Genomic DNA, 55419 nt, shown 5'->3' on the forward strand with positions numbered 1-55419 from the left:
TTGCGTTTCATGAGCCAGTCTGCGAGGACCGGTTCACCGTTCGTCGTCTCCGCCAAACCCCTCGCTGCTCCCATCGCCGCCTCACGCGAATGGCATGCGATGCATGCCTGCATCGGACTCGTCGCCCCGTATTGCGGGGACCCCGGGACGACAAGCTGACGCATTATAGGCGGGTTCAATGGCATCCACAAGCAAGCGGCTATCGGCCCGCGAGCCAAGCGCCACAAGCTTTCCGGCCGTTTTTCGCGTCAATTCGACCCCGCTTTGCACCGCTAATTTCGGACATAACAAAACCCCTCTTTACCGCTTTACCGATTCTTCGGACGCCCCTTGCCGATATCTTCGATGCGCACGATCCCGTGCCCTTCGGCAGTCGTGCGCGGCACGGCCTTCCACGCGTGGCCGTAGATCACCTCGAACGTGAGCGGAATGGTGCCGTCCGCGCGCCTGCGCGCTTCCAGCGCGTCGCCGAGCGCCGCGCGAAAGCGCCGCGTCGCGCGCTGCGGCGCAGCGCGCTCGAACGGATAGGCGCCCCAGCGGCGCACGTCGGCCAGCAGGGAATCGGGTGTCTTGTACGTGACGGTGAGCACTTCCTGGTCCATCACCGGAATCTCGAAGCCGCTCTCGACGAGCATGTCGCCGAGGTCGTGCATGTCGACGAAATCGATCACGCGCGCCGCGGGCGGCGCGATGCCGAGCGCCGCTTCGGCGTCCGCGCAGGCCGCGCGCAACTCGCGCAACGTGTCGGGGCCGAGCGTGCTGAACATCAGCAGGCCGTTCACGCGCAGCACGCGCTGCCACTCGGGGAACACCGTGTCGGGACGCGAATGCCAGTGCAGCGCGAGATTCGACCAGATCAGGTCGAACGCGCCGGCCGCGAACGGCAGCGCCGAGAAGTCGGCGTGCGCGACGCGCGGGCCGCGCTGGCCCAGTGCCCGGCCGAGCGACGCCGGCAGCCAGCGGCGCCAGCTCGTCTGCTCGACCTCGCGCTGCCCCGCCCGCGCGAGCATCGCGCCGGACAGATCGACGCCGAACACCGGGGCTTCGGGAAAGCGCGCACGCAGCGCCGGCAGGTCGTCGCCCGCGCCGCAGCCCGCATCGAGCACGGCCGCGGGGCTCACCTTGATGTATTCGAGGCGCTCGTTCATCCGCTGCGCGATCTCGCGCGGCAGGAACGCGACCGCGTCGAACGCGGCGGCGCGGCGATCGAAGATCCGCCGCAAACGCCGGGCGTCATTGGCCGGACGGCCTGTTGAAGTCGAAGCTGGGGACATGTCGGGCACACTGGCGAAGAGCCCGAAGTATACTCGCTCGCCTCGCGGCCTTCAGCGAGACGGGGCCCCCAGGAGTCTTCGCGAATGGATCGCCGTTTCGCCCCGCGCCAGATGCGCGTCGTTTTGTCGCAGGTTCGCGCGCTCGCTGTGCGCGTCATCGCGCTCGCGTTACCGAATCGGTGCGCACTGTGCGGCAATTTGTCACACGCCATGATTTGCAGCGCCTGCGACGCCGCGTACTGGAATGAAGCGCGACTGCGCTGCGACGTCTGCGCGGTGCCGCTCGGCAGCGGGCGTCCGCGACCGCGCGGATCCCGTGGCCGGCACGCCGGCGTCGCGGCTTCGTTCGCCTACCGGTGCGATGCATGCCGCGCGACACCGCCGCCGTTCGACGCGACGCTCGCGCTCGCCGATTACCGCGCGCCGCTCGACGGGCTCGCGCGCGGGCTGAAGTTTCATGCGCGGCTCGCGCTCGGCGCCGAATTCGCGGCCCGGCTCGCGCAGCGGATCGACGACACGGACGCGCTGCGCACGGCGGGCGGCTTCGACGTGATCGCGCCGGTGCCGCTGTCGCACGGACGGCTCGTCGCGCGCGGCTACAACCAGGCGTGGGCGATCGCGCGTCCGCTCGCGCGCCGGCTCGGCGTACACGCCGACGCGACGCTGCTCGCGCGCGTGACCGAAACCGCGCCGCAGTCGCGGCTCGACCGGCGCGCGCGGCGCGACAACGTGATCGCGGCGTTCGCGGTGACGGACGATCTCGCCGGCCGCCACGTGGCGCTCGTCGACGATGTGATGACGTCCGGCGCGACGCTCGCGGCCGCCGCGCAGGCATTGAAGACTGCGGGCGCCGCGCGCGTGACGAATCTGGTTGCGCTGCGCACCGCCAGGGATTAATTAGATAGAGAGGCCGGCCGCCCGCACGCGGCGACGGCCATCACGAACCGGCCGGCAGGGATCGCGTGCACGTTGCGCCGCCCCGGCCGGCCCAGCCAGACCCAACCATGTTCAACGTCATCCTCGTCGCTCCCGAAATTCCGCCGAACACCGGCAACGTGATCCGCCTGTGCGCCAACACCGGCGCGCGCCTGCACCTGATCGAGCCACTCGGCTTTCCGCTCGACGACGCGAAGATGCGCCGCGCGGGCCTCGACTATCACGAGTACGCGGAAATGCGCGTGCACCGCGACTGGGACGCGTTCGTCGCGGCCGAAGCGCCCGATCCCGCGCGCATGTTCGCGTTCACGACCCGCGGTTCGGGCCGCTTTCACGACCACGCGTTCGTGCCGGGCGACTGGTTCGTGTTCGGTTCGGAAACGCGCGGCCTGCCGGCCGACGTGCTTGAGCTCTTCCCGAACGAACAGCGCGTGCGCCTGCCGATGCGGCCGGGCAATCGCAGCCTGAACCTGTCGAACACGGTCGCGGTGGTCGTGTTCGAGGCGTGGCGCCAGGCCGGCTTCGAAGGCGGCGCCTGACACGCTCGCCGCCCGGCCCGCCCGTCCGCCCGCGCTAGCTGCGCGCTAGCCGCGCGCGATACAGGTCGTAGATGTCGGAGGAAAAACACGCGAACACCACGCGTGCGAGGTTCGGCGCCTGCGGCAGCATGTCCACGACGGTGCCGACCGCGATGTCGACGGCCTCCTCGGCCGGATAGCGGTATATGCCGCAGCTGATCGCCGGGAATGCGATCGATGTCGCCGCAACCTCTTCGGCCAGCTCGATCGCGCGCCGGTAACACGCGGCAAGCAGGTCGGCCTCGCCGCGCCCGCCGCCGTGCCACACCGGGCCGACCGCATGAATTACATACCGCGCCGGCAACCCGTGGCCGCGCGTGAGCTTCGCGTCGCCGGTCGCGCAGCCACCGAGCGTGCGGCACTCGGCCAGCAGGCCCGGGCCGGCCGCGCGATGAATCGCGCCGTCGACACCGCCGCCGCCGAGCAGCGAACCGTTCGCGGCGTTGACGATCGCGTCGACGTCGAGCGTCGTGATGTCGACGCGTTGCGCGTCGAGCGTGGTGGAACCGATCCGAAGCATGACACCCTCCCGAAATGCCGGAGACTGTTCAAGCGTAGTGCGCTTTGGCGCCGCCCGCTTTGCGCGAGCGCGCGCGGCCGCAAGAAATCGGTAGGTTTCGTCGCTGTTATTCGGCGCGCGCGTCGCGCCGCAGCAGGCCGCTGACCGCATCGCGCGGTGCGACGCCGTCGAACAGCACGCCGCACACGGCTTCGGTGATCGGCATTTCGATCGATTGCGCGCGCGCGAGCGCGAGCACGGCCTGCGCGCAGCGCACGCCTTCGGCCACGTGGCCGAGCGCACCGAGGATGTCGTTCAGCGAGCGGCCGGCCGCCAGTTGCAGGCCGACCGTGCGATTGCGCGACAGGTCGCCCGTCGCGGTGAGGATCAGGTCGCCGAGGCCCGTGAGGCCCGTGAAGGTTTCCGCGCGGCCCCCGAGCGCGACGCCGAGGCGCGACATTTCCGCGAGGCCGCGCGTGACCAGCGCGGCGCGCGCGTTCAGCCCGAGCCCGAGCCCGTCGGCGATGCCCGTCGCGATCGCCAGCACGTTCTTCACCGCGCCGCCGACCTCGACGCCGACCACGTCGTCACCCGTGTAGATCCGCATCGCGCCGTGATGGAACGCGGCGAGCGTGCGCTCGCGGCATTCGGCGGACGTGCTCGCGACCGTCAGCGCGACGGGCAGCGCAAGCCCGACCTCGCGCGCGAAGCTCGGCCCCGACAGCACGCCATTGCTGTGCTGCCCCGGCAGTTCGGCCGCGATCACCTGGTGCGGCAGCAGATGCGTATCGGCCTCGAAACCCTTGCAGACCCATACGACATGCGCGGGCACGCAGCCCGCGTCGCGCATCGCGCCGAACAGCGTGCGCAGGCCGGCCACCGGCGCGGCGATCACGCACAGCGCGTCGTCCGCGGCGCCGTGCGCGAGCGCGGCGCCGAGATCGGCGTCGTAGCGCAGCGCATCGGGCAGCGCGATGCCGTCCAGATAGCGGGAATTTTCATGCCGGGCCTGCAGCCCGGCGATCAGCGCGGCGTCGCGCGCCCAGAGAAGCGTATCGTGCCGCGCGGCCAGATGGCCCGCGAGCGCGGTGCCCCAGGCACCGGCGCCGAGAACGGCTACTTTCATACCCAGCACCGGTCCGGAGTGAAACGTCAGTTCAGCGTCGTGCCATTCGGCGCGCCGTTCGGCGCACCTGCTGCGCCGGCCTGCTGCTGAAGCTGCGCGAGACGCTGCTCGTACAGCGCCTGGAAGTTGATTTCCGCCAGGTGGATCGGCGGGAAGCCCGCACGCGTGATCGCGTCGGCGATGTTCGAGCGCAGGTACGGGAACAGGATCGTCGGGCAAGCGATGCCGACGAGCGGGTCGAGCTGTTCGTCGGGAATGTTGCGAATGTCGAAAATGCCGGCCTGCTTCGCTTCGATCAGGAACGCGACCTTGTCCTTCACCTTCGCGGTGACGGTGCCCGACACGACGACTTCGAACACGCTTTCCGCCAGGCGCTCGGCCTTCACGTCGACTTCGACTTCAACCGACGGCATGTCCTGCTCGAGGAAGATCGCCGGCGAATTCGGCTGCTCGAGCGACATATCCTTCAGGTAGACGCGCTGGATGTTGAAGAACGGTTGATTTTCGACGTCGGACATGGTGTTTCCCTAAAAGTGGTGACGGGGCGGCCCGGCTTCACGCCGGCCGCCTCGGTTGGATCCTGTGCGCCCAAGCCGCGGCGCGGCCGGCGGCCATTCTGCCCTAATCAGGCTGCTTGCAGAAGCGGCAAGAGGCCGCCTTCGCGGTCGAGCTTCGACAGATCGTCGTAACCGCCGACGTGGGTCTCGCCGATATAGATCTGCGGCACCGTGCGGCGGCCCGTGCGCGTCATCATTTCGTCACGGCGGGCCGGATCGCGGTCGATCAGCACCTTCTCGATCTGCTCGACGCCGCGCAGCTTCAGCAGGCGCTCGGCCTGAATGCAATACGGACACACCTGCGTGCTGTACATCAATACCTTGCTCACTTCGCCACTCCTTGTTTGACGACCGGCATCCCGGCCTGCTGCCACGCGGCGACGCCGCCCTCGAGCACGTGCACCTCGGCATAGCCTGCCGCCTGGACCTCGCGCGCCGCCTTCTGCGACTGCTGGCCGTTCTGGCAGACGAGCAGCACCGGGGTGCTCTTGTTTTTAGCGACCTGCGCAATTTTCGCGCCGATCTCGCCGGCGGCGACCTGGCGCGCCGACGGCAGGTGGCCGGCAGCGAAGTCGGTCGCCGCCCGCAGGTCGATCACGACCGCGTTGCGGCGATTGATGAGCTGCGTCGCCTCCGCGGCCGACAGGCCGCCGCGGCCGCGACGCAGCGCGGGCCACGCAAGCAGGCCGCCGGAAACCAGCAGGATCGCGATAAGGGCCAGGTTCGTGTAATCGGTGAAGAACGTCACGGAAATCCGCCGGAAAAAGAGAAATCGGAAAAGGACAATCCCGCCATTATAAAATAACCGTCTTGCGCGATGGCGGACCCGGGCCGGGTACCGCGCGACGCGCCCCGCTTCCCTATCACTACCGACCGCAAGATCCATGTACAAACTCGTTCTCATCCGCCACGGCGAATCGACGTGGAACAAGGAAAACCGCTTCACCGGCTGGGTCGACGTCGACCTGACCGAACAGGGTCGCAACGAGGCCTACCAGGCCGGCGAATTGCTCAAGGAGGCCGGCTACACGTTCGACATCGCGTACACGTCGGTGCTCAAGCGCGCGATCCGCACGCTGTGGCACGTGCAGGACCGGATGGACCTGATGTACCTGCCGGTCGTCCACTCGTGGCGCCTGAACGAGCGCCACTACGGCGCGCTGTCGGGCCTGAACAAAGCGGAAACGGCCGCCAAGTTCGGCGACGACCAGGTGCTCGTGTGGCGCCGCAGCTACGACACGCCGCCGCCCGCGCTCGAGCCGACCGACGAACGCGCGCCGTTCAACGACCCGCGCTACGCGAAGGTGCCGCGCGAGCAGCTGCCGCTCACCGAGTGCCTGAAGGACACGGTCGCGCGCGTGCTGCCGCTGTGGAACGAATCGATCGCGCCGGCCGTCCGCTCGGGCAAGCAGGTGCTGATCGCCGCGCACGGCAACTCGCTGCGCGCCCTGATCAAGTACCTCGACGGCATTTCGGACAGCGACATCGTCGGCCTGAACATCCCGAACGGCGTGCCGCTCGTGTATGAACTCGACGAAGACCTGAAGCCGATCAAGCACTACTACCTCGGCGACCAGGACGCGATCGCGAAGGCGCAGGCCGCCGTCGCGAAGCAGGGCAAGGCGGGCTGACACCCGTCACGCCGGGCGGGCCGCGTCGCGCGGCCTGTCCGGGGCCCGCCCGGGCGCGCGGCGGCGCGAACCTTCGCGGCCCCTGTGCTGTCGAATCCGCTTTCGAATCCGCTGCGCGTCCGGCGGCACCCGGCCGGGGCCCGGGGGCCGGGGCCTCGGGACCGCCGGACCTGAGCCATTTCCGCAGCGTTCCACTGAGTAATCGGACGAACAGTTATACTTGTCCGCTACATCCCCGCTACCGCCACGCGCTTCCCGACCGCACCAGACTCTCTATGCGAATGAAATTGAAGAACATCGGCCTGATTGCCGCGGGCCTCGCCACGGGCGTGTTCGCCACGCTGCAGGTTTCGGCGTCGGCCGAGCAGACCGCCACTGCGCCGCTTCCCCTCGACCAGCTCCGCCTGTTCGCGGAAGTGTTCGGCCAGATCAAGCGCGAGTACGTCGAGCCGGTCGACGACAAGAAGCTGCTGACGGCGGCGATCAAGGGCATGGTGTCGAGCCTCGACCCGCATTCGTCGTTCCTCGACAAGACCGACTACGACGAGCTGCAGGAGCAGACCAAGGGTCGCTTCGCGGGTCTCGGCATCGAGATCTCGCAGGAAGACGGCCTCGTCAAGGTGATCTCGCCGATCGAGGACACCCCCGCGTTCCGCGCCGGCATCCGTCCGGGCGACCTGATCACGCGCATCAACGACAAGCCGGTGCGCGGCATGACGCTCGACAAGGCCGTCAAGCAGATGCGCGGCGAGCCGGGCACCAAGGTCACGCTGACGATCTTCCGCAAGAGCGACGACCGCACGTTCCCGATTACGGTCACGCGCGCGGTCATCCGCGTGCAGAGCGTGAAGATGAAGCTGCTCGACCCGGGCTATGCATACATCCGGATCACGAGCTTCCAGGAGCGCACGACGCCCGATCTCGCCGCGAAGCTGCAGGACATCGCGCGCCAGCAGCCGAACCTGAAGGGCCTGATCGTCGACCTGCGCAACAACGGCGGCGGCCTGCTGCAGAGCGCGGTCGGCGTCGCCGGCGCGTTCCTGCCGCCCGACTCCGTCGTCGTGTCGACCAACGGCCAGATCCCGGATTCGAAGCAGGTCTACCGCGACACCTACGACAACTACCGCCTGCCGTCCTTCGACGGCGATCCGCTGAAGAACCTGCCGCCGGTCTTCAAGACCGTGCCGATGATCGTGCTGACGAACGCGTATTCGGCGTCCGCGTCGGAAATCGTCGCCGGCGCGCTGCAGGATGCGAAGCGCGCGCAGATCATGGGCAAGACGACGTTCGGCAAGGGCTCGGTGCAGACGGTCCGTCCGATGACGGCCGACACCGCGCTGCGCCTGACGACCGCCTACTACTACACGCCGAGCGGCCGTTCGATCCAGAACAAGGGCATCACGCCCGACGTGCCGGTCGATCAGTACGCGGACGGCGATCCGGACGACGTGCTCGTGACGCGCGAGGTCGACTACACGAACCACCTCGCGAACACGCAGGATCCGAACGAGAAGAAGGAACAGGAAGAGCGCGAGCAGCGCCGGATGGATCAGCTGCGCGTCCTCGAGGAGCAGAACGACAAGAAGACGCCGGAGCAACGCCAGAAGGACCGCGATCGCAAGCCGATCGAGTTCGGCAGCGCCGACGACTTCATGATGCAGCAGGCGCTCAACAAGCTCGAAGGCAAGCCGGTGCAGGAATCGAAGTCGCGCCTCGCCGAGAGCACGACGAAGAGCCCGGCCACCAAGGCCGCGACGCCCGCGAAGGCGTCCGGCGCGAAGGCCGCCGCACCGAAGCCCGCGTCGGCACCGCAGTAAGCGCCGGCCGGCATCCGACGGGCCATCGCGGGAAGACCGCGATGGCCCGTTTTTCATGCGCGCCTAAAATAACGCTACGTCCGCCGCCTCGCTCACGACTTCCCATGAACGACGATCAACTCCTTCGCTACTCCCGCCACATCCTCGTCGACGAAATCGGCATCGACGCGCAGCAGCGCTTCCTCGACGCGCATGCGCTGGTGGTCGGCGCGGGCGGGCTCGGCTCGCCGGCCGCGATGTATCTGGCGGCCTCCGGCGTCGGCACGATCACGCTGGTCGACGCCGACACGGTCGACCTCACGAACCTGCAGCGGCAGATCCTGCACGCGACGGCCTCCGTCGGGCGCAGCAAGGTCGAATCGGGGCGCGACACGCTCGCGCGGCTGAACCCGGAAGTGACCGTGCATGCGGTCGCGGCGCGCGTCGACGACGCGTGGCTCGACGAACACGTGCCGCAGGCGGGCGTCGTGCTCGACTGCACCGACAACTTCGCGACGCGCCATGCGATCAACCGCGCGTGCGTCGCGCACGGCGTGCCGCTCGTGTCGGGCGCCGCGCTGCGCTTCGACGGCCAGATCAGCACGTTCGACTTCCGCGACCCGGCCGCGCCCTGCTACGCGTGCGTGTTTCCGGAAGACCAGCCGTTCGAGGAAGTCGCGTGCGCGACGATGGGCGTGTTCGCGCCGACGGTCGGGATCATCGGCGCGATGCAGGCCGCCGAAGCGCTGCGCGTGATCGGCGCGATCGGCACGACGCTCAACGGCCGGCTGATGATGCTCGATTCGCTGCGGATGGAATGGACGACGATGAAGATCGCGCGCCAGGCCGACTGCCCCGTGTGCCAGGGCCGGCACTGACGCGCGCGATGCATGCGCCCGAACGGGCGCATGCGTGACGTTTCGCTACGTTCGCGGCGGTTTCACCGCGCGGCCCGCGTCGCCTAGGCGGCCGCGTCGTCCGCGCGCGGCTCCGCGACCGCCAGGCGCTTGAGCGCCGCCTGCACTTCCTCGGGCTCGAACGCGGCCAGCACGTCGGCCGTCGGCTTCTCGAGCGCCTTCAGGTGCGCGCGCAGGATCTCCTGCTTCACGACCAGCAACTGGCTCGGATGCATCGAGAACTCGGTGAGCCCCATCCCGAGCAACAGGCGCGTGAGCGTCGGATCGCCCGCCATCTCCCCGCACACCGACACCGATACGCCCGCGCGCTTTGCTTCGCGCAGCGTATAGGAGATCAGGTGCAGCACCGCCGGATGCAGCGGGTCGTACAGGTGCGCGACCGCGTTGTCCGCACGGTCGATCGCGAGCGTGTACTGGATCAGGTCGTTGGTGCCGATCGACAGGAAGTCGAAGCGCTTCAGGAACAGCGGCAGCGCGATCGCCGCGGCCGGGATCTCGATCATCGCGCCGATGCGCACGTTCGGGTCGTACGCGAGCCCCGCGTCGTCGAGCTGGCGCTTCGCCTCGCGGATCAGGTCGAGCGTCTGGTCGATTTCCTGCGCGTGCGCGAGCATCGGGATCAGGATCTTCACCTGCCCGAACGCGGACGCGCGCAGGATCGCGCGCAGCTGCGTGAGGAACATCTGCGGCTCGGACAGGCTCCAGCGGATCGCACGCAGGCCGAGCGCGGGGTTCGGCGCCGTCTCGTAGCCTTCGTCGAGCGCCTCGAGCGGCTTGTCCGCGCCGACGTCGATCGTGCGGATCGTCACCGGCATGCCCTTCATCCACTCGACCGCACGCTTGTACGCGGCGAACTGCTCCTCCTCTTCCGGCATCTCCTTCTGATGCATGAACAGGAATTCGGAGCGGAACAGCCCGACGCCGACCGCGCCGGCCTCGACGGCGGCCTTCGCGTCGTCGGGCAGCTCGATGTTCGCGTACAGCTCGATCTTGGTGCCGCACAACGTTTGCGTCGGCGAGAACTTCAGGCGCTGCAGCTTGCGCTGCTCGAGCAGCTTCTCGGACTGGCGGTACGAGTATTCCTCGAGGACGATCGGCGCGGGATCGACGATCACGATCCCCTGGTCGCCGTCGACGATGATCAGGTCGTCCTGGCGGATCAGCGCGCTCGCATGCTGGACGCCGACCGCGGCCGGAATGCCGAGGCTGCGCGCGACGATCGCCGTGTGCGACGTGCGGCCGCCGAGATCGGTGACGAACGCCTGGAACGACTGCGACTTGAACTGCATCATGTCGGCCGGCGCGATGTCGTGCGCGACGACGATCATCTCGTTCTGGCCGCGCGCGGCCGCGCGATCGAGCGCCTGCGACGCGGACGGCGCGCCGGCGAGCGCCTTCAGCACGCGCTCGACCACCTGTTCGATGTCGGCCTTGCGCTCGCGCAGGTATTCGTCCTCGATGTCGTCGAAGTGGCGCGTGAGCAGCTCGAGCTGCTCGGTCAGCGCCCATTCGACGTTGTAGCGGCGCGTGCGCACCAGATCGATGGTTTCCTGCACGAGCATCGCGTCGCTCAGGATCATCGTGTGCACGTCGATGAACGCGCCCACTTCGCTCGGGGTGTCGTCGGTCAGGTCGGCGCGCAGCGCGTTGAGTTCGCGATGCACGACTTCGCGCGCCGTGCGAAAACGCTCGACCTCGGCGTCGATCTGGTTCGCCTCGATCAGGTAATGGGCGACGTCGAGCGCCGCCGGCGCGATCAGATACGCTCGCCCGATCGCGATACCACGTGAGACGGGAATGCCATGCAGCGTGAAGGACACGCGCACCTCCTCTGTACAAGTAAAGCCGCGGCACACCGCTGCGATGCGCTTATGACCCCGGGTAGCGATTATAAATTCCGTCCCTCCATGCTGACTGCATGCACCGCAGCATTGTGCGTTCCGCACCAATGCTCGGGACGAAAAAAATGCCGCGGAAAACGCGGCATTCTGCTCGGAAACGGCAACGATCCCGCGCGGGGATCACTGACCTTCGCCGAATTTGTCCGCGATCAGCTTGAGCAGCGCATCCATCGCTTCGCGCTCGTCGGGACCTTCGGTCTCGATCGTCACCGAGCTGCCGATGCCCGCCGCGAGCATCATCACGCCCATGATGCTTTTCGCGTTGATCTTGCGCCCGTTGCGCGTCATCCAGACTTCCGACTGGAAGTTGCCGGCCAGTTGCGTAAGCTTGGCCGATGCGCGTGCATGGAGCCCCAATTTGTTGACGATGGTGGTTTCTTGTTGAAGCATGATTCTCGGTCGGGTCGGTCGAGGCCGCCGGCGAGGTGCGGCGGCTCGGTCTAAAACGGGAAAACGGGCAATCAGTGCGATTCGGTGCGCGGTTGCGGCTCGGGCGGAATCGGCGCGCACTGGCCGCAGCCGGCTTCGGTCGGCGGCGGCGGCGTGCCGGCCGCCACTTCATGAACGCCCTTCGCGCCGCCGGACAGCGCCTTGTCGACGAGCTTGTCGAGCGGCACGGTACGGTAGCAGACGGCCCGCACCAGCATCGGCAGGTTCACGCCCGCCAGCACGCGCACGTTATCGAGCTTCGCGAGCTGGCCCGCGATGTTCGCGGGCGTCGCGCCGTACATGTCGGTCAGCACGACGACGCCGTTCTCTTCCCTGAGCCGCGCGAGCTCCGCATGCGCGAACGCCATCACCTGGGTGGGGTCGCTGTCCGCCAGCACGTCGATACAGCCGATGCGCGCGGGCACGCCGCCGTAGATGTGCGCGATGCAGTCCCGCAACGCGGTGGCGAGCGGCGCGTGCGCGATGATCAGAATCCCGGCCATGTCAGACCGCCTCCGGCCGCCCCTGGCGGGCCGACGCCCCGCGGCGGGGCCACGAGCATAGCGAGTATGGGAATCGTTTCATGTTCAGCCTTGCAACGGTTTCGGCCCGACCGCCGGGCCTTCGGCGCGCTGGTCGCGGCACCGGGCAAGCGGGCATTGTAGCAGGCCGGTCGAACGGCTCCGGCGACGGGGGGCCTGCGCGGCCGCCGCCGGAATTGCGCGCGAAGCGGGCTACGCGGCCGCCCGCTCCAGCGCGTCGATGAACATCGCGGCGACGTCGAAACCCGTCTGCTCCATGATTTCGCGGAAGCACGTCGGGCTCGTCACGTTCACCTCGGTCAGCCAGTCGCCGATCGCGTCGAGCCCGACCAGCAGCAGCCCGCGCGCGGCGAGCACCGGCCCGAGCGTCTCGGCGATCTCGCGGTCGTGCGGCGTCAGCGGCTGCGCGACGCCCAGCCCGCCCGCGGCGAGATTGCCGCGCACCTCGCTGCCCTGCGGGATCCGCGCGAGCGAATACGGCACCGGCTCGCCCGCGATCAGCAGGATGCGCTTGTCGCCGGCCGTGATCTCGGGGATGAACTTCTGAATCATCAGCGAGCGCGTGCCGTCATGGCCGAGCATCTCGATGATGGCGCCGAGATTCATCCCGTCGGCCTTCACGCGGAACACGCCCATCCCGCCCATCCCGTCGAGCGGCTTCACGATCACGTCGCCGTGCGCGGCGTGGAACGCACGCAAGCGCGCGGCGTCGCGCGTGACGAGCGTCGGCGCGACGAACTGCGGAAACTCGCCGATCGCGAGCTTCTCCGAGTGATCGCGGATCGACTGAGGCTTGTTGAACACGCGTGCGCCTGCCCGCTCGGCCAGCTCGAGCATCCAGGTCGCCGTCACGTACTCCATGTCGAACGGCGGATCCTTGCGCATCAGCACCGCGCCGAACGACGTCATCTGACGCGATTCGTGGGCGCCTGCCTCGTACCACGGATGGCGATGCAGGTCGGCCGTGTCGCCGACGATCGTCACGCGCTGCACGTCCGCCTCGACGCCCGAGCCCGTCCATGCGAGCTGGTGCGGCTGGCATGTGTACACCGCATGCCCGCGCCGCGCGGCCTCCGCCATCATCGCGTAGGTCGAATCCTTGTAGATCTTGAAGCGCTCGAGCGGGTCGGCGATAAAGAGAATGTCCATGCGGGTCCTGTACGTAGCGAAGCCGTTACACCTGGATGGCTTCGGGATCGGTCTTTTCCAGTTCGATCGACGACGCGATCAGCGACAGGCGCGCGACGACGCCGTACATGTAGAAACGGTTCGGCGGCGCGGCGCCCGGCTTGGCGCCGGCATCCGGCAGCGCGGTGTGCTCGAAGCCGAGCGGCACGTAGTGCATGCCCGGCGCGTTCAGGTTCTGGTCGCGCTCGCGGCCGCCGTGCGTGCGGTAGAAGCCGCCGACCACGTAGCGGTCGATCATGTACACGACCGGCTCCGCGACTTCGTCGCCGACGCGCTCGAACGTATAGACGCCTTCCTGCACGATCACGTCGCGCACCGCGAGGCCGGCCTTCGACTCGGCCATCTGCGTACGCTCGGCCTTCGACATGCGGCCGATCTCGGCCGCATCGTGCACGGTCATCACGCCGCGCCCGGCGGTGCCCGCGTCGGCCTTCACGACGACGTACGGCTTTTCGCTGATCCCGTATTCGCGGTACTTGCGCGCGATCTTCTTCAGCACGCCGTCGATCGCGTCGGCGAGCGCCTGCTCGCCTTCATGCGCCTGCCAGTCGACGCCTTCGACGTGCGCGAAATACGGATTCACCATCCACGGATCGACGCCGACCATCTTCGCGAACTTCTTCGCGACGTCGTCGTAGCACGAGAAGTGCGTCGACTTGCGGCGCACGGCCCAGCCCGCGTGCAGCGGCGGCAGCAGATACTGCTCGTGCAGGTTTTCCAGCACGGCGGGGATCCCGGCCGACAGGTCGTTGTTCAGAAGGATCGAGCACGGATCGAAATTCTTCAGGCCGAGGCGGCGCTGCGAACGCTCGAGCGGTTCGAGCACGATCTTCTGGCCGTCGGCCAGCGTGATCGGCGTCATGTCGGTGATGCTCGGATCGAGCGAGCCGAAACGCACGTTCAGGCCGGCCTGGCGCATGATCGTCGCGAGCCGCGCGACATTTTCGAGGTAGAACGCGTTGCGGGTCGGCAGCTCGGGAATCACGAGCAGGTTCTTCGCGTCCGGGCAGATCTTCTCGATCGCGGCCATCGCGGCCTGGACGGCGAGCGGCAGCACTTCGGACGGCAGATTATTGAATGCGCCGGGGAACAGGTTCGCGTCGACGGGCGCCAGCTTGAAGCCGGCGTTGCGCAGGTCCACCGAACAATAGAACGGCGGGGTGTGTTCCTGCCATTCGAGCCTGAACCAGCGTTCGATCGCAGGCGTCGCGTCGAGGATCTTCTGCTCGAGTTCGAGCAGCGGACCGTTCAACGCGGTAACGAGGTGGGGAACCATGAATCACTCGCGAGCGGGAGAATGAAGATTGTAGAGCAATTGCTTTGCCCATTTGGGGATTGTTCCCGGCTTCACAAGGATTTGGAGGAAGTTTTCGGCTATTGACCCGATAGGTCGAAGGGTTATGCGCTGCGGCGGCACGACGCAGGAGAAAAAAACGCCCGCCGGGTGGGCGGGCCGAAGTCGCTGCGCTCATTCGTGGCGGGCGCCGTCTGCGCGGCGGCCCGCCGTCATCCGTACGACTTATTCGACGTGCTCGCCGTGCAGCACCACGTCGAGGCCTTCGCGCTCTTCCTCTTCGCTCACGCGCAGGCCGATCGTCAGGTCGATCAGCTTCAGCAGCACGAAGCTCAGCACGCCGCTGTACACCAGCGTGATCAGCACGCCCTTCGCCTGCAGCAGCAGGCTGCCGTCGAAACCGCCGATGTCCTTCACCGCGAACACGCCGGTCAGCAGTGCGCCGAGCACCCCGCCCACGCCGTGCACGCCGAACGCGTCGAGCGAATCGTCGTAGCCGAGCTTCGACTTGAGCCACGTCGCCGACCAGTAGCACACGACGCCGGCGGCGATGCCGATCACGAGCGCACCCGGCACACCGACGAAGCCGGCCGCCGGCGTGATCGCGACGAGACCCGCGACCGCACCCGACACGATGCCGAGCACCGACGGCTTGCCGTGCGTGAGCCACTCGGCGAACATCCAGCCGAGCGCCGCGCAGGCCGTCGCGATTTGCGTCGTCAGCATCGCGAAGCCGGCACGGCCGTCGGCCGCGACCGCGGAACCCGCGTTGAAGCCGAACCAGCCGACCCACAGCATCGAGCCGCCGATCATCGTCAGCACGAGGTTGTGCGGCGCCATCGATTCACGGCCGAAGCCGACGCGCTTGCCGAGCATCAGGCACGACACGAGGCCCGCGATACCGGCGTTGATGTGCACCACCGTGCCGCCCGCGAAGTCGAGCACGCCGTCCGCCGACAGCCAGCCGGTCGGCTCCCACACCATGTGCGCGATCGGCACGTAGACGATCAGCGACCAGAGCGTCATGAACACGAGCATCGCCGAGAACTTCATCCGGTCGGCGAACGCGCCGCAGATCAGCGCCGGCGTGATGATCGCGAACGTCATCTGGTAGACGAAGTAGACCGATTCCGGAATCGTCGTCGCCAGGTGGCTGACGGTCAGCGTGGTCGCCTTGTCGCCCTTCACGTAGGTCATCCCGTGCAGGAACACGCGCGACAGGCCGCCGATGAAGCCGTTGCCCGGCGTGAACGCGAGGCTGTAGCCGACCACCGTCCACAGCACCGTGATCAGCGCGGTGATCGCGAAGCTCTGCATCACGGTCGCGAGCACGTTCTTCTTGCGGACCATGCCCGCGTAGAACAGCGCGAGGCCGGGGATCGTCATGAACAGCACGAGCGCGGTGGACGTCAGCATCCACGCGGTGTCGCCCGCGCTGATCTTCGACGAATCGACGGAGAACGGCGCGGTCGGCGCGGCGGGGGCAGCCGGCGCGGACGCAGCCGCGGCAGCCGATGCGTCGGCGGCCGACGCGGGGGCGGCGGCAGCGGCAGGCGCCGATGCCTCGGTGGCGGCCGGGGCCGCAGCGGCCGAAGCGGCTGCCGTTGCATCGGACGCCGTTGCGGCGGGCGCGGACGCGGCCGAAGCCGCGTCGTCCGCGAGCGCGGGGCCGACACCGGCCGCGATCAGCGAGCCTGCCATCAGCAGGGACATCAGAAGTTTGCGCATCTCGGGTTTCCTCTTGTTGCTTGTCTTTGTCTGTTACAGCGCGTCTGCGCCGGTCTCCCCGGTCCGGATCCGGATCACTTGCTCGATCGGCGTGACGAAGATCTTCCCGTCGCCGATCTTGCCGGTGCGCGCGGCCCGCTCGATCGCTTCCACCGCCTGGTCGACGAGATCGTCGGACACGGCCGCCTCGATCTTCATCTTCGGCAGGAAGTCGACCACGTATTCGGCGCCGCGGTACAGCTCGGTGTGCCCTTTCTGGCGCCCGAAGCCCTTCACCTCCGTCACCGTGATGCCCGAGACGCCGAGCGCGGAGAGCGCTTCGCGCGTCTCATCGAGCTTGAACGGCTTGATGATTGCGGTAATCAGTTTCATGAAGTCCTCTCGCTGGGTGGTCCCGTCGAATTGGTTGGAATGGTGTGACGGTCTCTTCCCAGCAACTCGCATGCCATGTTTGCGCGAGGACCGTCTCGAACGGCTCCGAAAGGGGGGCGCATCACCCGTTGAAAGGTGGGGAAGCCCGGCCGAACGGTCAACGTGGGCCCGGTTTGCTGGCGCGTCGAAAGGATCGTTGCTAGAGTGCACGCACGTCCCGGTTCACCGGGCCATTCACCCATGCGGGCGCCATGCCCGGAATTCGCGCCAGCGGCGCACCATTTCCGGTCATGCGTGCATCATGGGCACGTACGCAACTGAAGATGCACATTTTTTGTGCAAGGAAGGGATATCTCATGAAGCAACCCAGCGATGTTTTCAACGACCTGCAGTCGCGCGTCAGCGATCTGCTGAAAAACTCGCCGGCCAAGGATGTCGAGCGCAACGTGAAGGCCATGCTGTCGCAAGGCTTCTCGAAGCTCGATCTCGTCACGCGCGAGGAGTTCGACACGCAAGCACAGGTGCTCGCCCGCACCCGCGTGCGTCTCGAGGAACTCGAAAAGCGCGTCGCGGAACTCGAGCAGAAGCTCGCAGCGCCCCAGGCCTGACGCCCCCTGACCGACCGGTCCGGGCGCGGGCCGCCTCGTGCGGCCCGCGCCTGCCCCCGCCAGTCGGCCAGTCAGCAAGCCGTTTCGTCGTTCTTCGCAGTCCCCCCGCTCTTCGCTGTTCCTCGCTCTTCGCAGTTAGTCGTTCCTCGTTCTTTCTCGCGCCACGCCGGCAAGCGCGCACCGATTCCTCCGATTCCCGCGGCACGCGGCCCTGAACGGCCGTTGCCCGGCCGATTCATTTACAGGAGCCTCGCCATGTCGCTCGCCGTGGTGCGCAGTCGCGCGCCGGCGGCCGGCCGCGCGCCGGACGTCACCGTCGAAGTCCATCTTGCCAACGGGTTGCCGTCGTTCTCGATCGTCGGCCTGCCCGATCTCGAAGTCCGCGAAAGCCGCGAGCGCGTGCGCGCCGCGCTGCAGAACTGCGGATTCGAATTCCCCGTGCGCCGCATCACGGTCAACCTCGCACCGGCCGACCTGCCGAAGGAGTCCGGCCGCTTCGACCTGCCGATCGCGCTCGGCATCCTCGCCGCGAACGGCCAGATCCCGGCCGACGCGCTGGCCGGCCGCGAATTCGCGGGCGAGCTGTCGCTGACCGGCGCGCTGCGGCCGATGCGCGGCGCGTTCGCGATGGCGTGCGGCGCGGCACGCGACTGGCGCGCGGGAGACACCGGATCAAGCGTCGGTTCCGGCGCGCGGCCCGGCGCGATGTCCGACCCAGCGGCCGGCCCGCCGGCCGCGTCGCGCCCGCCCGAGCTGTACCTGCCGCTCGACAGCGCCGCCGAGGCCGCGCTCGTGCCGGGCGTCACGGTGTTCGGCGCGCCCGACCTGCCCGCGCTGTGCGCGCACCTCGCCGGTGCGCCGGACGCGCGGCTCGCGCCGGTCGCGGCGCCCTGCCTCGACGGCGAGCCGGCGCCGGCCGCCCCCGATCTGGCGGACGTCATCGGCCAGCGCGGCGCCCGGCGCGCGCTCGAAGTGGCCGCCGCGGGCGGGCACCACATGCTGATGATCGGGCCGCCCGGCGCCGGCAAGTCGATGCTGGCCGCGCGGCTGCCGGGCCTCCTGCCGCCGCTGACCGACGACGAGGCACTGACGTCGGCCGCGCTCCTTTCCGCGAGCCGCCTCGGCTTCTCGCCCGCGCAGTGGCGGCGGCGGCCGTTCCGCTCGCCGCATCATTCGTCGAGCGCCGCTGCATTGGTTGGCGGCCGCAATCCGCCGCAGCCGGGCGAGATCACGCTCGCGCACCTCGGCGTGCTGTTTCTCGACGAGCTGCCCGAATTCGACCGGCACGTGCTGGAAATGCTGCGCGAGCCGCTGGAAGTCGGCCGCATCACGATCTCGCGCGCGGCGCAGCAGGCCGATTTCCCCGCCGCGTGCCAGCTGATCGCCGCGATGAATCCGTGCCCGTGCGGCTGGCACGGCGATCCGTCCGGGCGCTGCCGCTGCTCGCCGGACGTCGCCTCACGCTACCTGCGCAAGCTGTCGGGGCCGCTGCTCGACCGGATCGACATCCAGATCGACCTGCCCGCGCTGTCACCGGCCGAACTCGCCGCGCGCGCGACCGCGCACGGCGAATCGAGCGCCACGGTCGCCGCACGGGTCGCCCAGGCGCGCGCGCTGCAGTTCGAACGGCAGGGCAAGACGAATCACATGCTGAGCGGTCGCGAGACCGACGACCTGTGCCGCCCGACCGACGACGGCGAGCGGCTGCTGCGCGAGGCCGGCGAGCGCTTCGGCTGGTCGGCGCGCGCGTATTTCCGCGTGCTGAAGGTCGCGCGGACGATCGCCGACCTGGCCGGCGACCCGTTGCCGACGGCCGCGCAGATCGCCGAGGCGATCCGCTACCGGCGCGCGCTCACGGCGCTGTGAGCGCCCTCGGGGGACAAAATCCGGCTGTCAAGACTTGACTTATGCACAATTTAGCGAATCTGGCCCCGGATCGCCGCTCGCGAGCGGCTTGCTATCGCGAAATACGTATCCCCTTGTTTCCATTGATTTTTCTCAAATGGCACCGAAGTTGTGAAATGCACCGGAAGGCCGTCTGGTGCGGCTTTGCGCAAGATTCGCCCGACTTTTCAACAAAGTTATCCACATGCGCTGTGGATAGCTGAAAAATCCCCGCAAAATCCGGAGATTAGCGTCGAAAGCTGCGAACGAACTTTCAGTTGTCACAACGTGTCAGAGCGCCCTCGCCGGCCGGTGTCAGTCCAGTTTGAACGAGCCGAAAAACTGGTCGAGCTGTTCCTGCGCGAGCGGCCCGTCGGCGATCACGACGGCCTGATACGCATGCCGGCCACGCACCACGAGCCGCGCGACGATCATCTTGTGCGCGTGGTCGCCGCCGGGCGCCGCGCCCGCGACCCGCAGCTCGATCGCGTTCACCGCGCCGCCAGCCGCGAGCGGCACCGGCACCGAGGCCGTCTGCGGCGCGCCTTCGAGATTGCGCGACAGCCCCGCGCGCAGGAATTCGAGCGCCGCGCGGCGCGTGTCGTCGCGGTCGTCCGGCAGCGTCAGCGTGCCGACCGCGAATACCGCCCCGTCGACGTGCGCGGCCTGCATCCGCATCGGCATCGATGCGCCGCCCACCGCTATCGGGTGGTCCTCGACGGTCGGCTTCGCCGGCAGGTCGATCGTATAGCCGGCGTCGTTGTGCAGCGTGCGCCAGTCATAGGAGGGCGAGCACGCGGCCAGCGCGGCGCTCACGCACGCGAGCGCGGCGAAGTGTCGCAGCGGACGAAAAAGGGGGCGCAACGAATCGATGACTTCCTTCGGCATGGCAGGGATCGAGCAGGCAAAACGCTCATTATCCGCGAAGGCTGACACCGCGGATCCGTGGCCGCCGCCGGTGCGTGCCGCGCATTCGCGCTAAAATGAGCGCCGAATTTCGACGTCCTTTGCATCGATCCGCGTCATCGACCGACTCCGAGAGCACCAGATGAACACCACGCCTCCCGCCCAGCGCCGCACCGGCCCCGCCCGCTATATCGTGGCGGCGGTCGTCGTCGCGGCCATCGCCGTTGCCGGCTTCTTTGCGTTCAACGGCAAGTCCAGCGTGCCGGACGCCACGTTCACGCTGCTGTCGGGCCAGAAGGTGTCGACGGCCGGCGACCTGAAGGGGAAGGTCTATCTCGTCAATTTCTGGGCGACGAGCTGCGCGACCTGCATGCAGGAAATGCCGCAGATGGTCGAGACCTACAATCGCTTCAAGGGTCAGGGGCTGGAATTCGTCGCGGTGGCGATGAACTACGATCCGCCGATGTACGTCGCGAACTATGCGCAGACGCGCCAGCTGCCGTTCAAGGTCGCGCTCGACGACGGCAGCGTCGCGAAGCAGTTCGGCAACGTGCAGCTCACGCCGACGACCTTCGTCGTCGACAAGAACGGCAAGATCCTGAAGCGCTACGTCGGCGCACCGCAGTTCGCGGAACTCGACGCACTGCTCAAGAAGGCGCTCGACGGCAACGCGGCCTGAGCGCCGCCACGGGATTCCCCGCTCGCAGGGCGCACGCAGCCCTGCTCCGCACAACGGACCGCCCTGCGGTCCGTTCGTTTTTCAGCGCTCGGTTTCGCCTTTCGCCGACAGCCCGTAGCGCTTCATCTTCTCGTACAGCGTCGCCTTGCCGACATGCAGCCGGTCGGCCGTCGCGGCGACCGCGCCGCCCGTCTGGTTCAGCGCCTGCGCAATCACCGCGCGCTCGAACTGCTCGATGCGCTCCTTCAGCGTCTGGTCGCTCTCGGCATCGTCGCCGTTCGCGCCCGCTTCCTGCGGCATGTCGGCGACGCCGAGCACGAAGCGGTCCGCCGCGTTGCGCAGCTCGCGCACGTTGCCGGGCCAGTCGCGCTGCATCAGGCTCGCGCGCTGCCGGTCGGTCAGCACCGGGGCCGGCCGCCCGTAGCGCACGGCCGCGTCCAACATGAAATGCTCGAACAGCGGCACGATGTCCTCGCGGCGCTCCGCGAGCGGCGGCAACGCGATCGTCACGACGTTGAGCCGGTACAGCAGGTCGCGCCGGAACGTGCCGGCGGCGACGAGCTCGCTCATGTCGCCCTTCGCGGCCGCGACGACGCGGCAGTTCACGCGGATCGGCTGGTTCGAGCCGAGCCGCTCGAGCACGCCGTCCTGCAGCACGCGCAGCAGCTTCACCTGCAGCGCGAGCGGCATGCTTTCGATTTCGTCGAGGAACAGCGTGCCGCCGGACGCATATTCGAGCTTGCCGACGCGGCGCTTCGCGGCACCCGTGAATGCGCCGGGCTCGTAGCCGAACATCTCCGACTCGAACATCGGCTCGGGCAGCGCGCCGCAGTTCACCGCGATGAACGGCTTGTCGCGCCGCGGCGACAGCTCGTGCAGGCTGCGCGCGATCAGCTCCTTGCCGGCGCCCGTGTCGCCGTTGATCAGCACCGAGGCGTCGGTGGGCGCGACGTTCGCGATCAGCTTGCGCACCTGCTCGATCGCCGGGCTGCGGCCGATGATGCGCGGCGCGACGATGTTCTGCCCGGCCAGCTCGCGCCGCAGCGCATGGTTCTCGAGCACGAGTTCGCGCCGCTCCAGCGCGCGGCGCACGGTCTCGATCAGCCGTTCGGCCGCGAACGGCTTTTCGATGAAGTCGTACGCGCCGTCGCGCATCGCCTGCACGGCCATCGAGATGTCGCCGTGGCCGGTGACGAGGATCACCGGCACGTCGGGCACGCGCTCGCGGCACTGCGCGAGCAGGTCGAGCCCGCTCGCGCCGGGCAGCCGGATGTCGCTGACGATCACGCCGGCGGTTTCCGCGACGATCGCCTTGTCGGCCGCCTCGGCCGATTCGAACCCGACGACGTCGAACCCCGCGAGCTGGAGGCTCTGCACGCTCGCCCGGCGAACGAGCGCATCGTCTTCGATATAGATCACTTGCAGCCGGTTGGCCATCGTAGTCACTTGCTCCTGACACGCCGCGCGGCGGGAGGCGCGCGGCTCTCGGTGATGCCGGTCGTGCGGCGAACGGGCCCTAGCGCGAGCCCGCCGGCTCGGACAGGGAGTCCGGATGATGCGTGCGCGTGCGCCGCAGCGTCAAGACGAACAGCGCGCCGCCGGACGGCGCGTTGCGCGCGGTCAGCGCGCCGCCCGCGTCGCTCGCGATCGACGACGAGATCGCGAGGCCGAGCCCGAGCCCGCGCCCCATTTCCTTGGTCGTGAAGAACGGTTCGAACAAGCGCGGCAGCAGGTCGGGCGCGATGCCCGGGCCGTTGTCGCGCACCTCGACCGCCAGCGTCGCGACCGACACCGCGATCGTCACTTCGATCGCCGGCGCGGCGACACCCGCGACCGCGTCGAGCGCGTTGCCGAGCAGGTTGATCAGCACCTGTTCGAGGCGCAAGTCCTCGCAGCGGGCGACGAGGTCCGGATAATCGCGCGCGAGGTCGAGCGGCGCATCCTGCGCGGGCGACATGGTCGCATCCTGCAGCGTCAGCGTGAGCGCGACGCCGCGCAGCCGCTCGCCGAGCAGCGACAGCACGCTGCGCAGCGCGCGCACGACGAGCGCCTGTTCGTTGCGCGGCTTCGCGCGGCCGACGAACAGCTTCAGCTGGTTGGTGATCTTGCCCATCCGCTCGGTCAGCGCGGCGATCGCCTCGAGGTTCTCGCGCGCGGCCGCCTGCTCGCCGCGATCGAGCAGCACGCGCGTGTTGTCGGAGAAGCTGCGCAATGCCGCGAGCGGCTGGTTCAGTTCATGCGTGATGCCGGCCGCCATCTGGCCGAGCGCGGCGAGCTTGCTCGCCTGGATCAGTTCGTCGTGCGCGGCGCGCAATTCCTGTTCCGCGCGGATCCGGTCGCCGACTTCCTTCTGCAACTGCTCGTTCGCCTCTGACAGATCGGCCGTGCGTTCCTCGACGCGCCGGTTCAGCTCCGCATACGCCTGCTGCAGCAGCGCGCGGCCGCGGATCATCTCGCGCACGCGCGCGCGGCGCATGCGCCAGTAGAACGCGAGCAACGCCACCGACACGAAGCCGAAGCCCGTGACGATGGTCGCGTTGCGCGCATCGGCGTCGATCGGTGCGATCGGCGCGAGCGTGACGAGCAGCCAGTCGGGTTCGCCGATCCGCCGCTTGCTGGCTAGAAAGCGCGGTGCGCGCAGGCCGGGGCCGAGGCGCACGATCTCCGCGTCCGCGCCGAGCACCTGCTCGACGCGCAGCGGCAGCGGCGTGACGGGCTGCTGCGCGTACTGGCGCGTCTCGTAGATCGACGCGGCGACGGGCCCCGTCAACGGATGCAGCGTGTGGTATTTCCATGCGGGCACGGACGAGAGAAACACGACGCCGTGATCGTCCGCGACGACGAGCGGTTCGGACGCGTCGGCGCCCTGGAACCATTCGAGATTGAGTTTCACGACGACGACACCCGCGATCTTGCCGTCGCGCCACACCGGCTGCGAGATGTAGTAGCCGGGGTCGCGCGAGATCGTGCCGATCCCGAAGAAGCGGCCGACCCGGCCGTTCATTGCGTCGATGAAATAAGGACGGAAGCGGTATTCGATCCCGACGAAGCTGTCGGGTGCGCGCCAGTTGCTGGCGGCGACGCACAGGCCGTCCGCGCCGACCACGTAGGTGACGGTCGCGTGCGCGTGTTCGTTGAGGTCTTCGAGATAGCGGTTCGCGCGCCCGGTGAAATCGGCGCGCTTCGGCTCGGCGAGCAGGTCCTGCACGTACGGATGGCTGCCGAGCAGATAAGGCAGCGATTCGTAGCGGTCGAGCGTGCTCTTGAGCGCGTTGGTGGTGCGATCGACCCGCACCGCGGCGTTGCGCTGCAGCTCGGCGACGCCGCGCCGCCACGTGATGGTCCACGTCAGCGCGCACGCCACCGCGAGCGCGACGGCAAGCACGACGAGGATGAGCAGGCGGCGCTTCACGGACGTGACTTCCTGGCGATGCGGATCGCCTATTGTGTCATAGGGCTCCACATCACCGCCCTGGCCGCCCTGGCCGCCCCGGCCGCCGCGCGGCGCGGCGGCCGCGGGCGCAACCGCCGCCTGCTCGTTCATGGTGTCAGACGCCGGCCGCCTCGGTCGTCTTGACTTCGCCGCCGCCGCTCAGCGCCTGACGCAGCTTGTTGCGGTCGAGCTCCTTCTCCCACGCCGACACGACCACCGTTGCGACACCGTTGCCGACGATGTTGGTCAGCGCACGGCATTCGCTCATGAAGCGGTCGATGCCGAGGATCAGCACCATGCCCGACAGCGGGATCGTCGGCACGACGGCGAGCGTCGCGGCGAGCGTGATGAAGCCCGCGCCCGTGACGCCGCTCGCGCCCTTCGACGTCAGCATCGCGACCGCGAGCAGCGTGAGCTGCTGCATCCACGTCAGTTCGATGTTGGTCGCCTGCGCGATGAACAGCACGGCCATCGTCATGTAGATGTTGGTGCCGTCGAGGTTGAACGAGTACCCGGTCGGCACGACGAGGCCGACGACCGAACGCGAGCAGCCGGCCTTCTCGAGCTTTTCCATCAGCTGCGGCAGCGCGGCTTCCGACGAGCTCGTGCCGAGCACGATCAGCAGCTCTTCCTTGATGTAGGACACGAAGCGGATGATCGAGAAGCCCGTGACGCGCGCGATCGTGCCGAGCACGACCAGCACGAACACGATCGACGTCAGGTAGAACGTGCCGATCAGCTTGAGCAGCGGCACCAGCGAGCCGACGCCGTACTTGCCGATCGTGAACGCCATCGCGCCGAACGCGCCGATCGGCGCCAGCTTCGTGACGATGTGCACGATGCCGAACAGCACGCGCGTGAGACCGTCGATGAAGTCGGTGACGACCTTGCCGCGCTCGCCGAGGTGCGCGAGCACGCTGCCGAACAGCAGCGCGATCAGCAGGATCTGCAGGATTTCGCCCTGCGCGAACGCATCGACCATCGTGTTAGGGATGATGTGCAGCAGGAAGTCGACCGTCGACTGACCGTGCGCCTTCGCCGCGTACGATGCGACGGCCTTGCCGTCGAGCGTCGCCGGATCGATGTTGAAGCCGACGCCCGGACGCAGGATGTGCGTGGCCGCCAGGCCGAGCAGCAGCGCGAAGGTCGACACGACCTCGAAGTACAGCAGCGCCTTGCCGCCCACGCGGCCGACCTTCTTCATGTCCTCCATGCCGGCGATGCCGGTAACGACCGTACAGAAGATGATCGGCCCGATCACCATCTTGATCAGCTTGATGAAGCCGTCGCCGAGCGGTTTCATGTCGGTGGCGAGCGCCGGGTAGAAGTGGCCGAGGATCACGCCGACGATGATGGCGAAAATCACCTGCACATAGAGCACTTTGTAGAAGGGTTTCTTCTTCACGATGGTTCCTGCTGAAGTAGATGAGCCGGTGGAAACGGCGTCACGCGCGCAGGCGAATGTCAGGGGGAAAGAGCCATTCGCCCGCGCGGCTGCCGTGCCGCAACAAGCGATGCCTCAAGTCATCCGACAGGGGAGGAAGGCATTGGTCATCGATTGTCTCCTTGGTTTAATAGTCAGGCCGGGGGGACGGCCGTGCTGTTTATATCGCAAGGTCGATGCCAGGTTTCCGGAACCCCTCAAGCCGTTGTTTTCATTGTATTTCTCATAATACGGCAGGCAAGGAAATCCGGGATTCCGGATTTCCGGAAAATATCCGTCCGGCGATCCGGACGGATTCCCCCATTCGTCGGACGGATCAGTGCTGCACGGCGCGACTGGCCAGCACCCCCGTCTGCGCGTAGAACTCCTGCTGCGCGAACGCGTCGCGCTCGCGCCGCGCGCGCTCGCCGCGGTCCGCGAGCGAGCCGACGACGATCCCGAAGAACGCGAGCGGCACCGACACGAGCGCCGGGTTGTCGAGGAACACCGGCGCATGCGCGTGGTGCAGCACGTCGACCCACACCGACTTCGACAGCACCGTGAGCGCGACCGCCGACGCGAGGCCGAGGCCGCCGCCGAGCACCGCGCCGCGCGTCGTCATCCCGCGCCAGAAAATCGACATCGCGAGCACCGGGAAATTCGCGCTGGCGGCCACCGCCGCGACGAGGCCGACCATGAACGCGACGTTCACGTGCTCGAACAGGATCGACAACGCAATCGCGATCGCCGACAACCCGATCGTCGCCGCGCGCGAGATGCGCATTTCCAGCCGCTCGTCGGGCTTGCCGCGCGCCCACATCTGCGCATACAGGTCGTGCGAGATCGTGGTCGCGCCGGCGAGCGTCAGCCCGGCGACCACCGCGAGGATCGTCGCGAAGGTGACGGCCGCGATGAAGCCGTAGAACCAGTTGCCGCCGACCGCCTGCGCGAGCTTCACCGCGACCATGTTCGAGCCGCCGAGCAGGTCGTGCGTCAGGTTGAACGTGCCGTTCGCACCGAGCCGGAAAAATTCCGGATGCTGCGCGAGCAGCACGATCGCCGAAAAGCCGATCACGAAGGTCAGCAAATAGAAGTAGCCGATGAAGCCCGTCGCGTACAGCACCGACTTGCGCGCCTCCTTCGCGTTCGGCACCGTGAAGAAGCGCATCAGGATGTGCGGGAAGCCGGCCGTGCCGAACATCAGCGCGATGCCGAGCGACAGCGCGTTGGCCGGATCGCGAATCAGCTTGCCGGGGCCCATGATCGACAGCGCGCCCGGATGCACGGCCACCGCGCGGCGGAACATCTCGTCGACGCTGAAGCCGAATTCCCCGAGCGCGAGCAAGACGAGCAGCGTCGCGCCGCACAGCAGCAGCACGGCCTTGATCACCTGCACCCAGGTGGTCGCGGTCATCCCGCCGAAGAACACGTAGACGACCATCAGCACGCCGACGATCAGCTCGGCCGTGCCGTACGACAGCCCGAACAGCAGCTGGATCAGCTTGCCCGCGCCGACCATCTGCACGACCAGGTACAGCACGACGATCGTCAGCGCGTTCGCGGACGTCAGCAGCCGGATCGGCCGCTGCGCGAAGCGGTACGCGACGACGTCGACGAACGTGAACTTGCCGAGATTGCGCAGCGGCTCGGCGATCAGGAACATCACGAACGGCCAGCCGACCAGGAAGCCGATCGAGTAGATCAGCCCGTCGAAGCCGAACATGAACACCATCCCCGAGAGCCCGAGGAACGACGCGGCCGACATGTAGTCGCCCGCGATCGCGAGCCCGTTCTGCAGCCCGGTGATGCCGCCGCCGGCCGTGTAGAAGTCGCGCGTCGAGCGCGTGCGGCGCGCGGCCCAGCGCGTGAGCGCGAGCGTCGCGAACACGAACGCGAAGAACATCGCGATCGCGACCGGGTTCAGCTCGACCTTGTCGGGCATCGGGCCCGCGACCGAGGTCGCGTGCGCGGCGGAGGAAACGAGAACGGTCAGCGCGCCGAGCGCGCTCGAAGTGAGTCGCATGGGGGCCTCCATCAGGAACGCTGCAGGATCGCGGCGACGCGGCGGTCGAACGCACGGTTCGCGCGCAGCACGTAGCACGCGGTCAGGCCGATCGCGACCAGGATGATCGCGACGCCCGCGACGATCCCGACCGTGGTCGTCGCGCCGCGGTACAGCGGCGCGGCCAGCACGTGCGGCGCGAGCGCGACGAGCAGGATGAAGCCGTAGTAGGTGGCGATCATCAGCGCCGTCAGCGTGAAGCTGAAGCGGCGCCGCGCACGCACGAGCTGCTGGTAGTCACGGCACGCCGTGACCGATTCGATGACGGAAAGCTCCATGGTGTCTCCAGTGTCGCCTCGTCGTCGCGAGGCGTGTCTGTTGGATGGCCGGCGCGTCGACTGCCCCGCCCGCGCCGCGGCGGCAAAAATCGATCTACACGACGCGATCCGCGCGCAGCCGCGCCAGCTCGTCCGTCGACAGCCCGAGCCAGCCGCCGAGCACGTCGTCCGTATCGGCGCCGAGCACCGGCGGCGCACCGCGCACCGGCAGGCGCGCGCCGTCGAAGCGGTACGGCGGCGCGAGCACGTCGACGCCGCCCGCGACCGGATGCGGCTGCCGCGTGACGAGCCCCGCGCGGGTCGCACGCTCCGACGTCAGCGCGTCGTGCAGCCCGAGCACTTCGCCGCACGGAATGCCCGCGCCGGAAAGCGCCGCGAGCAGCGTCGCGCGCGGCCGACGCGCAAGCTCGCGGCGGAGCTCCGGCAGCAGCTCGGCGCGATTCGCGGAACGGCCGAGGTTGGTCCTGTAGCGTTCGTCCGCGGCGAGGTCGGGCCGCTCGATCGCGTCGCAGAAACGCGCGAACTGCGTGTTGTTGCCGACCGTGATCACGAGCGGGCCGTCGGCCGCATCGAACACGCCGTACGGCACGATCGACGGATGCGCGTTGCCGTAGCGCGGCGGATCCTCGCCCATCAGCAGCGCGTCGAGCCCGTAGTACGCGGTGATCATCAGCCCGCAGTCGAACAGCGCCATCTCGATTTGCCGTCCGCGCCCCGTCGCATGGCGCTCGTACAGCGCGGCCAGAATCGCCTGCGCCGAATACATGCCGGTGAACAGGTCGACCGCCGCGACGCCGAACTTCAGCGGCGGCTGGCCGGCCTCGCCGTTCAGCGCCATCAGCCCCGCCTCGCCCTGCACGACGAGGTCATAGCCGGGCCGCGCGGCCTCCGGGCCCGAACGGTCGTAGCCCGAGATCGCGCAATGCACGAGCCGCGGATTCAGCTCGGCCAGCGCGTCGTAGCCGAGCCCGAGCTTTTCCGCGCCGCCCGCCTTGAAGTTGTGGATCAGCACGTCGGCCTGCGTGGCGAGCTCGCGCGCGATGCGCCGCCCGGCTTCCGTCTGCAGGTCGACGCAGATCGACCGCTTGCTGCGGTTCACGCTGTTGAAGTAGGTCGTCTCGGTGTCGCCGATCCGCAGCCCCCAGTCGCGCGTGTCGTCGCCGCGCGCCGGATGCTCGATCTTGATCACGTCCGCGCCGAAATCGGCGAGCACCATCGCGCTCCACGGGCCCGCGAGCACGCGCGAGAAATCGAGCACCTTCACGCCGGCCAGCGGCAATGCGCGCGGGTCGTTCGTCATCGTTGTCTCCTCCATTCGCGTCGTTGTTCTTTACTGTTTCGACAGCGCGATATAGCGCGCGAGATGATGGTCCTCGTCTCCGAGCTGGTGATCGATCATCACCAGCCGCTTCGCGTAGTGCGACAGCGGCAGCTCCCACGTCATCCCGATCCCGCCGTGCAGCTGGATGCTTTCCTCGGCGACCAGCGTGCCGATCCGGCCGATGCTGTACTTGGCCGCCGCGAGCGCGCGCTCGCGCACCGCACGCGGCGCATCGAGCTGCGCGGCCGCGTTGATCACCGCCGAGCGCGCCTGCTCGACTTCGAGCAGCAGGTCGGCCATCCGGTGCTGCAGCGCCTGGAAGCTGCCGATCGGCATCCCGAACTGCTTGCGCGTGCGCAGGTAGTCGAGCGTGTATTCCTTCGCGACGTCCATCGCGCCGAGCGCTTCGGCCGACAGCGCGAGCAGCCCGTAGCCGAGCACGCGTTCGAGCAGCGCGGCGCCCGCTTCGCCGTCGTGCGCATCCGGCCCGCCGAGCGCGGCATCGGCCGGCAGCGCGACACGCTCGAAACGCACTTCGGCCGCGCGGCCGCCATCGATTTTCCGGTAGTCGCGCAGCGACACGCCCGGCGCGTCGGCCGGCACGACGAACAGGCCGATGCCGGCCGCGTCGTCGTCGTGACCAGACACGCGCGCGCTGACGACGAAGAACGCCGCCTGCGCGGCCTGATCGACGACGCCCTTCTCGCCCGTCAGCACCCAGCCGTCGCCGACACGCTCGGCGCGTGTGCGCACCGTCGTCAGTTCGTAGTGCGAGCCCGGCTCGTCGTGCGCGAACGCGGCGCTCGCGCTGCCGTCGATCAGCGCGGCAAGCCGCTCGCGATGCGCGGCGGCGCCGGCGAGCGACAGCGCGCGGCCGGCGAGCAGCGCGCCGAGGAATGGCTCGACGACGAGCCCGCGCCCGAGGCATTCGAACACCACGGCGATGTCGAAGCCCGCGCCGCCGAAGCCGCCGTCGGCCTCGGCGAACAGCGCGCCGACTGCGCCGAGTTCGGCGAAGCGCTGCCACATCGTGCGATCGAACCCGTCGGCCGACTGCGCGATGCGATCGCGCACCGGGAACGCGTACCGTTCGGCGATGAAGCGGTTCAACGTGTCCGCCAGCATCCGGCGGTCTTCTGTGTGCTGGAAATCCATCGTCGCGTCCCTCGTTACAGCCCGAGCATCATCTTCGCGATGATGTTCTTCTGGATCTCGTTCGAGCCGCCGAAGATCGACAGCTTGCGGTTGTTGAAGTACTGCTGCGCGGCGCTCGCGGCCTCCTCCGGGCCGACCGGCTCGCCGTCGTGATCGCCGTCGAGCGCGTCCTCGACGAACGGCTGCGCGTACGGCCCCATCGCGCGGCGCATCAGCGCGGTGATCTCCTGGCGGATCTGCGTGCCGCGGATCTTCAGCATCGAGCTCTCGGCCCCCGGCACGCCGCCGCCCGCGACCGCGGCCAGCACGCGCAGGTTGGTCGTGCGCATGTTCTCGAGCTCGATCTCGACGCGCGCGACGCGCGCCGCGAAGAACGGATCGTCCGCGAGCGGCCGGCCGTTCTTCGTGACCTTCGCGGCCACCGCGCGCAGCCGCTCGAGCGCGGCCGTCGAGAAGCCGATGCCGGCGATGTTGGTGCGTTCGTACGTGAGCAGGTATTTCGCGCAGGTCCAGCCGCGGTTCTCTTCGCCGACCAGGTTCTCCACGGGCACGCGCACGTCGGTGAAGAACACTTCGTTCACCTCGTGCTCGCCGTCGAACGTGATGATCGGACGCACCTCGACACCCGGCGTGTTCATGTCGATCAGCAGGAAGCTGATGCCCTCCTGCTTGCGCACGTCGGTCGCGGTGCGCACGAGACAGAAGATCATGTTCGCGTAGTGACCGAGCGTGGTCCATGTCTTCTGACCGTTCACGACGTAGTGATCGCCGTGACGCACCGCGCTCGTCTTCACCGACGCGAGATCGGAACCGGCGCCCGGCTCCGAATAGCCCTGGCACCACCAGTCGGTGCCGTCGAGGATGCGCGGCAGCCAGTGGCGCTGCTGCGCTTCGCTGCCGTACTTGATCAGCACGGGCCCGAGCATGTTGACGCCGAACGGGACGATGCGCGGCGCGCCCGCGAGCGCGCATTCGTTGTCGAACAGGAACTTCTGCGCGACGCTCCAGCCGGGGCCGCCGAACTCGCGCGGCCAGTGGCTCGCGAGCCAGCCGCGGGCGTTCAGGATCGCGTGCCATTCGCGCATGTCGTCGCGCGTCAGATGCAGGCCGCCCTTCACCTTGCGCGCGGTGCGCGCCGGCAGTTCGGCGGCGAGAAAGCGCTGCACGTCGGCGCGGAACGCTTCCTCTTCGGGAGTGAAATTGAGGTCCATCGTAAGTCCGTTGCGAAGGCGGTGGGCGTTCAGTCGATGTGGTTCAGGCTCGCGAAATCCGCGCCGCGCTCGACCAGCTCGACGATCAGCGGCGAAGGCTTCCAGAACAGCGGATCCTCGTTCGCGAACGCGCGAATGTCGGCGAGTACGTTCGCCAGGCCGACCGTGTCCGCGTAGTGCATCGGGCCGCCGCGATAACGCGGGAAGCCGTAGCCGTGCAGGAACACCGCGTCGACGTCGAGCGGGCGCAGCGCGATCTTCTCGTGCACGACGTTCGCGCCTTCGTTGATCAGCGCGGCGAGGTAGCGGCGCAGGATCTCGTCGTCGCTGAACGCGCGCGGCATGATGCCCTTCTTCGTGCGCTCGTCGGCGACGATGGCCTCGACTTCCGGGTCCGGCGTGCCGACGCGCGCGCCGTCCGGATACAGGTAGTAGCCGCGCGCGGTCTTCTGCCCGAACCAGCCGCGCTCACACAGCCGGTCGGAAATTTCCACGTAGCGCGCGCGCGGGTCGCGCGTCGCCGCGCGGCGCTTGCGGGTCGCCCAGCCGATGTCGCCGCCCGCGAGGTCGACGACCTGGAACGGTCCCATCGGGAAGCCGAAGTCGCGCACCGCGCGATCGATCTGATACGGCGACGCGCCGTCCTCCATCAGGTAGTCGGCCGCGGTGCGGTAGACCGCGAGGATCCGGTTGCCGATGAAGCCGTCGCACACGCCCGCGCGCACCGGCGTCTTCTTCAGCTGCTTCGCGAGCGCGAACGCCGTCGCGACGACCTCCGCGCTCACGCGTGCCGGCACGACGATCTCGAGCAGCTTCATCACGTTAGCCGGCGAGAAGAAATGCAGGCCGATCACGTCGGCCGGCCGGTCGATGCTGGCCGCCAGTTCGTCGATGTCGAGATACGACGTGTTGGTCGCGAGCACCGCGCCCGGCTTGCATACGCGCGCGAGTTCGGCGAACACCGCCTTCTTGACGGCCATGTCCTCGAACACGGCCTCGATCACGACGTCGGCCTGCGCGAGCGCGTCGTACGACGTGCTGCCCTTGAAGCGCGCGAGCCGCGCCGCATGCGCGGCCGGCGTCATCCGGCCCTTCGCGACGAGACCGTCGTAGACCTTCTCGACGTGCGCGCGCCCGCGTGCGAGCGCCGCCTCGTCGCGCTCGATCATCGTCACGGGCAGCCCGGCATCGAGCGCCGCGACCGCGATTCCCGCGCCCATCGTGCCGCCGCCGACCACGCCGATCCGCTCGACCGGACGCGCGCTCGCGCGGCGCGCCTCGGGCGCCTTCGCCGCCTCACGCTCCGCGAAGAACGCGTGCACGAGGCCCGCGCGCTGCGGGCTGTCGATGCATTGCAGGAACAGGCTGCGTTCGAGCTTCATCCCCGCGTCGAACGACTGCGTGAGCGCGGCCTCGACCGCGTCGACGATCTTCGCCGGCGAGAACAGGCCACGCGACTTCTTCGGCACGTCGGCGCGCGCGGCGTCGATCGCGGCCTGCGCGCTCGCGCGATCGGCGAGCCCCCGCGCATCGCGCGTGCGCCGTGCCGGCGCGCCGAGCGACACGAGTTCCTGCGCATAGGCCAGGCCTTCGGCAAGCGTGTCGTCGCTGTGCGCGAGGCGGTCGACGAGGCCGAGCGCGAGCGCTTCGTCGGCGCTCGCGTGACGCCCCGTCAGCATCAGGTCGAGCGCGGCCTTCGCGCCGATCAGGCGCGGCGCGCGCTGCGTGCCGCCCGCGCCGGGCAGCAGGCCGAGCGTGACTTCGGGCAGCCCCAGCTTCGCGCCGGGCACCGCGAGCCGGTAATGCGCGGCGAGCGCGACCTCGAGGCCGCCGCCGAGCGTCGCGCCGTGCAGCGCGACCACGACCGGCTTCGCGCTCGACTCGATTCGCTCGCATACGTCGGGCAGCGACGGCGGCACCGGCGGCTTGCCGAATTCGCGGATGTCGGCGCCCGCGATGAAGTTGCGGCCGGCGCCGACGATCAGCACCGCGCGGATCGCGTCGTCGGTCTGCGCGGCGTCGAGCGCGTCGGCCAGGCCACGCCGCACGTCGGCGGACAACGCGTTGACGGGCGGATGGTCGATCGTGACGACGAGCACCTTGTCGCGGCGTTCGCGCGTGACGGTGCCGGCGCGGGAGGGTTCGGGGGAAGCGGTTGAATGCATCGTGTCTCCAGTGCGGTACGCCGGGCGGCAGCCGCGGGACGGGCCGGCGGCGCCGGTTCCGCGCTCCCGCGCGGCGGGAAACGATCCGGCGTGGTTGCCGGGGATGACTCGATTCTCGATTGATCGAGATTCATTGACAATTCCCGCATGGCTTTACAAGCTGTCAAGTCTGACTTGACATTGAATGCTTTCGAACCGTTAAACGGGACGGATCAGGAGACACCGGACATGGACCTGAACGCGCTGACGCTGCTCGTCGAGATCCTCGACGCAGGCAATCTGAGCAAGGCCGCGCAGCGGCTCAAGGTGAGTCGCGCGAACGTCAGCTACCGGCTGAACCAGCTCGAACGCTCGATCGGCCAGCAGCTCGTGCGCCGCACGACGCGCCGCATCGAGCCGACCGAGATCGGGCTGAAGCTGTACGAGCACGGCCGGCGCATCCGCAACGAACTGCTCGCCGCGCAGGAGTCGGTGACGACGCTCGGCCAGGACCTGCAGGGCCGCGTGCGGCTGTCGGTGCCGAGCGGCTACGGGCAGATGGTGATGTCCGACTGGCTGCTCGCGTTCAAGCGGCTGCATCCGGGCATCGTGCTCGACGTGGTGTTCGAGAATCGCGTGGAAGACCTCATGCGCGACGAGATCGACATCGCGGTGCGCGTGATGCCGGAGCCGCCGCAGAACCTCGTCGCGCGCGACATGGGGGCGGTGCGCTACGTGGCGTGCGCGTCGGCCGCGTTCGCGGCCGCGCACGGCATGCCGGCGAGCCTCGGCGCGCTGGCCGCCGCGCCGGTCGTCACCGCGACGGTGATGGGGCGGCAGTTGCGGATCGCCGCGTATCTCGGCGACGAGCGCCACGAGGTGCTGCTCGAGCCGACGCTGATTTCGGAGAACTTCCTGTTTCTGCGCCAGGCGATCCTCGCCGGGATCGGCGTCGGCATCGTGCCCGACTACGTGGTGCAGGACGACATGCGGCGCAGCACGGTCGTCACGTCGCTCGACGCGTACCGGCTCAGCATCTTCGGCACGCACATGTACATGCTGTACATGCCGAACCGGCACCACACGCGTGCGACCGCAACGTTCATAGAGTTCATCCTCGAACAGGCCGGAAAGACCGGCCGGGGCGGGCCGGGCGCGATGCGTCAGGGTTTCCTGTCGGATGACAACCCGCCGCCCGCACGGCGACAATAGCGCGCCGCCCGTGCGGGGCGCGTGCCGCGCACACGCCGCCGCCTTCGAATTCACCGTTGCCGAGGGTTCAATGTTCGACCGGATTCGTCCGCATTCGCGTCCCTGGACGCTCGCCGCCGCAGTCGCATTCGCACTCGTCGCCTTCGGTGCCGGCTGCACGTCACCGTCCGCGCCGTCGGGCGCCGTCGTCCCGGTCGCCGCCGCATCGGGCGCCGCGGTGCCGCTGCCCGGCGTTCATGCGCCCGAACTGTCGTCGGGCTGGACCGACAAGCCGGGCTGGACCGCGCAGCACGCGATGATCGCGGCCGCGAACCCGCTCGCGACGCAGGCCGGCTACGACATGCTGAAGGCCGGCGGCACCGCGATCGACGCGGCGATCGCGACGCAAATGGTGCTCGCGCTCGTCGAGCCGCAATCGTCGGGGCTCGGCGGCGGCGCGTTCATGCTGTACTTCGACGGCCACGCGACGCAGGCGTACGACGGCCGCGAGACCGCGCCGGCCGCCGCGACCGACCGCCTGTTCTACGGCCCGACCGGCCAGCCGATGCGCTTCTACGAAGGTGTCGTCGGCGGGCGCTCGGTCGGCACGCCGGGCGTGCTGCGGATGCTCGACGCCGCGCATCGCGCGCACGGCAAGCTGCCGTGGCGCCGGCTGTTCCAGCCCGCGATCCGGCTCGCCGAGCACGGCTTCACGATCAGCCCGCGGCTGGCGATGCTGATCGCGAACGACAAGTACCTGATGAACGACCCGGCCGCGCGCGCGTACTTCTACAACGACGACGGCACGCCGAAGGCGGCCGGCACCGTGCTGAAGAACCCCGCGCTCGCGACCGTGCTGCGCCAGGTCGCCGACCGCGGCGCGAACGCGTTCTACACCGGCGCAATCGCGCGCGACATCGTCGCGAAGGTGCGCAAGCACCCGACCAATCCGGGTCTGCTGTCGCTGCAGGATCTCGCGCGCTACAAGGCGAAGGTACGTGCGCCGCTGTGTACCGACTACCGGCGCTCGGTGGTGTGCGGGATGCCGCCGCCGTCGTCGGGCGGCCTCGCGATCGCGCAGATGCTCGGCATCCTCGAGGCGATGCCCGACTGGCAGCAGATCGGCGCGCAGAAGCCGGTGCGCAACGAGGTCGGCTACGAGCCGACGCCGTTCGCCGCGCATCTGTTCAGCGAGGCCGGCCGCCTCGCGTACGCGGACCGCGCGCGCTACGTCGCCGATCCCGATTTCGCGCCGCTGCCGGGCGGCAGCTGGGCGAGCCTCACCGACAAGACCTATCTCGCGCAGCGTGCGCGCCTGATCGGCGACAACAGCATGGGCGTCGCGCAGGCCGGCACGCCGCAGGGCGCGGCGCTCGCGCTGGCCGACGACCGCAGCCCCGAATTGCCGTCGACCTCCGACATCGCGATCGTCGACCGCTACGGTCAGGCGCTGTCGATGACGACCAGCGTCGAGGACGCGTTCGGTTCGCGGCTGATGGTGCGCGGCTTCATGCTGAACAACCAGCTCACCGATTTCTCGTTCGTGTCGAGCGAGAACGGCCGGCCGGTCGCGAACCGCGTGCAACCCGGCAAGCGGCCGCGCTCCGCGATGTCGCCGGAACTCGTGTTCGACCAGAAGACGAAGCAGGTGACGATGATCGTCGGTTCGGCCGGCGGCCCCGCGATCATCAACCACGTCGCGAAAACGCTGATCGGCGTGCTCGACTGGGGGATGACGATGCAGCAGGCGATCGCGCTGCCGAACGTCGGGTCGACGAACGGGCCGACGCAGCTCGAGCGCGGCCGCGTGTCCGACGCGCTCGTCGACGGGCTGAAGGGACGCGGGCACGACGTGCAGGTCGTCGAGATGAACTCGGGACTGCAGGGGATCCAGCGGCTGAACGTGCAGGGGCAGACGGTGTGGTTCGGCGGCGCGGATCCGCGGCGCGAAGGGAATGCGATGGGGGATTGAGGCTGGCCGGTAGCGGCGGCGCGCATGCGCCGCCTGCTTCGCGTCACCCCCGCCCCTTCCACGGCACCACCCGCCGCTCGACCCACCTCATCGCGAGATCGAACAGCCACGCGATCGCGCCGATGATCAGGATGCCCATCACGACGATATCGGTGCGCAGGAAGCTCGACGCATTGAGCACCATCTGCCCGAGCCCGGCCGTCGCGGCGACCATCTCGGCCGCGACGAGCGTCGTCCAGCCGAACCCGATCGCGATCCGCAGCCCGGTGAGGATTTCCGGCAGCGCGGCCGGCAGCACGACGTGACGCACGATCTGCGCGAAGCTGCCGCCGAGCGAATACGCGGCATTGATCTGCTCGACCGTCGCCGCGCGCACGCCCGCGCGTGCGGCCATCGCGATCGGCGCGAAACACGCGAGGAAGATCACGACCAGCTTCGCCGTCTCGTCGATGCCGAACCAGATCACGACGAGCGGCAGGTACGCGAGCGGCGGCAGCGGCCGGTAGAACTCCAGCAGCGGATCGAGCACGCCGCGCGCGATGCGGCTCACGCCCATCAGGATGCCGGCCGGCACGCCGATCGCGGCCGCGAGCACGAACGCGCCGAACACGCGCGCGGCACTCCACAACAGATGCTCCGACAACGGCTGGCCGCCCTGGATGCGGCCGTGCCACGCGTCGACGAACGCCGCCCACACCGCTTCCGGCGCAGGCAGGAACAGCGGCGGCAGCCACTGCCGATGCGTCGCGACCCACCACAGCACGGCCAGCGCCGCGACCGTGGCCGCGCTCAAGGCCGCCGTCCTGCCCTGCCCCGGCAACCGGTAGCGATGCGATGCGCGCGCGGGCCGCGCCGCGAGGCGACGCTGCGTCGCGCGCCGATCCTGCCCGAACTCCGCGGCCGCTCGATCGGCCGCCCGCGAACTCTGCGTGCTCATGTCGTCCTGCCTGTGCAATGGTCTGATCCGGCCGCGCCCGACGGACGCGCCCTGCCGCGCGAACTCATGCATCACGCGGTCTGCGCGACCGCCTCGTCGCGATGCAGGTACGCGATGAGCCGCTCGCGCCATTCGATGAAATCCGGCGACGACTTCACCGCGCGCGCATCGCGCGATTCGACGTAGCGCCGCGCGAACGGCAGCTCGAAGGTTTCCGCGATGCGGCCGGGGCCGGGCGTCATCACGACGAGGCGCGTCGCGAGGAACAGCGCCTCCTCGACGTCGTGCGTGATGAAGAACACCGTCTTGCCGGTACGCGCCCACACGTCGAGTACGAGCGCCTGCATCGTGCCGCGCGTCATCGCGTCGAGCGCACCCATCGGTTCGTCCATCAGCAGCACGCGCGGATCGCTCGCGAGCGCACGCGCGATGCCGACCCGCTGCTGCATGCCGCCCGACAGTTCGTATACGCGCGCATGCGCATGGCGCTCGAGGCCGACGAGCGCGAGCATCTCGCGCGAGCGCGCTTCGCGTTCGGACTTCGACACGCGTGCGAAACGCAGCCCGAGCGCGACGTTCCCGAGCACGTCGAGCCACGGCAGCAACGCGTATTTCTGGAACACGACGCCGCGATCGGCGCCGGGACCCGTGACCGGCACGCCATCGACGCGCACGTCGCCCGTCGTCGGCGCGACGAAGCCGGCCATGCAGTTCAGCAACGTCGTCTTCCCGCACCCCGACGCGCCGAGCGCGACGACGAATTCGCCGGAGTCGATGCGCAGGTCGACGCGCGCGAGTGCCTGCGTCGTCGGCCGACCGCGTTCGCCCGGATAAGAGACCGATACCTGACGGACTTCCAGCGTGCTCATGATCGAGGGGCTCCGCGATGAGTGGCCTGGGATGCCTGAACTACCGCGCTCAGCGCGCAGCCTTCCGAACGAACTGCGGATCGACGCCGACCGAGTAGTCGGCGAGCACCGCCTGGATCGTGCCCTGCGATTTCAGGAACGCAGCGGTGGCCGCGAGCGACTTCGCGGCGCCCGACTGCGCACCGCCGCCGAGCCACGTCGGCGACGCCTGCTCGGCCGGCGTCGGGAACGCGTAGAGCGCGAGGCTTGCCGGCACGTCCTGCGCGTTCGCGCCCGACACCTTCGCGACCGCCGCGACCTGCGGCGAGCCGGCCTGCCACGCGGCGGTGTGCGCGCGGTAATCGGCGTCGGCTGCCGCGAGCACCTTCACGAAGCGCGCGACGAACTCGGGATTCTCGCGTGCGAACTTGCGGCTCACGACGAAGCCGTCGAAGGTCGCCTTGCCGCTTTCCTTCGCGACCCGGCCCGACGTCGTCAGCACGGTGCCCGACTGCTTGACCTTCGCGAGCACCGGATCCCAGATGTAGGTCGCGTCGATGTCACCGCGCGTCCAGGCGGCCGCGACCTCGGGCGGACGCAGGTTGACGATCTTCACGTCGTTCGGATTCACGCCGGCGGCCTGCAGCGCGACGAGCGTATGGAAATGTGACGTCGACACGAACGGCACGCCGATCTTCCTGCCCTTCAGCGCGGCGATGCTGGTCACGCCGGCGCCGTTGCGCGCGACGAGCGCCTCGGCGTCGTTGATGTTGTCGAGCACCCAGAACAGCGAGATGTCGAGCCCTTGCGACAGGCCGGCCGCGATCGGGCTGGAGCCGGCCTCGCCGAGCTGCACGGAGCCCGACGCGAGCGCACGGATCACGTCGGCGCCGCTATCGAGCTTGCGGAACGTGACCTTGTAGCCGGTCGCCTTCTCCACTTCACCGCTCGCCTGCGCGTAGCGCCACGGCACGACCATGTCCTGGTACGCGATCACGACTTCGCGCGATTCGGCGTGCGCCGCGCCGAGCGCGGCAAAGGCGGTCAGCGCGACGACGGCGCGGCGGATGAAGCGGAAACGGTGCATGCGGCTCTCCTTCGAATGCGGGCATTGCTGCGAGAGAGCCGACTATAGGAGCTTTGCGCGCGGCGGGAGCGAACTTATCCTGCGAAGCTATCGATGCCGTTTCAGCTTTGCTTTCCACGCTGAACCAGATCGCGCATCCGGTCAGATGACGATTGTCGTGCGCATGCGCGAGCAGAGCAGCAGCCGCGCCAACGAAAAAGCCCGCATCGCTGCGGGCTTTTGTTCGACTGCGTGACTGCCGCAGAGAGGCGGATGCGGCGCTCAGACCACCCCTGCCCCATGAGCCTGCAGATCGGCGTGATAGCTCGAACGCACCATCGCGCCAACCGCCGCGTGCGTGAAGCCCATCTTGTACGCCTCTTCCTCGTACATCTTGAACGTATCCGGATGCACGTACGCGCGCACCGGCAGGTGGTGCTCCGACGGCTGCAGGTACTGACCGATCGTCAGCATGTCGACGTCGTGCGCGCGCAGGTCGCGCATCACCTGCAGGATTTCCTCTTCCGTCTCGCCGAGGCCGACCATCAGGCCCGACTTCGTCGCGACGTCCGGATGCAGCGCCTTGAAGTCCTTCAGGAGCTTCAGCGAGTGCGCGTAGTCCGAACCCGGGCGCGCTTCCTTGTACAGGCGCGGCACCGTTTCGAGGTTGTGGTTCATCACGTCGGGCGGCGCCGCGTTCAGGATCGAGATCGCACGGTCGAGACGACCGCGGAAGTCCGGCGTCAGGATCTCGATGCGCGTTTCCGGCGACTGCTCGCGCACTTCGCGGATGCACTCGACGAAGTGGGCCGCGCCGCCGTCGCGCAGGTCGTCGCGGTCGACGCTCGTGATCACCACGTACTTGAGCTTCAGCGCGGCGATGGTGCGCGCGAGGTTCTTCGGTTCGTCCGCGTCGAGCGGATCGGGGCGGCCGTGGCCGACGTCGCAGAACGGGCAGCGGCGCGTGCACTTGTCGCCCATGATCATGAACGTCGCGGTGCCCTTGCCGAAGCATTCGCCGATGTTCGGGCAGCTCGCTTCCTCGCACACCGTATGCAGGTTGTGCTCGCGCAGGATCGTCTTGATCTCGTTGAAGCGCGAACTGCCGGTGGCCGCCTTCACGCGGATCCACTCCGGCTTCTTCAGCTTCTCGATCGGAATGACCTTGATCGGAATGCGCGCCGTCTTCGCCTGCGCCTTCTGCTTGGCGGTCGGATCGTAGGCTGCGGTCGCGGCCGAATCGGCCGGTGCGGGGGAAGCGGTAACGTCAGTCATTCGAATGTTCCAGTGCCTGCGGCTTGTCGGCGGCCGCGGATTCGCCATCGAGGTTGGCAATCAGACGGCCCACCAGCGTGTGGGCGACGTCGTTCCAGTCGGCGGCAACCTCGAGGCTCGCCATGTCGACGGTTTCCAGTCCGGCATAGCCGCACGGGTTGATCGCAAGGAACGGGCGCAGATCCATCTTCACGTTCAGGCTCAGCCCGTGATAGCTGCAGCCGTTGCGGATCTTCAGCCCAAGGGCCGCGATCTTCGCGCCTTCGTGCACGCCGGATGCCACGTAGATGCCCGGCGCGCCCGCCTTGCGGACCGAAGCGAGATTATACGCCGCGAGGGTTTCGATCACGGCCTCCTCGATCTTCGTCACGAGCGTGCGCACCATCAGCTTGCGCCGGCGCAGGTCGAGCAGCAGGTAGACGACGATCTGGCCGGGGCCGTGGTAGGTGATTTGTCCGCCGCGGTCGACCTTGACGAGCGGCACGCCGCTGTCGGCCACCAGCAGATGGGCCGGGTCGCCGGCCTGGCCGAGCGTGTAGACGGGCGGATGCTCGACGACCCAGATTTCGTCGCCGGTGTCGGCCGTGCGCGTGTCGGTGAACGCACGCATCGCGTCGAAGCTCGTCTCGTACGCCTCGCTGCCCCGCCAGCGCACGGTGACCGGCACGGCGGGCTGAACCGGAGACCCGGCGGGCGATTCGGAAACGGCGACGGGCGTGGACACGATGGGAACCGGCGAGACGGACATGGGCGGTAGTTTACCGAAAACCCATGGGTCTCGCCGGCCGGGGAAAGGGACGGATCACGAGGATCCGTCGGAGGAAAGGTGCGTCAGACGGTGCGCCAGCCGTCGTGGAGCAGCGCATTCACGCGGTTGCGCACCCGGGCCAGCACGCCGCGCGCGACTTCCGCGGCCGGCCGCGACACCGAGAACGCCACATGTGCGCCCTGCCCGCTTTCCGCGCTGAGCCACAGCCGCTCCCCGCGGCGCAGCCGCAGCGTCTCGCCGTCGACCAGGAAGTAGTCTTCGACGTCGTTGCTGCGCGTCGCCCACACCGGCCCGCATTGCACGGTCAGACGCGTGCTGCGTTGCACCTTCATCGGCACGGTTTCGCCCGCCGGGATTTCGAATGTGATGCTTGAAGAAATTTCTTGCATGATCGACTCCGCCAATAAGTGCTTCGATGGCTACAATCGTAGTCACTTAAAGGCGCCCGACCAAACGACCAATTTTCACGTCGATGTGAGGAAAATTAGCAAATGGACCTCCGCCAGCTCCCTGCGCTGAACGCCATTCGGGCGTTCGAAGCCGCCGCACGTCACGAGAATTTCTCGCGCGCCGCCGACGAACTCTTCGTCACGCACGGCGCGGTCAGCCATCAGGTGCGCGCGCTCGAGGAGGAGCTGGGCGTGCAATTGTTCGCGCGCAACGGCAAGCGGCTGTGCCTGACCGGCGCCGGCATGCGCTACGCGCAGCAGGTGCGCACCGCGCTGATGATGCTGGCCGACGCGACGCGCGAGGTGCGGGCAAGCGACCGCGACCGGCGGCTGGTGGTGTCGATGCTGTCGTCGTTCGCCGCGCGCTTCGTCACGCCGCGCATCGGTACGTTCATCGAGCGGCATCCGGAAATCGACGTCGAACTGCAGTCGACCAACAATCTGACCGATTTCGCGCGCGACGACGTCGACCTCGCGATCCGCTTCGGCTTCGGCAACTATCCGGGGCTGCACGTCGAGCCGCTGTTCGACGAAGTGTTCTTTCCGGCGTGCGCGCCGACGTTGAACGGCGGCAAGCTGCCGCAGACGCCCGCCGATCTCGTGCACTACAACCTGCTGCGATCGGACGACGAGCTGTGGCGGCCGTGGTTCGACGCGGCCGGGCTCGACACGCTGACCGAGCCGAAACGCGGGATTCTGTATCAGGATTCGTCGAACCTGCTGCTGGCCGCGATCGAGGGCCAGGGCATCGCGCTGGTGCGGCGCTCGCTGGCGGTGCACGACCTGCTCGACGGGCGCCTCGTGCGCCTGTTCGACATCGACGGGGCGAGCCCGTGGCACTATTTTTTCGTGTGTCCGCCGCCGCTGCTGAACGCGCCGCGCGTGCAGGCATTCAGGGCGTGGATGCTCGAGGAAGTCGCGCAATTCAAGCTGCTGTGCGACGAACTGGATGCGCGGCGCGCGGCGGGGAAGACCCCCGCCGAGTGCGCGCAGGAAGGCGGATGGAAGGGACTTAGAGTACGACCTTGACCATCGGATGGCCGGTCAAGGCGCGGTAGATATTGTCGAGCTGTTCCTGGCTCGTCGCGCGAACGGTGATCGTGAGGCCGGTGTAATTACCGCCGCTCGACACACGCTCCTCGATCTTCTCCACGTCGATCTCGTTGTCGTGGACGGCCACGACCTTGAAGATCGTGTCCTTGAATTCCGGGTGCGCCTTGCCCATGATCTTGATCGGGAAATCGCACGGAAACTCCAGCAGCGACTCCTTCCGGGTATCGATCGCGCCGGTGACCTCGATGGTTTTGGTCGGTTCGCTCATCATTTCCTCCGGGTTAGGTCAAACTGTTCAAACTCGCGCGCTTTCGCACGCTGGTACGCGTCGTACAACGCCGCGAACACGGGGCCCGGCTTGCCGCCCTGCACGGGCAGTTCGTCGAGCGACGTGACAGGCAGGATTTCCTTCGTGGCCGACGTGATCATGATCTCGTCCGCCGAGCGCAGCTCGACCTCGCTGAGTTCACGCGCGACGAACGGAATCCCGCATTGATTGGCCAGCTCCTCGACGAGCGCGTAGCGGATCCCCTCGAGGATCTTGTTGCTGCGCGGCGGCGCCATCAGCTCGCCGTTCTTCACGATCCATACGTTCGACGACGACCCTTCGGTCACCTTGTCGTCACGCAGCTGGATCGTCTCGAACGCATCGCGTTCGGCCGCATGCTGCGCCATCAGCACGTTGCCGAGCAACGAAATCGACTTGATGTCGCAATGCAGCCAGCGGCGATCCTCGGCCGTCACGCAGCGCACGCCGCGCGCGCGCTCGTCGTCCGACGGCAGGCGCAGCGGGCTCGTCATCGCGAACACCGTCGGCACCGTATTCGCCGGGAACGCATGACCGCGCTTCGCGACGCCGCGCGTCACCTGCAGGTAGACGAGCGCGTTGCCGTCGGCCAGGCCTTCCGCGTTCGCGGCGACCAGGCGCTCGATCAGCGCGCGCCAGCCGGCCGCGTCGTGCGGGTTGTCGATGCCGATCTTCTTCAGGCTGCGCGCGAGCCGGTCCAGATGCTGTTCGATCCGGAACGGCACGTGCGCGCCGTCGTGCGCATAAACGGGGACAACTTCATACACGCCATCGCCGAAGATGAACCCGCGGTCGAGCACCGGCACACGGGCTTGCGACAGCGGCACCAGTTCCTCCTGCGACGACACGCTGAGGTAGACGATCGGTTCGAATTCGGCTTGGCTCATAGCTATACCAGATGGGGATGAAGTCGTGAAAACAAAGGCCCGTCGCGCTTACTTCTTCTTGCTGAACATCAGCAGGATCGAGTCCCAGATACGCCCGAAGATACCCGCTTCCGGCACCGGCTGCAGCGCGACGACCGGGAACTCCGACAGCGTCTTGCCGTCGGCGACGAGCTTCACGGTACCGACCTGCTGGCCTTCCGCGAGCGGCGCGATCAGCGGCGCGTTGACGTCGACTTCCGGCTTCACCTTGTCGCCCAGGCCGCGCGGCACGGTCACCCACTGGTCGCTCTTCACGCCGACCTGCACGGTGTTCTCCTTGCCCTTGTAGACGCGCGGCGTCGACATCGCCTGGCCACCCTTGAACAGCCGCACCGCGTCGAACGCGCTATAGCCGTAGTTCAGCATCTTCATGCTGTCCTGCGTGCGCTCGCCTTCCTTCGGCTCGCCCATCATCACCGACACGAGACGGCGCTGGCCGTCGACACCCGGGATCGCGCGCTTGGCCGATGCGATCAGGCAGTAGCCGGCCGCTTGCGTGTGGCCCGTCTTCAGGCCGTCGACCGTCGGATCCAGCCACAGCAGCCGGTTGCGGTTGCCCTGGCGGATGTTGTTGTACTTGAATTCCTTCTCCGAGAAGATGCCGTAGTACTGCGGAAAATCGCGGATCAGGTGCGCGGACAGCTTCGCGAGGTCGCCGGCCGTCGTGTAGTGGTTCGGATCGGGCATGCCGTTCACGTCGGCGAAGTGCGTGCCCTTCATGCCGAGGCGCTGCGCCTCGGCGTTCATCAGCGTGACGAACTGCCCTTCGCTGCCGCCGACCAGTTCGGCCAGCGCGATCGCGGCGTCGTTGCCCGACTGGATGATCATCCCGTACACGAGGTCGTGCACCGACACCGGCTTGTTCGCCTCGATGAACATGCGCGACTCGTCGAGGCCGACGCGGCGCACCGCCTCGCTCGGCGTGATGATCTGCTCCATCGAGATCTTCTTCTTGTCGAGCGCCTCGAACACCAGGTAGGCCGTCATCAGCTTCGTGAGCGATGCGGGCTCGACGCGTTCGTCGGCGTTGCCCGATGCGAGCACCGTGTTGCTCGTCGCATCGACGAGCACCCACGAGCGCGCATTCACGCCCGGCGGCGGCACCGCGCCCGGCATGAAGGTCGCGGGCGCGCCGGTGAACTGCTCGGCGGCCGGCGCCGCGTGCGCGGCCTTGGCCTTGGCGGCCGGCTTCGCCTCGGCGACGACGATCGTCGATGCGAGCGCGACGGGCAGCATCACGCCCAGCGCGACGTTGCGCGCGGCGGTGCCGAAGGCGATGGAAGAAGCGAGGGACTTGAGGCCTTGGGGAGACAGACGCATGATCGATTCAGGCTGGTGGCAGAAAGTGCGGCGCGAAACGCGCAGGGTTGAACGGCAAGGCGGCGGGCGTTCCGGGCATTCGTCCGACTGCGTCGGACGGCGCGAAACGCGCCGGTTGGACTCGTGCGGACGCGTTCGGTTCGCGGCCGTCGCGAGCGGGCTGACAGGCGGCGAAACGAGCGCCGCATGGGCCCGGCCGGGCCGCGGGCGACGCGAAATGCGGCCATTATACGTGGCCGCGAACGACGTTTTCGCGAACCGTGCGGGTGGCCGCACGCGGGATTCGGGAGGACGGCGCGGCTTCGCTGCGGACAATCGCGCTCGAAGCCGCGCGAAATGCGTGCGCGGGCGCGGTGCGGGAAGGGGGCGCCGCGCGGCGGCGGCGGGCATGTGCGACCGGGTTCGACACGGTGCAATACGGTGCGACGCGATGCCGCGCGAGCGGCGGCATCGTGGTGACGGCCGCGACGATGCGCGCCGCGCTACACGCATCGATGCTTCAACGTATCAACGCTTCAACGCCACGCGTCGACGATGATGCGCTTCAGCACATGCAGCTTGCGATGGAAGAAATGCTCGGCGCCGGGGATCACGACGACCGGCAGTTCCTGCGGCCGCGCCCAGTCGTAGACCGATCCGATCGGCACCGTGTCGTCGGTTTCGCCGTGGATCACGAGCGTGTTCTCGGGCACGTCGGCGACCTGCCAGCGGCTCGCGGCCGTACCGACGAACACGATCCGCTCGATCGTCTCGCCCGCGTCGCGCAGCCGCTTCGCGACGTGCGACAGCACGAAGGTGCCGAACGAGAAGCCCGCGAGCACGAGCGGCAGCTCCGCCTGCGCCGGCTGCGCGCGCATGTGCGCGAGCACCGCGAGCAGGTCGTCGGCCTCGCCGATGCCGTTGTCGTGCACGCCCTCGGTCGCGCCGACACCGCGGAAGTTGGACCGGTACACCACGTAGTTGAGCTGGACCAGCGTGCGCGCGAGCGTTTGCGCGACCTTGTTGTCCATCGTGCCGCCGAACAGCGGATGCGGGTGCGCGACGAGCGCGATCCCGCGCGGCGCGGCGCTGCCTTCACGCACGGCGTCCGGCAGGTCGACCGCGATTTCGATCTGCCCGGCCGGGCCGGCGATCAGCGACTTCTGCGTATGAACGTTCATTCGGCCGGCCCGCTCAGATCTTCAGGCGGTCGACGACCTTGCCGTCGCGCAGGTGCGATTCGACGATCTCGTCGATGTCGGCCTGGTCGACGTACGTGTACCACGTGCCTTCCGGATACACGACCATCACGGGCCCTTCCTCGCAGCGGTCGAGGCAGCCGGCCTTGTTGATGCGGACCTTGCCCGGCCCCGCGAGGCCGAGTTCCTTCACGCGCTTTTTCGCGTATTCCTGCATGGCCTGCGCATTGCATTGCGCGCAGCTCGGACGCTCGGCGCCCGGGTCGCGCTGATTCAGGCAGAAAAAGACGTGGTGCTGGTAGTAGGAATCCATGATGGTGACGAGCGGCCCGGCGCGGTGCCGGGCGGAAAGAGGGGCGATTGCCGTCGCGCGCGGCAACGGATGTGCGGACGATTATAACGAGCGGCGCGCGCCGCTGCCGGCGACCGGGCCGTGGCCGCCCTGCCCCGCGTGCCGACTCAGCGCATCAGCGCCGCAGCGCGCCCGGCAGCCACGCGTGCTCGACCCGCTGTCCGAGCCAGATCAGCGCCGCGTAGGGCCAGATCCACGCGAGCCAGCGCGCGATGCTGTTGAAGTGCACGTAGCGGCCCTGCCGCCAGCCCGACAGCGTGAAGTCGAAGAACGGGTTGACGGGCAGCAGGTTGACGAGCGCCACGCCGGCCAGCAGCGCGGCGGCCGCGAGCAGCGCGCGCCACGTGGCCGGCACGCGCAACGCGACCAGCGCCGCCGCGAAGCCGAGCTCGATACCGAGCCGCGCGCCCGGCGTCGCCCACACGACGACGAGGCCGGTGCTCGACTGCATGAAGGTGGCGCCCGCCTTCAGCGCGAGCGACGCCGCGACGAACGCGATCAGGAGTCGCACACGCGGCGCGCCGGCACGCATCGCGAGCGATGCGATCGCCAGCGCGGCGAACAGCATCAACCCGCCGAGCACGGCTTCCCACGCGGAGTCGGACAGCCAGCCGTCGACACGCTCGGGCCACTCGCTCACGCGCCACGCGGCCGGCAGCCACGCGAGCAGCGCGTCCTGCATCGAGCCGTCGGCGCGCTCCCACAACGCGGCCGGCCAGTCGCCGATGCCGAACAGGAACGGCGACGGAAACAGGATCGCGAATGGCCACAGCGCGGCGAGCAGCAGCGGCGTCGCGCCGTCGGTCTCGAACCATGCGAAGCGCAACCGGCGCAGCGCGCCGCGGTCGAGCAGCGCGCCGGTGGCCGGGGCCGCGAGCGCGGCGCCGAACAGCACGCCGAGCGCGTTGGCCGCGAGGTCGAGATTCGACGCGACGCGCATCGGCAGATAGGTCTGCAGCGCCTCCATCGCCCCCGACAGCAGCACGCCGAGGCCGCCCACGATCAGCGTCGCGGCCACGCCGCGCCAGCGCGGATGCAGCGCGAGCACGCCGAGTGCGCCGAACGGCAAATAGCCGAGCACGTTGGTCACCACGTCGAACGCGGTCACATAGCGCTGCATCGGCGCGAACAGGTAGTCGAACGGCCCGATGCCGAGCGACAGCCAGCCGTCGAACGGATACAGCGACGCATAGACGATGAGCGCCGCATACGCGGCGAACGCCTGTCGCGCGAGCGACGACGCGCGCGGCGTGACCGGCGCGCTCATCGCGGCTGCACGCTGCGCGTCACGGGTTGCCCGCGTACGCCTGCACGCCGACCCAGGCGGCGATCTGCGACACGAGCTCGTCGCTCGCGGCCGCGAGCGCACGCGCGCCGCCGGCCGCATCGGGCGTGCTCGACGGCGCGCGCGCGACGAACGTGCGCTGACCGAGCACCTTGCCGTCCTGCATCAGCGTCGCGCGCGCGGTGACCGCGCCGTGACTCTGCGACTCCCCGTCGAACACCTGCTCGAATTCGTTCAGGTCGACCTTCAGCGTCGGCGCGCGCACGCCGTCGGAGCCTTCGAGCACCGCGCCGCGCGACGACAGCGCGCCGCGCAGCCGCTGCGTGAGCAGTTGCGCGGGCGGCGCGGTCCAGCGGCTGTCGCGATAGACGGCCGTGCGCTGCGCATCCGCATACGTGAGGCGGTAGACGAACTTGTCGGTGTCGAGCGCGTCGGGCGCGGCGACGTCGAGCACCTTCAGCGCGGGGCCCGTACCGGCCGTCACGACCGACGCGGCCGGCCCGAGGTCGTAGCGGACGTTCGACAGCGCCGCGCCATTGCCGGCGCAGCCGGCGGCGAACGCGAGCATCAGCATCGCGAGGGTGGTCGCGGCCGGACGCAGCGCGCGATCAAGAATTCGTGGCATGGCATGTTCCTGCATGATGTTTCCGGTTTCGATGGCGTCAGTGCCCGGCGTCGCTCCGGGCCGGGCGGTCGATGGGCTGGCGCCGCGCGTCATTTGCCGGCCGCCGCACCCTTGCCCGGCCAGACGAAGCCTGCTTCGCCGGGCCCGGGCGCGGCGCCGGGCGAACCGAACAACAGACTGCTCGGGTTGCGGCCGAGTTCACCGGCGACGTCCTTCAATTGCCGCGACGCATCGCCGACGCTGTCCGCCAGCGTGTTGAAACGCGGCAGCGTGTCGTACTGGACCCGCGCGTTCAGGTCGTTCAGCGCGACGCCGACCTGCTCCGCGGCCGAGCCGGCCTTGTTCAGGTTCGACACGAGCGGCCCGTTCGGCTGCAGCAGCGTGTTCGCGGATGCCATCGCGCGATCGACCTGGTGCATCGTCTGCGGCAGTGCGGCCACCGCCGGCGCGAGCTGCTTCGACAGCGTCGCCGCGCCGTCCGCCGCGTGCTGCAGGCTTTCGGCCGTCGCGCGCAACTGCTCGCGCATCTCCGGCGACATCAGCGCATTCGCGCTTTCCGCCGCCTGCTCGAGCTGCCGCAACAGCACGTCGCCGCGCTCCTGGATCTGGTCGAACAGGCTCGGCCGCATCGGAATCTGCGCGATCGACTTCGGCGACGACGGCAACGGCGCCAGATCTCGGCCGGTGTCCTCGAGCTGCACGAACGCGATGCCCGTCACGCCCTGGAAGCCGAGGCTGCCGTAGGTCGACTGTGTGATCGGCGCGTCGCGGTCGACGAGAATCCGGATCCGGATCTGGCCCGGATGCGTGCGGTCAAAGCCGATCGACTGCACCTTGCCGACGTCGAGCCCGCGAAAGCGCACGGCCGCATCGGGGAACAGGCCCGTCACGTTGGTGCGCGCGAGCAGGTCGTACGGCACGCGCACGGTGCGGTCGACGTTGAACCAGAACACGGTGCCCGCGATCGCCAGCGTCAGCGCGATCGTGAACAGGCCGGCCCAGAACGCATGTGATTTGTTTTCCATCAGGAGATTCCTTGTCCTTGCCGGTTACAGCTCGACGCTCGAGAGCGCCGGTTCGAGGGCGGCCTTCGGCAGCTTCGCGCGCCGCTCGGGCGGCAGCGCCTGCAGTGCGCGGCGCCCGCGCAGCCCCAGGAAATATTCGTGGATGAACGGATGGTCGACGTTCGCGGCCTCCTCGACCGGCGCGGCGACCAGCACCTTGCGGTCGGCGAGCACCGCGACGCGCGTCGACAGCGCGACCATCGTGTCGAGGTCGTGCGTCACCATCACGACCGTCAGCCCGAGCGTGCGGTGCAGCGTCGCGATCAGCTCGACGAATTCGTCGGATGCCTGCGGGTCGAGGCCGGCGGTCGGCTCGTCGAGGAACAGCAGTTCCGGCTCCAGCGCGATCGCGCGCGCGATGCCGACCCGCTTCACCATCCCGCCCGACAGCGCGGCCGGCATCTTCGACGCGTGCTTGCACGGCAGCCCGACCATCTCGAGCTTCAGCATCACGATGTCGTGCAGCAGGTCGGGCGGCACGCGGCCGAGCTCGCGCAGCGGCTGCGCGACGTTGTCGAACACCGTCATCGACGAGAACAGCGCGCCCTGCTGGAACAGCATCCCCGAGCGCGTGCGCATCATCCGCGCGCTCGCGTCGTCGATCTTCGACGTGTCCTCGCCGAACACCTTGATCGTGCCGGACGTCGGCCGCTCGAGGCCGAGGATCTGCCGCACGAGCGTCGTCTTGCCCGACCCCGAGCCGCCGACGATCGCCACGATCTCGCCGCGCCGCACGTCGAAATCGAGCTTCTGGTGAATGATGTTGCGCCCGTAGCGCTTCGTCAGGTTGCGCACCTCGATCACGAAGTCGTCACCGGGCGCGGCGGCCGGCGGTGTTCCGGCTGCCGCCGTATGGGCGCTGGCGGCACCGGCCGCCGGGTCGTTCGACGCGTTCATCCGAGCCCCACGTTCTGGAACATGATCGCGAACACCGCGTCGGCGAGGATCACGACCGTGATCGACGAGACGACCGACGTGGTCGTGCCTTCACCGAGGCTTTGCGAGTTCGCCTTGATCCGGAAACCGAAATGGCATGCGACCAGCGCGATCAGCATGCCGAACACGACGCCCTTGCCGACGCCGATGTACAGGTTCGCGATCGGCACGACGCCCGGCAGCGAGCGCACGAAATAGTTGATGTCGATGCCGAGCACGAATTTCGCGGCGAGCGCGCCGCCGGTCAGCGCGATGATGTTGGTCCACATCACGAGCAGCGGCATCGCGACGCCAAGCGCGAGCACGCGCGGCAGGATCAGCCGCAGCCCGTGCGGGATGCCCATCACGCGCATCGCGTCGAGCTCCTCGGTCACGCGCATCACGCCGATCTGCGCGGTGATCGCCGAGCCCGAGCGGCCCGCGACGAGGATCGCCGACAGCACCGGGCCGAGCTCGCGGATCACCGACAGCCCGAGGATGTTCACGATGTAGCGGTTCGCGCCGAATGTCTGCAGCTGCTGCGCGGACAGATAGCTGAGCACGATGCCGATCAGGAACGCGACCAGCGCGGTGATCGGCAGCGCCTGCGCGCCGGCGCTGTAGATGTTCGCCGAGGTTTCCTTCCACGGCATCGTCTTCGGACGGCGCAGCACCGACAGCGCGTCGAGGATCACGAGGCCGAACATCGCGATGCCGCCCTGCAGGTGCTCGGCGAACGCGAACAGCATGAAGCCGAAGCGCGTGATCGGGCCGAAGTGCACGACGCGCTCGGGCGCCTCGCGCTGGCTGTCGAGCCGCTCGATGCGCTCGAAGATCGTGCGCTGCGTGGGGCTCAGCGCGACGCCGTCCGGCAGCTTGCGGCCCCACACGCGCCACAGCGCCTGGCCGCCGACGTGGTCGAGCCGTTCGATGCCGGACAGATCCCATTCGCTCACGCGCCCGGACGCGATGCCCGCGACGCGGCGCGCGACCGCGCCACGGTTGCGCGCGAGCGCGAGCGCGGTCCATTGGCCGTACAGGCGCACCGTCTGGCCCTGGCCGCCGGCGTCGACCGACAGGCCGGGAGGAGTCTCGAAGTCCAAGGGCGGGTTGTTTGCAAAAGGATGACAGCGGCCATTGTAGCGAACCGCCCGGCGCAGCGACGTGAGGATTGCCGTCGCGGCGCCCGGCCGGCGCGCCGGCCCGTGGCGCCTGCCTGGGCGTGCGTGGCCCGGATCGGCTTGCCCCGCGCGCGCCTTTCATTCTTCCGTCATGTTTCCTTTCGATACTCTCACGCGCGCACATCAGGCCGTCGGCGCCCGCGCCGCCATTTCGTTGCGCACTTCGCGCGTCATCGTCGCGACTCATAGAACAGAACACCGAACAGGACAACCGATGCGTCTCCCCCCGCTTTCCCGCCGCCGCGCGGGCTCCGCCGCCACGCTCGCCAGCCTTGCCTTCGCCCTCGCCGGCTGCGGCGGCGACGACGTCACCGCTCCGCCGTCGCAGGCCCAGGCACCGGCCGGCACGACGGCCACGCTCGCGCTGCTCGAAACGACCGACCTGCACACCAACGTGCTGTCATATGACTATTTCAAGCTCGCCGCCGACAACTCGCTCGGCTTCGAGCGCGTGTCGACGCTGATCGCGCAGGCGCGCGCGCAGTACCCGAACACGCTGCTGCTCGACAACGGCGACACCATCCAGGGCACCGCGCTGTCGGACTACCAGGCGCTCGTCAAGCCGATCGGCTGCGACCAGACGCTCGCGATCTACAAGGTGATGAACGCCGCGAAGTTCGACGGCGGCGGGATCGGCAACCACGAGTTCAACTACGGGCTGCCGTACCTGTCGCAGGTGACCGGCAACACGTTCGACGTCGACGGGCTGCCGGCCCCCGCGCAGCAGAAGAAGTGCGCCGGCCCGAACTTCCCGCAGGTGCTCTCGAACGTGATCAGCGCGAAGACCAACGCGCCGCTGTTCACGCCGTACACGATCCTGACCCGCACGGTGACGGCCGTCACGCCCGACGGCAAGACCGTCAGCGCGCCGGTGAAGGTCGGCATCATCGGCTTCACGCCGCCCGCGATCATGAACTGGGACAAGCGCTGGCTCGACGGCAAGGTCTATACGACCGGCCTGAAGGAAGCGGCGGAGAAGTACATTCCGGAGATGCGCGCGAAGGGCGCCGATCTCGTCGTCGCGATCTCGCACGGCGGCCTCGACAACTCCGCCTATTCGCCGACGATGGAAAACGGCAGCTGGTGGCTGTCGAAGGTGCCCGGCATCGACGCGATGCTGATCGGCCACTCGCACCAGGTGTTCCCGGACGCGAACAGCACCGTGCCGCAGTTCAACCTGCCGGGCGTCGACAAGGCGAAGGGCACCGTCAACGGTGTGCCAACCGTGATGGCCAACTTCTGGGGCAAGCATCTCGGCGTGATCAAGCTCGGCCTGAAGTTCGACGGCCACGCGTGGAGCGTCGACAAGTCGCTGACGACCGTCGAGGCGCGGCCGATCCAGAACGCGGACAAGAGCTACGTCGCCGCGGACCCGTCCGTCTCCGCCGCGATCGCCGCCGAGCACCAGGCAACGATCGACTACGTGAAGACGCCGATCGGCTCGACCGACTACCGGATGAACTCGTACTTCGCGGACGTCGGCGATCCGGGCGCGATCCAGATCGTCAACGAGGCGCAGGCCGACTACGTGCGGACCTACGTGCAGGCGAACCTGCCGCAATACGCGTCGCTGCCGGTGCTGTCGGTCAGCGCGCCGTTCAAGAGCGGCTTCGGCGGCGGCAGCGACTACACCGACGTCGCGCCGGGCGCGCTCGCGATCAACAACGCGGCCGACCTGTACCTGTATCCGAACACCGTGTACGCGGTGAAGGTGAGCGGCAGCGACGTGAAGAGCTGGCTCGAGACGGCCGCGAAGCGCTTCAACACGATCGACCCGAGCAAGGCGACCGTGCAGCCGCTCGTCAGCAGCTTCCCCGGCTACAACTTCGACATGTTCACGTCCGCCGATCTCGCGTACGAGATCGACGTCACGCAGCCGGTCGGCAGCCGGATCAGGAACCTGACGTACCAGGGCGCGCCGATCGACCCGAACGCGCAGTTCATCGTCGCGACCAACAACTACCGCGCGAGCGGCGGCGGCAACTTCCCGGGCCTCGACGGCAGCAAGACGATCTTCGCGTCGCCCGACGCGAACCGCGACGTGCTGATCTCGTTCATCAAGAAGCGCGGCGCGATCACGCGCGCGGCGGACGGCGCGCAGCGCAGCTGGCGCTTCACGAAGCTCGCGAGCTCGGTCGCGCACGTGCGGTTCACGTCGGCGCCGAATCGGCTCGGCGACGCGGCGGCAGCCGGCCTGAGCGGCCTCACGCAGGTCGCGGCCGACGACGGCTCGGGCAAGAACCTCGCCATCTACGAGATCGACCTCACGCAATGACCATGAGACCCGCGATGCAACCGATCCGGACGATGCGGCCGGCCGAGGCCGGCTTCACCGCCGCCGCGCGGCGCCTGCTGCGCGCGAAACTCCCGCCGGCCGCGTTGCTCACGGCGGCGGCCGTGACTGTCGCAGCCGTCGTCGCGACGACCGGCTGGCGGGCCGCCGGCCCCGCGCCGAGCGCCGCGCAGCTCGACGAATGGCAGGCGATGGTCGCGCAGGCCATCGAGCCGCATGCGCTCGCGCAGTTGCGCACCCTCGCACGGCGTGGTTCGGGCGATGCGCAGGCGGCGCTCGGCATCGCGCTCGTCGATGCGCGCGAGCCGGGGCTGCGCGACGAAGGGCGCGGCTGGCTGGAAACCGCCGCCGCGGACGGCAAGACCGACTCGCCCGCCGCGCGACGCGCGCAGCTCGCACTCGGCAAGGCGCTGCTGCTCGGCAGCGGCGACATCCCGAAGGACTACGCGCGCGCCCGCGCGCTACTCGGCGAAGCGGCCGGCCAGGGCGACCCGGCCGCCGCGTACTACCTCGGGCTGATCTATCGCAGCGGCTACGGCAC

General features: G+C 68.7%; 54 protein-coding genes (2 of these 54 cut by a window edge). 14 read left to right on the forward strand and 40 right to left on the reverse strand.

The window, feature by feature from the left end; all coding sequences use genetic code 11:
• Nucleotides 1-113, reverse strand: the start of a protein-coding gene (locus SB771_RS07115; protein ID WP_175656606.1) for a DUF2244 domain-containing protein. Its footprint begins 412 nt before the window's first position; only the first 113 of its 525 coding nucleotides appear in the window; the start codon lies at nucleotides 111-113; its stop codon lies beyond the left edge, outside the window.
• Nucleotides 114-308: 195 nt separating this feature from the next.
• Nucleotides 309-1274 carry a methyltransferase domain-containing protein gene (locus SB771_RS07120; protein ID WP_175662502.1) on the reverse strand — a complete coding sequence of 322 codons (966 nt, stop codon included), beginning with the start codon at nucleotides 1272-1274 and terminating at the stop codon, nucleotides 309-311.
• An 84-nt stretch (nucleotides 1275-1358) separates the two neighbouring features.
• Between SB771_RS07120 and SB771_RS07125 the strand changes: the two genes are divergently transcribed.
• Together SB771_RS07125 and trmL are read left to right on the forward strand one after the other, a co-directional pair.
• Complete coding sequence (locus tag SB771_RS07125) at nucleotides 1359-2171, forward strand: ComF family protein (RefSeq protein ID WP_175662501.1); 813 nt, start codon at nucleotides 1359-1361, stop codon at nucleotides 2169-2171.
• 107 nt (nucleotides 2172-2278) lie between these two features.
• The gene (trmL, locus tag SB771_RS07130) at nucleotides 2279-2749 is read left to right on the forward strand and encodes a tRNA (uridine(34)/cytosine(34)/5-carboxymethylaminomethyluridine(34)-2'-O)-methyltransferase TrmL (protein WP_175662500.1); all 471 of its coding nucleotides are present in this window, start codon (nucleotides 2279-2281) and stop codon (nucleotides 2747-2749) included.
• A 34-nt stretch (nucleotides 2750-2783) separates the two neighbouring features.
• Here trmL and SB771_RS07135 read toward each other — a convergent pair whose 3' ends face one another.
• The 5 genes from SB771_RS07135 to SB771_RS07155 form a co-directional block, all read right to left on the reverse strand.
• Nucleotides 2784-3308 carry an O-acetyl-ADP-ribose deacetylase gene (locus SB771_RS07135; RefSeq protein ID WP_175662499.1) on the reverse strand — a complete coding sequence of 175 codons (525 nt, stop codon included), beginning with the start codon at nucleotides 3306-3308 and terminating at the stop codon, nucleotides 2784-2786.
• A gap of 106 nt (nucleotides 3309-3414) precedes the next feature.
• Nucleotides 3415-4413, reverse strand: coding sequence for an NAD(P)H-dependent glycerol-3-phosphate dehydrogenase (locus SB771_RS07140; protein ID WP_006752067.1), 999 nt, complete (start codon nucleotides 4411-4413; stop codon nucleotides 3415-3417).
• 26 nt (nucleotides 4414-4439) lie between these two features.
• Nucleotides 4440-4931: a protein-export chaperone SecB gene (gene secB, locus SB771_RS07145; RefSeq protein ID WP_006752068.1), complete on the reverse strand. Its 492-nt coding sequence runs from the start codon at nucleotides 4929-4931 to the stop codon at nucleotides 4440-4442.
• 107 nt (nucleotides 4932-5038) lie between these two features.
• Nucleotides 5039-5299 (reverse strand): glutaredoxin 3, encoded by a 261-nt coding sequence (gene grxC, locus SB771_RS07150; protein WP_011658009.1) that lies wholly within the window; start codon nucleotides 5297-5299, stop codon nucleotides 5039-5041.
• Nucleotides 5296-5718, reverse strand: coding sequence for a rhodanese-like domain-containing protein (locus tag SB771_RS07155; RefSeq protein WP_011658010.1), 423 nt, complete (start codon nucleotides 5716-5718; stop codon nucleotides 5296-5298). Before SB771_RS07155 ends, grxC begins: the two co-directional genes overlap by 4 nt.
• 136 nt (nucleotides 5719-5854) lie before the next feature.
• Between SB771_RS07155 and gpmA the strand changes: the two genes are divergently transcribed.
• The 3 genes from gpmA (at nucleotide 5855) to SB771_RS07170 (ending at nucleotide 9275) form a co-directional block, all read left to right on the forward strand.
• Nucleotides 5855-6601 (forward strand): 2,3-diphosphoglycerate-dependent phosphoglycerate mutase, encoded by a 747-nt coding sequence (gene gpmA, locus SB771_RS07160; protein ID WP_126228559.1) that lies wholly within the window; start codon nucleotides 5855-5857, stop codon nucleotides 6599-6601.
• Nucleotides 6602-6876: 275 nt separating this feature from the next.
• On the forward strand, nucleotides 6877-8418 hold the full coding sequence (locus SB771_RS07165) for a S41 family peptidase (protein WP_011658012.1): 1542 nt from the start codon (nucleotides 6877-6879) through the stop codon (nucleotides 8416-8418).
• Between the two features lie 104 nt (nucleotides 8419-8522).
• The gene (locus tag SB771_RS07170; RefSeq protein WP_105832967.1) at nucleotides 8523-9275 is read left to right on the forward strand and encodes a HesA/MoeB/ThiF family protein; all 753 of its coding nucleotides are present in this window, start codon (nucleotides 8523-8525) and stop codon (nucleotides 9273-9275) included.
• An 83-nt stretch (nucleotides 9276-9358) separates the two neighbouring features.
• Here the strand turns inward: SB771_RS07170 and ptsP are convergent, their stop codons facing one another.
• The 7 genes from ptsP to SB771_RS07205 form a co-directional block, all read right to left on the reverse strand.
• Nucleotides 9359-11134, reverse strand: coding sequence for a phosphoenolpyruvate--protein phosphotransferase (ptsP, locus tag SB771_RS07175; RefSeq protein WP_012364778.1), 1776 nt, complete (start codon nucleotides 11132-11134; stop codon nucleotides 9359-9361).
• A 201-nt stretch (nucleotides 11135-11335) separates the two neighbouring features.
• Entirely contained in the window at nucleotides 11336-11605 is a 270-nt protein-coding gene (locus tag SB771_RS07180; RefSeq protein WP_006752075.1) for an HPr family phosphocarrier protein, read from the reverse strand.
• A 71-nt stretch (nucleotides 11606-11676) separates the two neighbouring features.
• The gene (locus SB771_RS07185) at nucleotides 11677-12147 is read right to left on the reverse strand and encodes a PTS sugar transporter subunit IIA (protein ID WP_006752076.1); all 471 of its coding nucleotides are present in this window, start codon (nucleotides 12145-12147) and stop codon (nucleotides 11677-11679) included.
• Between the two features lie 231 nt (nucleotides 12148-12378).
• On the reverse strand, nucleotides 12379-13335 hold the full coding sequence (gene gshB / locus SB771_RS07190) for a glutathione synthase (RefSeq protein ID WP_165752076.1): 957 nt from the start codon (nucleotides 13333-13335) through the stop codon (nucleotides 12379-12381).
• 25 nt (nucleotides 13336-13360) lie between these two features.
• Nucleotides 13361-14650, reverse strand: coding sequence for a glutamate--cysteine ligase (gshA, locus tag SB771_RS07195; protein ID WP_006752078.1), 1290 nt, complete (start codon nucleotides 14648-14650; stop codon nucleotides 13361-13363).
• A gap of 243 nt (nucleotides 14651-14893) precedes the next feature.
• Nucleotides 14894-16396 carry an ammonium transporter gene (locus SB771_RS07200; RefSeq protein WP_175662498.1) on the reverse strand — a complete coding sequence of 501 codons (1503 nt, stop codon included), beginning with the start codon at nucleotides 16394-16396 and terminating at the stop codon, nucleotides 14894-14896.
• A 33-nt stretch (nucleotides 16397-16429) separates the two neighbouring features.
• Nucleotides 16430-16768, reverse strand: coding sequence for a P-II family nitrogen regulator (locus SB771_RS07205; RefSeq protein WP_006398175.1), 339 nt, complete (start codon nucleotides 16766-16768; stop codon nucleotides 16430-16432).
• Between the two features lie 356 nt (nucleotides 16769-17124).
• Here SB771_RS07205 and SB771_RS07210 point away from each other — a divergent pair, with 356 nt between their 5' ends.
• Both SB771_RS07210 and SB771_RS07215 read left to right on the forward strand, forming a co-directional pair.
• Nucleotides 17125-17376 carry an accessory factor UbiK family protein gene (locus tag SB771_RS07210; protein ID WP_006489451.1) on the forward strand — a complete coding sequence of 84 codons (252 nt, stop codon included), beginning with the start codon at nucleotides 17125-17127 and terminating at the stop codon, nucleotides 17374-17376.
• A gap of 255 nt (nucleotides 17377-17631) precedes the next feature.
• Nucleotides 17632-19242: a YifB family Mg chelatase-like AAA ATPase gene (locus SB771_RS07215; RefSeq protein WP_175656242.1), complete on the forward strand. Its 1611-nt coding sequence runs from the start codon at nucleotides 17632-17634 to the stop codon at nucleotides 19240-19242.
• A gap of 333 nt (nucleotides 19243-19575) precedes the next feature.
• Here SB771_RS07215 and SB771_RS07220 read toward each other — a convergent pair whose 3' ends face one another.
• Nucleotides 19576-20148, reverse strand: coding sequence for a hypothetical protein (locus tag SB771_RS07220; RefSeq protein WP_175662497.1), 573 nt, complete (start codon nucleotides 20146-20148; stop codon nucleotides 19576-19578).
• A 160-nt stretch (nucleotides 20149-20308) separates the two neighbouring features.
• Between SB771_RS07220 and SB771_RS07225 the strand changes: the two genes are divergently transcribed.
• Entirely contained in the window at nucleotides 20309-20845 is a 537-nt protein-coding gene (locus SB771_RS07225; RefSeq protein WP_006754800.1) for a TlpA disulfide reductase family protein, read from the forward strand.
• 81 nt (nucleotides 20846-20926) lie between these two features.
• On the opposite strand, the gene SB771_RS07230 is transcribed toward SB771_RS07225, so the two are convergent.
• The 9 genes from SB771_RS07230 to SB771_RS07270 form a co-directional block, all read right to left on the reverse strand.
• The gene (locus SB771_RS07230) at nucleotides 20927-22282 is read right to left on the reverse strand and encodes a sigma-54-dependent transcriptional regulator (protein ID WP_166726279.1); all 1356 of its coding nucleotides are present in this window, start codon (nucleotides 22280-22282) and stop codon (nucleotides 20927-20929) included.
• A 79-nt stretch (nucleotides 22283-22361) separates the two neighbouring features.
• Nucleotides 22362-24389, reverse strand: a complete 2028-nt coding sequence (locus tag SB771_RS07235) for an ATP-binding protein (RefSeq protein ID WP_175662496.1) — start codon at nucleotides 24387-24389, stop codon at nucleotides 22362-22364.
• Nucleotides 24390-24393: 4 nt separating this feature from the next.
• Nucleotides 24394-25683 (reverse strand): dicarboxylate/amino acid:cation symporter, encoded by a 1290-nt coding sequence (locus SB771_RS07240; protein WP_105832961.1) that lies wholly within the window; start codon nucleotides 25681-25683, stop codon nucleotides 24394-24396.
• Nucleotides 25684-26038: 355 nt separating this feature from the next.
• Nucleotides 26039-27724 (reverse strand): cation acetate symporter, encoded by a 1686-nt coding sequence (locus tag SB771_RS07245; RefSeq protein ID WP_175662495.1) that lies wholly within the window; start codon nucleotides 27722-27724, stop codon nucleotides 26039-26041.
• Nucleotides 27725-27735: 11 nt separating this feature from the next.
• Nucleotides 27736-28041 (reverse strand): DUF485 domain-containing protein, encoded by a 306-nt coding sequence (locus SB771_RS07250; protein ID WP_126228573.1) that lies wholly within the window; start codon nucleotides 28039-28041, stop codon nucleotides 27736-27738.
• A gap of 94 nt (nucleotides 28042-28135) precedes the next feature.
• Entirely contained in the window at nucleotides 28136-29341 is a 1206-nt protein-coding gene (locus tag SB771_RS07255; protein WP_175662494.1) for a CaiB/BaiF CoA transferase family protein, read from the reverse strand.
• 30 nt (nucleotides 29342-29371) lie between these two features.
• Nucleotides 29372-30517 (reverse strand): acyl-CoA dehydrogenase family protein, encoded by a 1146-nt coding sequence (locus SB771_RS07260; RefSeq protein ID WP_175662493.1) that lies wholly within the window; start codon nucleotides 30515-30517, stop codon nucleotides 29372-29374.
• Between the two features lie 14 nt (nucleotides 30518-30531).
• Nucleotides 30532-31728, reverse strand: coding sequence for an acyl-CoA dehydrogenase family protein (locus SB771_RS07265; protein ID WP_175662492.1), 1197 nt, complete (start codon nucleotides 31726-31728; stop codon nucleotides 30532-30534).
• A gap of 29 nt (nucleotides 31729-31757) precedes the next feature.
• Nucleotides 31758-33893, reverse strand: coding sequence for a 3-hydroxyacyl-CoA dehydrogenase NAD-binding domain-containing protein (locus SB771_RS07270; RefSeq protein WP_175662491.1), 2136 nt, complete (start codon nucleotides 33891-33893; stop codon nucleotides 31758-31760).
• A 228-nt stretch (nucleotides 33894-34121) separates the two neighbouring features.
• Between SB771_RS07270 and SB771_RS07275 the strand changes: the two genes are divergently transcribed.
• Both SB771_RS07275 and ggt read left to right on the forward strand, forming a co-directional pair.
• Nucleotides 34122-35084: a LysR family transcriptional regulator gene (locus tag SB771_RS07275; protein WP_175662490.1), complete on the forward strand. Its 963-nt coding sequence runs from the start codon at nucleotides 34122-34124 to the stop codon at nucleotides 35082-35084.
• 70 nt (nucleotides 35085-35154) lie between these two features.
• Entirely contained in the window at nucleotides 35155-37035 is a 1881-nt protein-coding gene (gene ggt, locus SB771_RS07280; RefSeq protein WP_175662489.1) for a gamma-glutamyltransferase, read from the forward strand.
• A gap of 43 nt (nucleotides 37036-37078) precedes the next feature.
• Here the strand turns inward: ggt and SB771_RS07285 are convergent, their stop codons facing one another.
• The 3 genes from SB771_RS07285 to tauA are packed head-to-tail and all read right to left on the reverse strand — an operon-like array spanning nucleotide 37079 to nucleotide 39907.
• Nucleotides 37079-38044 (reverse strand): ABC transporter permease subunit, encoded by a 966-nt coding sequence (locus SB771_RS07285; protein WP_175662520.1) that lies wholly within the window; start codon nucleotides 38042-38044, stop codon nucleotides 37079-37081.
• Nucleotides 38044-38841: a taurine ABC transporter ATP-binding protein gene (locus SB771_RS07290; RefSeq protein WP_175662488.1), complete on the reverse strand. Its 798-nt coding sequence runs from the start codon at nucleotides 38839-38841 to the stop codon at nucleotides 38044-38046. Before SB771_RS07290 ends, SB771_RS07285 begins: the two co-directional genes overlap by 1 nt.
• A gap of 49 nt (nucleotides 38842-38890) precedes the next feature.
• A complete protein-coding gene (tauA, locus tag SB771_RS07295) occupies nucleotides 38891-39907 on the reverse strand; it encodes a taurine ABC transporter substrate-binding protein (protein WP_175662487.1) in 1017 nt (338 codons plus the stop codon).
• On the opposite strand from tauA, the gene SB771_RS07300 reads away from it, so the two are divergent.
• The gene (locus SB771_RS07300) at nucleotides 39906-40142 is read left to right on the forward strand and encodes a hypothetical protein (protein WP_175662486.1); all 237 of its coding nucleotides are present in this window, start codon (nucleotides 39906-39908) and stop codon (nucleotides 40140-40142) included. The genes tauA and SB771_RS07300 overlap by 2 nt on opposite strands.
• A gap of 26 nt (nucleotides 40143-40168) precedes the next feature.
• Here SB771_RS07300 and lipA read toward each other — a convergent pair whose 3' ends face one another.
• The 3 genes from lipA to SB771_RS07315 all read right to left on the reverse strand — a co-directional run bounded on the left by lipA (nucleotide 40169) and on the right by SB771_RS07315 (nucleotide 42319).
• A complete protein-coding gene (gene lipA / locus SB771_RS07305; protein WP_006760316.1) occupies nucleotides 40169-41161 on the reverse strand; it encodes a lipoyl synthase in 993 nt (330 codons plus the stop codon).
• Entirely contained in the window at nucleotides 41154-41909 is a 756-nt protein-coding gene (gene lipB, locus SB771_RS07310; RefSeq protein ID WP_012364793.1) for a lipoyl(octanoyl) transferase LipB, read from the reverse strand. Before lipB ends, lipA begins: the two co-directional genes overlap by 8 nt.
• 83 nt (nucleotides 41910-41992) lie before the next feature.
• On the reverse strand, nucleotides 41993-42319 hold the full coding sequence (locus SB771_RS07315; protein WP_165752088.1) for a DUF2917 domain-containing protein: 327 nt from the start codon (nucleotides 42317-42319) through the stop codon (nucleotides 41993-41995).
• 102 nt (nucleotides 42320-42421) lie between these two features.
• Here SB771_RS07315 and SB771_RS07320 point away from each other — a divergent pair, with 102 nt between their 5' ends.
• Nucleotides 42422-43408, forward strand: a complete 987-nt coding sequence (locus SB771_RS07320) for a transcriptional regulator GcvA (protein WP_175662485.1) — start codon at nucleotides 42422-42424, stop codon at nucleotides 43406-43408.
• Here SB771_RS07320 and SB771_RS07325 read toward each other — a convergent pair.
• From SB771_RS07325 to SB771_RS07370, 10 genes are all read right to left on the reverse strand, one after another.
• Complete coding sequence (locus SB771_RS07325) at nucleotides 43392-43700, reverse strand: YbeD family protein (protein ID WP_006760320.1); 309 nt, start codon at nucleotides 43698-43700, stop codon at nucleotides 43392-43394. The two genes, SB771_RS07320 and SB771_RS07325, sit on opposite strands and share 17 nt — an antisense overlap.
• A complete protein-coding gene (locus SB771_RS07330) occupies nucleotides 43700-44626 on the reverse strand; it encodes a D-amino acid aminotransferase (RefSeq protein ID WP_175662484.1) in 927 nt (308 codons plus the stop codon). The genes SB771_RS07325 and SB771_RS07330 overlap by 1 nt, the downstream gene beginning before the upstream one ends.
• Before the next feature lie 48 nt (nucleotides 44627-44674).
• Entirely contained in the window at nucleotides 44675-45985 is a 1311-nt protein-coding gene (locus tag SB771_RS07335; RefSeq protein ID WP_105832949.1) for a D-alanyl-D-alanine carboxypeptidase family protein, read from the reverse strand.
• 515 nt (nucleotides 45986-46500) lie between these two features.
• Nucleotides 46501-47145: an alpha/beta hydrolase gene (locus tag SB771_RS07340; protein WP_126228585.1), complete on the reverse strand. Its 645-nt coding sequence runs from the start codon at nucleotides 47143-47145 to the stop codon at nucleotides 46501-46503.
• A gap of 13 nt (nucleotides 47146-47158) precedes the next feature.
• Nucleotides 47159-47476: a (2Fe-2S) ferredoxin domain-containing protein gene (locus SB771_RS07345; protein WP_011658035.1), complete on the reverse strand. Its 318-nt coding sequence runs from the start codon at nucleotides 47474-47476 to the stop codon at nucleotides 47159-47161.
• A gap of 154 nt (nucleotides 47477-47630) precedes the next feature.
• Nucleotides 47631-48782 (reverse strand): VanZ family protein, encoded by a 1152-nt coding sequence (locus tag SB771_RS07350; RefSeq protein WP_175662483.1) that lies wholly within the window; start codon nucleotides 48780-48782, stop codon nucleotides 47631-47633.
• Between the two features lie 19 nt (nucleotides 48783-48801).
• Nucleotides 48802-49425, reverse strand: coding sequence for an ABC-type transport auxiliary lipoprotein family protein (locus tag SB771_RS07355; protein WP_126228587.1), 624 nt, complete (start codon nucleotides 49423-49425; stop codon nucleotides 48802-48804).
• Between the two features lie 89 nt (nucleotides 49426-49514).
• Nucleotides 49515-50450 (reverse strand): MlaD family protein, encoded by a 936-nt coding sequence (locus SB771_RS07360; protein ID WP_012364800.1) that lies wholly within the window; start codon nucleotides 50448-50450, stop codon nucleotides 49515-49517.
• Nucleotides 50451-50474: 24 nt separating this feature from the next.
• Complete coding sequence (locus SB771_RS07365) at nucleotides 50475-51386, reverse strand: ABC transporter ATP-binding protein (RefSeq protein WP_011658039.1); 912 nt, start codon at nucleotides 51384-51386, stop codon at nucleotides 50475-50477.
• A complete protein-coding gene (locus SB771_RS07370; RefSeq protein ID WP_165752091.1) occupies nucleotides 51383-52507 on the reverse strand; it encodes an MlaE family ABC transporter permease in 1125 nt (374 codons plus the stop codon). The genes SB771_RS07365 and SB771_RS07370 overlap by 4 nt, the downstream gene beginning before the upstream one ends.
• Nucleotides 52508-52799: 292 nt before the next feature.
• On the opposite strand from SB771_RS07370, the gene SB771_RS07375 reads away from it, so the two are divergent.
• Nucleotides 52800-54860, forward strand: coding sequence for a bifunctional 2',3'-cyclic-nucleotide 2'-phosphodiesterase/3'-nucleotidase (locus SB771_RS07375; protein ID WP_175662482.1), 2061 nt, complete (start codon nucleotides 52800-52802; stop codon nucleotides 54858-54860).
• 14 nt (nucleotides 54861-54874) lie between these two features.
• On the forward strand, nucleotides 54875-55419 hold the 5' portion of the coding sequence (locus SB771_RS07380) for a tetratricopeptide repeat protein (protein WP_175662481.1). The gene runs 298 nt beyond the window's last position; 545 of the gene's 843 nt are visible here — the first part of the coding sequence; its start codon is at nucleotides 54875-54877; its stop codon lies off the right edge, out of view.

This window comes from Burkholderia sp. SIMBA_051 (assembly GCF_046534915.1).
Classification (GTDB): Bacteria; Pseudomonadota; Gammaproteobacteria; order Burkholderiales; family Burkholderiaceae; genus Burkholderia; species Burkholderia ambifaria.

Bases quoted from the DNA above. Each gene is read 5' to 3' on its own strand.
- SB771_RS07120 (WP_175662502.1), bottom strand. From the start codon at position 1,274: ATGTCCCCAGCTTCGACTTCAACAGGCCGTCCGGCCAATGACGCCCGG.
- SB771_RS07125 (WP_175662501.1), top strand. From the start codon at position 1,359: ATGGATCGCCGTTTCGCCCCGCGCCAGATGCGCGTCGTTTTGTCGCAG.
- trmL (WP_175662500.1), top strand. From the start codon at position 2,279: ATGTTCAACGTCATCCTCGTCGCTCCCGAAATTCCGCCGAACACCGGC.
- SB771_RS07135 (WP_175662499.1), bottom strand. From the start codon at position 3,308: ATGCTTCGGATCGGTTCCACCACGCTCGACGCGCAACGCGTCGACATC.
- SB771_RS07140 (WP_006752067.1), bottom strand. From the start codon at position 4,413: ATGAAAGTAGCCGTTCTCGGCGCCGGTGCCTGGGGCACCGCGCTCGCG.
- secB (WP_006752068.1), bottom strand. From the start codon at position 4,931: ATGTCCGACGTCGAAAATCAACCGTTCTTCAACATCCAGCGCGTCTAC.
- gpmA (WP_126228559.1), top strand. From the start codon at position 5,855: ATGTACAAACTCGTTCTCATCCGCCACGGCGAATCGACGTGGAACAAG.
- SB771_RS07165 (WP_011658012.1), top strand. From the start codon at position 6,877: ATGCGAATGAAATTGAAGAACATCGGCCTGATTGCCGCGGGCCTCGCC.
- SB771_RS07170 (WP_105832967.1), top strand. From the start codon at position 8,523: ATGAACGACGATCAACTCCTTCGCTACTCCCGCCACATCCTCGTCGAC.
- SB771_RS07180 (WP_006752075.1), bottom strand. From the start codon at position 11,605: ATGCTTCAACAAGAAACCACCATCGTCAACAAATTGGGGCTCCATGCA.
- SB771_RS07185 (WP_006752076.1), bottom strand. From the start codon at position 12,147: ATGGCCGGGATTCTGATCATCGCGCACGCGCCGCTCGCCACCGCGTTG.
- gshB (WP_165752076.1), bottom strand. From the start codon at position 13,335: ATGGACATTCTCTTTATCGCCGACCCGCTCGAGCGCTTCAAGATCTAC.
- gshA (WP_006752078.1), bottom strand. From the start codon at position 14,650: ATGGTTCCCCACCTCGTTACCGCGTTGAACGGTCCGCTGCTCGAACTC.
- SB771_RS07200 (WP_175662498.1), bottom strand. From the start codon at position 16,396: ATGCGCAAACTTCTGATGTCCCTGCTGATGGCAGGCTCGCTGATCGCG.
- SB771_RS07205 (WP_006398175.1), bottom strand. From the start codon at position 16,768: ATGAAACTGATTACCGCAATCATCAAGCCGTTCAAGCTCGATGAGACG.
- SB771_RS07210 (WP_006489451.1), top strand. From the start codon at position 17,125: ATGAAGCAACCCAGCGATGTTTTCAACGACCTGCAGTCGCGCGTCAGC.
- SB771_RS07215 (WP_175656242.1), top strand. From the start codon at position 17,632: ATGTCGCTCGCCGTGGTGCGCAGTCGCGCGCCGGCGGCCGGCCGCGCG.
- SB771_RS07220 (WP_175662497.1), bottom strand. From the start codon at position 20,148: ATGCCGAAGGAAGTCATCGATTCGTTGCGCCCCCTTTTTCGTCCGCTG.
- SB771_RS07225 (WP_006754800.1), top strand. From the start codon at position 20,309: ATGAACACCACGCCTCCCGCCCAGCGCCGCACCGGCCCCGCCCGCTAT.
- SB771_RS07230 (WP_166726279.1), bottom strand. From the start codon at position 22,282: ATGGCCAACCGGCTGCAAGTGATCTATATCGAAGACGATGCGCTCGTT.
- SB771_RS07235 (WP_175662496.1), bottom strand. From the start codon at position 24,389: ATGAACGAGCAGGCGGCGGTTGCGCCCGCGGCCGCCGCGCCGCGCGGC.
- SB771_RS07245 (WP_175662495.1), bottom strand. From the start codon at position 27,724: ATGCGACTCACTTCGAGCGCGCTCGGCGCGCTGACCGTTCTCGTTTCC.
- SB771_RS07250 (WP_126228573.1), bottom strand. From the start codon at position 28,041: ATGGAGCTTTCCGTCATCGAATCGGTCACGGCGTGCCGTGACTACCAG.
- SB771_RS07255 (WP_175662494.1), bottom strand. From the start codon at position 29,341: ATGACGAACGACCCGCGCGCATTGCCGCTGGCCGGCGTGAAGGTGCTC.
- SB771_RS07260 (WP_175662493.1), bottom strand. From the start codon at position 30,517: ATGGATTTCCAGCACACAGAAGACCGCCGGATGCTGGCGGACACGTTG.
- SB771_RS07265 (WP_175662492.1), bottom strand. From the start codon at position 31,728: ATGGACCTCAATTTCACTCCCGAAGAGGAAGCGTTCCGCGCCGACGTG.
- SB771_RS07270 (WP_175662491.1), bottom strand. From the start codon at position 33,893: ATGCATTCAACCGCTTCCCCCGAACCCTCCCGCGCCGGCACCGTCACG.
- SB771_RS07275 (WP_175662490.1), top strand. From the start codon at position 34,122: ATGGACCTGAACGCGCTGACGCTGCTCGTCGAGATCCTCGACGCAGGC.
- ggt (WP_175662489.1), top strand. From the start codon at position 35,155: ATGTTCGACCGGATTCGTCCGCATTCGCGTCCCTGGACGCTCGCCGCC.
- SB771_RS07285 (WP_175662520.1), bottom strand. From the start codon at position 38,044: ATGCATGAGTTCGCGCGGCAGGGCGCGTCCGTCGGGCGCGGCCGGATC.
- SB771_RS07290 (WP_175662488.1), bottom strand. From the start codon at position 38,841: ATGAGCACGCTGGAAGTCCGTCAGGTATCGGTCTCTTATCCGGGCGAA.
- SB771_RS07300 (WP_175662486.1), top strand. From the start codon at position 39,906: ATGCGGCTCTCCTTCGAATGCGGGCATTGCTGCGAGAGAGCCGACTAT.
- tauA (WP_175662487.1), bottom strand. From the start codon at position 39,907: ATGCACCGTTTCCGCTTCATCCGCCGCGCCGTCGTCGCGCTGACCGCC.
- lipA (WP_006760316.1), bottom strand. From the start codon at position 41,161: ATGACTGACGTTACCGCTTCCCCCGCACCGGCCGATTCGGCCGCGACC.
- lipB (WP_012364793.1), bottom strand. From the start codon at position 41,909: ATGTCCGTCTCGCCGGTTCCCATCGTGTCCACGCCCGTCGCCGTTTCC.
- SB771_RS07315 (WP_165752088.1), bottom strand. From the start codon at position 42,319: ATGCAAGAAATTTCTTCAAGCATCACATTCGAAATCCCGGCGGGCGAA.
- SB771_RS07320 (WP_175662485.1), top strand. From the start codon at position 42,422: ATGGACCTCCGCCAGCTCCCTGCGCTGAACGCCATTCGGGCGTTCGAA.
- SB771_RS07325 (WP_006760320.1), bottom strand. From the start codon at position 43,700: ATGAGCGAACCGACCAAAACCATCGAGGTCACCGGCGCGATCGATACC.
- SB771_RS07330 (WP_175662484.1), bottom strand. From the start codon at position 44,626: ATGAGCCAAGCCGAATTCGAACCGATCGTCTACCTCAGCGTGTCGTCG.
- SB771_RS07335 (WP_105832949.1), bottom strand. From the start codon at position 45,985: ATGCGTCTGTCTCCCCAAGGCCTCAAGTCCCTCGCTTCTTCCATCGCC.
- SB771_RS07340 (WP_126228585.1), bottom strand. From the start codon at position 47,145: ATGAACGTTCATACGCAGAAGTCGCTGATCGCCGGCCCGGCCGGGCAG.
- SB771_RS07345 (WP_011658035.1), bottom strand. From the start codon at position 47,476: ATGGATTCCTACTACCAGCACCACGTCTTTTTCTGCCTGAATCAGCGC.
- SB771_RS07350 (WP_175662483.1), bottom strand. From the start codon at position 48,782: ATGAGCGCGCCGGTCACGCCGCGCGCGTCGTCGCTCGCGCGACAGGCG.
- SB771_RS07355 (WP_126228587.1), bottom strand. From the start codon at position 49,425: ATGCCACGAATTCTTGATCGCGCGCTGCGTCCGGCCGCGACCACCCTC.
- SB771_RS07360 (WP_012364800.1), bottom strand. From the start codon at position 50,450: ATGGAAAACAAATCACATGCGTTCTGGGCCGGCCTGTTCACGATCGCG.
- SB771_RS07365 (WP_011658039.1), bottom strand. From the start codon at position 51,386: ATGAACGCGTCGAACGACCCGGCGGCCGGTGCCGCCAGCGCCCATACG.
- SB771_RS07375 (WP_175662482.1), top strand. From the start codon at position 52,800: ATGCGTCTCCCCCCGCTTTCCCGCCGCCGCGCGGGCTCCGCCGCCACG.